The following is a 57,671-nucleotide window of genomic DNA, read 5'->3' as shown; positions in this document are numbered from 1 at the left end:
CGGGTCCGCGACCGCGGTGGCGGGAGCGACGACGGCGGTGAGAGCGGCGGCGGCGATCAGAGCGTTGCGGATCATTTCGTTTTCCCCTTTGAGTTCCTGTGTTCCCCTGCGGTGACACAAGATTCGCCGAGGCGAACCCCCAAAGGCATGAGGGGAGATCCCTCAACCCTCCTGCGGAAAAGATGGGTGTATCAGGCACACCCCCACGTCGCTCTGTCTTAGGCGAGCACGCGAGCGAGGTCCCTGCGACCTGCGATTCCGAGCTTCGTGTAGATCCGGCCGAGGTGGTTCTCGACGGTCTTGGGCGTCACGAACAGCTCCTGCGCGATCTCCCTGTTCGCCCGGCCTGCCGCCGCCAGGTCGGCCACGCGCCGTTCGGACGCCGTCAACGCTTCCGCGCCCAGGGTGATCTGACGGCGCGGCCGGTCGCCGAGTGCCTCCAACGCCTCGACCGCCCGCGTCTGCAGCGTTGCCGAGCCGCAGGTCCCGGCCAGTTCGATCGCCCTGTGCAACGGCTCGCGCGCGTCCGTCCGGCGTCGAGCGACCCGGAGCGCTTCGCCCAGGTCGACCAGCGATCGGGCGAGCTCCAGGCGGGAAGGCGACGCCTCCAGCACGGTCACGGACTCGGTCAGCAGCTCCAGCCGTGCGTCCGCATCGGCGTTCGAGAGCAGCCGCAGTGCCGCGCCCACCTCGGTCGCCGCACCCCACTTGCGGGCCACGTCGAGCTGTTCGGTGGCCAGTTCCAGCGCCAGTTCTTGCTGGTTGAGGAGCAGCGCGGCGCGGGTAGCCACCGCACGCCACGGGATCGTCGGCGGATCCACGTGCACCTCGTGCATCGCGTCGCGCTGCCGGTAGGCCTGGGACATCGCACGCCGTGCGTCGCCCTCGGCCAGTGCGATCAACGCGCGCACTTCGTGCAGCCAGATCATCGGCATGGTCAGCCGGGCATCGGCGTGCTTGCTGTCGAACGCCGTGATGAACGCGTTGGCGGCCGCGACGTCGCCCCGTTCGAGTGCCGAGTAGACCGCGAAGTGCGTCGAGGTCGCGCGCAGGCTGATCACCTCGGACACCGGGTCCTCGTGCGCGACGGCGGCCAGCGCGCCCTCGGCTTCCGCCTCGACGACCTGCATGTTGCCGCAGCGCCAGTTCAGGAACAGCGACGCGTTCGCCACCATCGCGAACTCGATCGGCGAGCCGTGCGCCCGGACCTTCAACCTGGCTCGCTCGATCTCGTGCCGTGCGGTGTCCACGTCGTCGGCGGCCATCAGTGCGAGCAACGCCACCAGCCACGCGACCATGGCGTCCGTGCTGCCCGTCGCGTCGTCCAGGTACGCACCGTTCGCGAGCGCGCGCGTCGCGGTCGTGGCGACCTCGTCGTGCGGCCACACCTCGTAGCGGCCCATCTGCGCGAGGAGGCCGAGCAACGTGCGTTCGTCCGGGGTGCCGCCCGCGAGGCCCGCGTAGCCGCTGAGGTGCGCGGACGCTATTTGACGCTGGTCTGGGAGGAACGAGCGGAACACCGCGAGCCGTGCTTCGAGGTGCAGCCGTGACTCGCCGTCCGGGCGAGCTGCGATGGCCTCGGTCAGTTCCGCGATGGCCGCCGCCGGGCCTTCCAGCGCCGCCGTCGCCGAGGCCGCCGCTGCCACCAGTTCCGCGTCCGGAAGTCCTTGCGCCGCGGCCTTCAGGTGCCGGTGCGCGTTCACGGCGTCGCCGACCCGCAGCAAGGCGCGCCCGAGTTCCGCGCGCAGTCCCGCGTCGCCGGGCTTCTCGTCCACCGCTCGCGCCAGATGTCCTGCGGCGGTGCGGGGATCTCCGGCCGAGAGCAACGTCGCCGCGGCTTTCCTGAGCACCTCGGCGGCGTTCGGCAGTGTCCCTTTGGGAGCGTGCACGAGATGCGCGGCCACCCGGTCGGCCGGGGCGTGCGACTCCTGCAACGACTTCGCAGCGCGCGCGTGCAACGAAGCGCGCGCGATCGGCCCGAGACCGGTCAGCACCGCTTCTCGCACAACGGGATGCACGAACTCCAGGTGCTCGCCGGTGATCAGCACGTTCGCCGCCGTCAACGCCTCGACCGCGGCCGGGAGGTCGCCGACCTCCGCCAGTTCCGCCGCCTGCCACGGATCGGCGTGCGTGCCGAGCACGGCGACCGCGCCCGCGAGCGCCACCGCGTGCGCGGGCAGCCTTCCCAGCGTGGCGCGGAAGACGGTGCTCGGCCCGAGCGTGCCGACCTTCTCGGCCGTCGCGGCGTCGTCCAGCGGCAGGCCGAGCGCCGCGAGTTCGTCGACCAGGACGCCGGACAGGAACGGGTTTCCGCCACTGGCCGCGTGCAGCGCGGTGATCACCTCGGGGTGCCCGCCGACCAGCGCGCTGAGCGCGTCCGTGGTGAGCGGGCGCGGCAGCAACCGGTCGGCGGACACGCTGAGCTGCGCGAGCGGCCCGAAGTTGTCCATCGGCGGCCGGGTCGCGACGACCAGCGCGATCGGCAGGTCCGCGATCCGGCGGGAGAGGTAGACGAGGAACTGCAGCGACGAGTGGTCCGCCCAGTGCGCGTCGTCCACCGTGATCAGCAGCGGGCGGGTGGACGAGAGGTCCACCGCGACCCACCACAACGAGTGCAGCGTGCGTGCGAGCTCGGCCTGACTGGGGTCCAGCGCGGCGTCGTCCAGGGCCTTCAGCGCTGCCCCTGACGGCCCGGCGAGGATCTTCTCGCGCAGTTCGCCGGAGTACCGCGACACCGACCGCTCGACCATCTGCCGGACGACGCCCCACGCCATGGCGCTCTCCAGGCCGTCGCCGACGGCCTGCAGCCGCCCGAACCCGCGCTCCTTGGCCAGCTCACGGCACTCGTGCACGAGCCTGGTCTTGCCGATGCCCGCACGGCCCTCGATGACGACGACGCGACCCTCACCACGGGTGGCTGCGTCCAGAGCTTCACGAATGTGCGCGATCTCGGAGTCACGTTCAAGTGGTTCACGCACGAATTGATCGTAGCGGCCGTTTCGCGCGCTACATGCAGGTCATCGGCTGCGCAGAAGGGCGACTTGATGCTCCATCCGAGTGATCGTCAGTTCACGCAGTCGTCCCCGCCGGAGGTGTCGCCGCCGTCGAGCGCCTTGCCGACGAACTCCCTCGACTTGGCGGGGTCGATCTCGTAACCGGAGCCCGTCTCCCGCTGGACCTCCGACTCCACCGGCAGCGTGGACACGCTGATCGCCGGCGGGCCGGTGAACCGCTGCGCGAACTCCAGCACGTCCCAGCCGTCGTCCACGATGATCATCCCGTCGACCCCGCGGGCGAGTTCGAGTGCGTTGTCCTTGGTGATCTGCGAGGCCAGCCCGACGAGGAACATCTGCTGTCGCCTGACCCGGTCCAGGTCACCGTTCGGCAGGCCATGGCGCTGGCGCAGGAACGCGAGCGCGTGGTCTCCCGTGAGCGCCTGCCGCCCGGCGGGGAAGCCCACCTTGGTGATCGGGTCGGTCACCGCCGCCTTCAGACACACCTCGACCCCGCCGATGAGCTGCGAGATCCGGACGAAGCCCGCCATCTTCACGGCGGCGTAGTGGTCGACCTTCACGCCGGTCGTCTTCTCGACGGCCGCGGCCAGCTGCTTCGGGTCCTTCCGGTACAGGCTGTTGAGCTTCTCGCCGTCCACGAGGACGTCCCTCGGCAGCGAGACGATCATGACCCCCGCGCCGTCCGCCCTGAACCGCGCGAGCATCAGCGCGTCGGTGTGGTCGACGTCGTCCAGGCCGATGAGCAGCACGTTCTGCGCCGCCGCCGGTTGCTGCGCGGCAGGGGAGGCGTCGGACTTCTGGAGCGTGGTCGGGATGATCACGGCGGTGGCCGCAGCGGCGGCGGTCAGCGTCGCGACACCGACGATCAGGCCGAGCGGCTTGCGCTTCTTGGCCTTGTGCAGGTTGGCCAGCACAGTCCGGGAGTCCACGCGCTCCTCGGCCTCAGCGGCGATGGCCTGGCGGATCAGGTCGTTCATGAGTGCACCCCCAAGGTGGCGGACCGGGCGAGTTCGTGAGTGCGCAACGTCTGCAGCGCACGAGAGAGTTGGCTGCGTACGGTCGATTCCGCGCACCCGAGCACCTGTGCGATCTCCGCGTCACTGCAGTCCTCGTAGAACCGCAGCACCAACGCAGCGCGTTGCTTGCGCGGCAGGATGGCGATCCGTGCGCGCATGGCATCGCGTTCGGCGTGCGCGTCGGCCGGATCGGCCGTCGACGGCACGTGCCCGGCGAGCTCACTGCGTTCCATGGCGATCTCTCGCGCAGCCTTGCGGTGCCGCCACGACAGGTAGTCGTTGGTCACCATGCGCTTCACGTAGAGGTAGGGCGCGTCCATCGCCCCGATGCGTTCCCACTTGCCCTGCGCGCGCATGAGCACGTTCTGCACGATGTCCTGCGCCAGGTGTTTGTCGCACGTGATCGCGGTGGCATAGCCCAACAGCCGATCCAGCCGATCAGCGACGAACTGGTCGAACCCCACGCCGCCCCCTTCTCCTCTGTGGTCGCTTGCGGATCGGGAAACCCCTCTCGCCGCTCGATCCGCTGCATCGACTTGTGTGGTCCAGCCCACAGATGTCTCGGTTTGGACGGATTTCCGTGTGAATCCTTTTCATGTTCACGTCCATGGACGACCCTTCACCCCATGCGCATCATCCCTGCACTCGCGCTGTTGTCGCTGCTCCTCGTCCCCGTCGACGCGGTCGCGGCCCCCAACGGCAACTACTACCTGCAAAGCGCCGTGACCGGCCAGAACGCCGCCGTGTCCGGCTCGTCGGTCCTCCAGCACCGCCCCAAGGGCAACGAGGACCGCCAGCAGTTCTCCTGGAACGGCAGCACGCTGTCCGAGGGCGGCCAGTGCCTCGGCCGCAACGGCGACGCCGCCCAGATGGTCAGCTGCTCGAGCGCCGAGGCCCAGTGGACCGGGCTCCTCGACGACCAGGACAGATACCGCTTCAAGGACCCCGGCGCCGACCGCTACCTGATCGCGTCCGGCACCGACCAGATCCGCGTCGGCACCGGCAACGACACGTGGTTCCTCACGCCGGTCAACCCCGTCCGCGTCCAGACCCCCGCCGACCCGCGCCTGGACGAGATGACGTTCCTGACCGCGCACAACGCCTACGCGAACGGCGTCGACGGCGGCTTCATGTTCGCCAACATCGCTCCGAACCAGTCGCGCGGCATCGTGCAGCAACTCAACGACGGCGTGCGCGGCTTCATGCTCGACATCCACCAAACCCCCGACGGCGCCATCCTCTGCCACAACAGCTGCACGGCCGTCAGCAAGCCCGTGGCCCTGAACGTCGACATCCAGCGCATCGTCGACTTCCTGAAGTCACGCCCCACCGAGATCGTCACGGTCTTCCTGGAGGACTACGTCTCGGCCGACGTCCTGCGCTCCGAACTCGCGCGCGTGAACGGCCTGAACGACGTCCTGTACCGCGCCGAGGGTGTCCGGGAGAACGGCTGGCCGACGTTGTCGCAGATGAGGGCCTCCGGCAAGCGTTTGCTCATCTTCACCGACCACGGCCGCGACGGCCGCGAGAACTCCGGCGTGCTCTACCAGCGTGACTGGACCGTCGAGAACTACTGGTCGATGGGCTCCGGAGCCGGCGCCTCCGACTGGTCCTGCTACTCCCGCTGGGGCGAGAAGCCGCTCACCGCGACGGAGGCCGGCTTCCGCCCGCTGTTCGTGATGAACCACTTCCGCGACGTCCCGATGCAGGGCACGGTGTCCACCGACAACTCGAAGTTCGTCAACCGAGCTCAGCGCTTCTGCGAACCCGCGGCCCGCAAGACCCCGAACTACCTGGCCGTCGACTTCTACCACCTGAACACGCCGTCACTCCCGGCCGAACGCCACCCGTCCGGCACGGGTTCCGTCGAGCTGTCGGCGAACTCCGCGCTGTGCCTGGACAACAACGCCGGCGGCACCGAGAACGGCAACCCCGTCCAGATCTGGGGCTGCAACAACTCCTACGCGCAGAAGTGGCGCGTCGTCGCGGACGGCACGATCGCCATCTCCGGCAAGTGCCTCGACATCGACAACGGCGGCACCACCAACGGCACGATCGTCCAGCTGTGGCAGTGCAACGGCACGGGCGCGCAGCAGTGGCGCGTGCGGTCGGACGGGTCCGTGCAGAACCCGCAGTCGGGGCTGTGCCTGGACAACCCCAACGCGTCCACCACTCCCGGCACGCGCCTGAACATCTGGAGCTGCAACGGTTCCGCGGCCCAGGCCTGGAAGTTCCGCTAGGCCTTGCGGCCGATGCCGACGTAAACGTCCGCAGGGCCGCCTTCTCCGGCCGGGCCGAGTTCCGGGTGCCACTGAGGCGCCGAGACGACGCCCGGCTGGAGGAGTTCCATGCCGGCGAACATCGGCTCGAACTGGTCGTGCGAGCGGAAGTACATCGGGTCGCGGCTGTGCTTCATGGCGTCGACGACGGCGCCCATCTCCTGCGGCTTGAAGTCGGCCGTGAGGTGCGACAGGGCGATCAGGCTGCCGGACGGCATGGCGTCGCGGTAGCGGGCGACGACCTCGGCCGGGCCCTTCTCGTCGGAGACGAAGTGCAGCACGGCGACCATGAGCAGGCCGACCGGCCGGGAGAAGTCGATCAGGTTCTTCACGACCGGGTCGGCGAGGACGTCGTCCGGGCGGCACATGTCCGCCTGCACGACGCCCGCGTTGTCGTTGCCCTCCAGGATGAGCTGGCTGTGCGAGACCGCCACCTCGTCGTAGTCCACGTACACGACTCGTGCGTCCGGGTTTTCCTGTTGCACGATCTCGTGGACGTTGCCGACCGTGGGGATGCCTGAGCCGAGGTCGAGGAACTGCGTGATGCCCTGCTGCATCATCAGCAGGACGGCACGGCGCATGAAGGAGCGGTTCGACGAGGCGATGGCACGGCCGTCGCGCAGGACCTGCAGCACCTTGTCGCCGACTGCGCGGTCCGATGCGAAGTTGTGCCCGCCTCCCAACAGGAAGTCGTAGACCCGTGCCGCGCTGGGCACATCCGTGTTGATTCCCGCGGGCACCCAGGAGAAAGGCTCGGCCATGCCGAAGAACTTACTCGAATGCATGCACGCGTGTGGCGTCCCGGATCGGGTGAAAGCGTCATCCAGAACGCGCGCACCGGGCCGAAACCTGCTCTGCCAGCACAGATGCGCCGGCGCGCCGGGCTTCCTGACCCAGCCGGCGCAGCTGGTCGTCGGCGCGTGCCGAACGCAGGTTCCGTGCGGACGCCACGGCTTCGCCGGCGAATTCGGTCGCCACGACTATGTCGCCGAGTGCGAGATGATTGCGGGCCAACGCCGTCAACGCGAGAGTGCGAGCCCGGCCTTCGCCATACGTGCCGACCTTTGTGGTGAGTGAGGCGATGGCCTGCTCGGGATCGTCCACCGCGCTCCGGTCTGCCCACGCGTTGTGCGCCGCCACGACACCGAGCTGGAACGCCCTCAACGCGTCGTCGGGTGCGTTGTGGTGCAGGAACATCCGGCCGGCCCGGGTCAGCACGGAGGCGATCAGCGACTCGTTCTCCGCCTGGCGCGCCAACGTCAGAGCCTTGGCGAAGTGCGGCAGCGCGACCCCGGGCTGTCCGCTGTCGAACGCCGTCCAGCCCGCCAGCTCGTAGACCTCGCCGACGGCGGTCCACGTCGGAGCGTCGCCGACGAAGATCATCGGTTCGACGGCGGAGAGGTGCTCCAGAACCGAGGCGTGGCAGGCGATCCCGCCGTAACGCCGGTCCAGCGCGCGCAACGCCTGAGTGCGCGCCGCGATCACTTCCGGCGAGACGCGAACCAACGGCATCCCGGACGGCAGCCAGTCGAACGTGGGCGCGCCGACCATGATCCGGGCCGCGTGCTCCAGAAACCGTTGCCGCGTCTCGGAGTTGTCCCTGATCAACTCCGCTGCCTCGGGAAATCCGTCCGCCACGGCGGCCAGGCACCACTGCGCGGCCTCGGCCGTCTCGCCCAGGGCGAACAGGACGTGCGCCAGCCGCACGGCCGCGTCACCGAGGCGTTGGTCGGCGGCGACCCGGAAGTGCACGGCCGCCTCGCGCAGGCGACCGGCCCGTTCCGCGGCCTCGCCCAGGCGGTACATCCGCTCGACGGCCTCGTCGAGCTCGAACTGGCTCAGCAGCTCACTCATCACTGCCTCCGAGAATCCGCCGCAGCTCGGCCCGGCCGCGGGTGAGGTGCGTGCGCACGGTGGACTCGCCGACCATCAGCACCACGGCGATCTCGCTGACCGAGTACCCGAGCAGGTGATGCAACGCCACGGTCTCGCGGTGCCTGGGGGACAGCTCGCGCAACGCGGAGTGCAGCGCCTCCACGTCGTGCACGGGCTGAACGACCTCAGGCACTTCGGCCAGCGGCGTTTCGTGTCCGTTGCGCTGCTGCCACCGCCGCATGAGCCGGATCGCGACCTTGAGCACCCACGCCTCGGGCTTGTCGTACGCGTGGATGTCGCTCCATCGGTGCCGAGCGATCACCAACGCGTCCTGCGCGATGTCCTCGACGACGCGAGTGTCGCCGCTCAAAGCCGTCAGCGTCCTCGTGACCACGGGCAGGCACCCGCGGAAGAACTCGGCGAAGCCCTGATCCGGCTCCGGTGTGCTCAACGGCCTTCCCTTCAGCGTCCGCTCACGTCGTTCACCGCCCTGAGGCGACCTTCAACGGTGACAGGCGCTGAAACCAGCCAAGGCTGACAGCGAAGGCCGAATTCACCCGTTCGGAGTCCTACGGGAGCAGATGGCGGAAGGCGTTGACCAGCAGCATGCGTTGCTGGTCGACGTCGAGACCCTCTTCCGGCAGTGGCCGGAACTCCTTGTTGCCCTGAGTGCCACGCGGGCCGTACGACTCGACGCGGACCGCGATGTCCACGACGTCGGACGTGAGTTCCACAGTGGACTGATCGTCCGGGATCGGCTCGTTCTGCTGGTAGAGCTCGTAGGTGAACCGCATCCCGATCGCGCCGTCGAACGTGGCCTGCTCGGTCGGCAGCTGCATCGCGTCGAACACCGACCGGTACAGCGCGGCGCCGGTGAGGTGCAGCGGGGTCATCACGACGTGCGTGGTGCCGAGGTCGTGGCTGCGCACCGAGATCGCGACGGTCGGGCCGTCCGGCGTCGGCGGGACGGGCTGCGGGAACACCGGGAGCTCCGACTTGCGGTCGGAGCGCCAGATCGCCACGAGGCGGTCGGCGGCGTCCACGAGGTCGATGTGCTTGCGCGGCGCGAGAAGCGCGGGCAGCGGTTCCTCGTCGAGCCGCACGATGAACAGGAACGCGCGGCGGCGCGTCATCTCCAGGTTGAACGCGCCCGTCCACTCCTTGGCGACCCACTCGCGGTGCGGGGTGTTCGCCGACCACAGCAGGACGTAGTAGTCGGAGGTGGCCAGCGCCTCGTCGATCGCGGCCATCACGTTGTCGCCGGGCGCGATCTCGTTCTCGTCCAGGTAGGCGTTGACGTTGCGCGCTTCCAGTTCGGCACGGAGTTGCTCGGCGTGCGGACGGTCCTTGCCGGCGAACGACAGGAACACCTTGGGGCGGGTTTCGAGCGGCACGGGGTCTCCGTTCTTCCTGAGTCTTCTGCGCAGCGGGCCCGCTGAGGTCTGAACGCCCGCGTCGCCGTGCAGGGACCAGCACGCCCAGTCGGCCGGGTGCCGGTCGGCGACTTCTCTCAGTGCGTGCTGCAGAGCGCGATCTCTCGGGAGCTTCGCCAGATGGCGGTCGAACGCGTCGAGCACCTTCCGCGTCACCTCGTCGCCGGTCCGCCACCGGGCCGCGACGACCGAGGCGGCGCCCGCGCTGAGGGCCGCGCGGACGAACCCGACTCCTTCGTCGTGGCCGCGTTGCTGCGTCATGCCGGACTCGCAGGCGCCGAGCACGACCGTGCCGCACGCGCTGAAGTCCAGCTTTCCCAACGCTTCCACGGACATCCGGTCGTCGCGGAACTCCAGCCACGACTGGCCGGGGTTCATGCGGTCGTTCGTGCCGTGGGCGTCGATGCGGACGCGGTGGAAGCGGCCCAGATTCCGTTGCAGCTCAGCGGCTTTCCCGAAGAGCACCGTCTCGTCGCCCCTTTGCCCGCGGGAGCGGCGGTGCAGCGGGCGCAGCGCAGACAGGCAGGGCAGGCTGGACAGCGCGTGGGTCACGCCGAGGTGGTGGTTCGTGCCGGGGACGGGCAGGCCCGCCAGCGGGACGTCCGCGAGAACGTCACCCGCGACCACGGCGATCCGGGTGACCTTGGGCGGCAGGGCCTCGATGACGTTGTCCAGCGCGATCAGGCGGGCCAGCTCGCCGAGCAGGGTGCCGAGGATCGCGTTGTCGTACTTGGGTTTCCACGACTTGAGCCGGCGGATCGTGTCGGTGAGATCGCCGATGTGGACGTCGGTCGTGACGTGCGTGATCCCGCGGCCGATGATCACGTGGTGGAGCTGGTCCGGTGTCGCGTGCATCATCCACACGACCTGGTCCTTCGGCAGCCGCCTCGTGGTCCTGGCGAGCCAGCGCCTGGACGCCGGCAGGTCGGCGGAGCTCGGGAGGTCGCGGGGCTCGGTGAGGATCGCCGCGCCCCGGGCAGCCTCGACGGCGACCACCAGGCCCGCCAACGCCTTGCGGCCGTCACGCCGGACGCGGCGGACCGCGGCGCGCACCCGGCCGTCGTGTTCGTCGGGGGCTGCGCGCAGCATCCGGAGCTTGCCGCTGGGGCCGTCGTGGTGGTCGGCGGAGTTCTCCTCGATGCGGTGCGACTCCGCCCAGTGTTGTGCGGCAAGGTCTTCGTGGCCCGCGTCGGCGAACGTGTCGCCGAGTTTGCGCAGCGCCAGCGCGGTGAGCTCGGCGTGACCCGATCGGCTCGCGACCTCGAAGTGCCGCGCGGCCTGTTCGAGCCGGCCCTGGGCGTAGGCGAGCTCGGCGGCGGTCAGGTGCCACAGCGGGGAGTTCCCCTCGCCCAGCATGCCTTCCGCCTTGAGCAGCTCGTCCTCGGCGATCAGGCGGCGGACGTGACTGAGCCGCCGTTCCGGCCGGAGCGTCTGGGTGGCGTCCGGGAGCTGGGCGATCACCTCCGGCCCTGCCGCGGCGACCAGCAGCGGGAAGAGCCGGCGGGCCGCACCGGCCTGCCTGGTCATCACCAGCAGCACCGTCAGCTCGTAGAGGACGGCGAACCTCAGCGCGGCCTCGATCTGGTAGCTGGTGAGGCATCTCGTCATCAACGCCAGCGCTTCCTCGTACCGGACCTCGCGCCGCAGCGCGGCGGCCCGTCGCAGGAAGTCGGCCGGACTGCGGGGAGCCTGACCGCCGATCTTCGTGACGCGGGTGCCCCTGCGCACGTCCAGCAGGACCCGGTCCCGGCCGATGTGCTCCAGCTGCTCCGGGCGTCCGGCGCGGCGGAAGTGCCGTTCGGCGGCGTCGAGTTCGCTTTCCGCGGTGGGGTAGTCGTAGCGGTCCGCGGCGGCCAGCGCGGCCACTCGCGCGAGCCTCGCCTGTTCCAGTTCGGTGAGCTTGAGCTTCCGCAGCGCGCGCACGTCCCGCTCGGCCGCGACGTGATCCGTCGCGGCACTGCGGATCTGGGCTCGGAGGACTCTCAGCGTGATGTCGTTGCCCGCGCTCAGATATTCGTCGCACCGTTGCGCGGCCCTGGCGACCGCGCCGAGGTTGAGCAGCGTGGCGCAGTGGTCGTGGGCGACGAGCGGACTGATCTTCGCGGCCTTCGCGTAGGCGAGGTCGACGCCGAGCACGTTGCCGCGCAACGCGGCGGACCGGGCGGCCTTGACCGCGTCCGCGAGTGGGGTGCCGGGTTCTATCTGCATTCAAAGCCCTCTGCGGAGGACATAGCGGGGTTGTATCTCGCCCATTGCTCCATCTGATCGGGCGCGACCACGATGCCCGCGGCCGCGCCAAGCACAGCCGCGACCAACGCGATGAAATGCGTTCGTTGGCGCATGCACGATCCTCCGTGCGTCGCAGATTAACGATCCAGACGGCCCACAGATCGTTTGTCCGCTTTCTGTCAATGAACTGCTCAAACGATCTTGTCGGTGCTCCTCGGCACACTGGATCCACCACCGATCCGAGGAGACCGCCATGTGCTGGGACTGCGACCACCCCGCCGACCGCATGGAAGAACACCTGGCCACGTTGCGCCGCTGCATCGACGCGCGAGGGTGGGCCGTGCAGGCGGTAGAACGGGACCGAGCCCATCCGCCCTGGGCCTACACCGTGGGCCTCACGCCGCGCGGCCTGCCGGAGCTCGTCGTGACGGGAATGCCTGTCCTGGAAGCAGGTCGCCTGCTCGACGACATGGCCGAGCACCTCGCGCACAGCTGCCTGCCCGCCCCAGGCCGCCGCTTCACCGTGCCCGGCGGCCCCTTGCTGGAGGTCGTCCGCGTGGCGCGCCCGTGGGCCCACCTGCTGGTGTCCGCGCGGCTGTACGGCGAGGGCATCCAGGCCCTGCAACTCGTGCACGCCGACGAGTCCGGGCACTGGCCGTGGGACCGCTCGTACGAGGGCGTGGTGGGAGGTCAGCCGGTGCTGGGCGTGAGAGCGGGACCACCAGGCGGGTGAGCCTCGCCCACCGAGCGGCTGATCCGCTCACCTAACCCCCGCAGGTGCGCCACCAGTTCGTCCGGCCCGTGCACGACGAAGTCGCAGCCCAGCAAGGTCAGGCGGAACGCGAGGTAGTCGATCGTGTCCTCGACGCTGTGCCACGAGCACGAACCGTCGTCGAGGGCGGTCAGGTCGCCCGCGAAGTCCGCCAGCCGGGCCCGCGCCAGTTCCACCGGTAGCCGCAGGGTCGCACGGGCCCGGAAGGTCGGCGCCGAGTCGTACATCTTCCGCGTCACGAACGCCGTCGCGTCCCCGCCGGGCGGTACGCGCGGAGCGAAGCGAGCCCCGGTGGCGAGCGCGGAGGAGACGCGGTCCAGCCGGAAGATCCGCCAGTCGTCCCGTTCCACGTCGAAGGCGAGGAGGTACCAGCGCCGGCCCAGCGCTACCAACCGAACAGGCTCCACGTGCCGCTTCGAGACCACGTTCTCATTGGCCACGTAGGCGAACCGCACCCGTTCGCGGGCGGCGACCGCGCCGGCGATCACGGTCAGCTGGCCGGGGTCGACCAGTGAGGCCTCCGAGGGTGCCGCGGGTGCGGTGGCCGAGGTCAGCGACGCGACCCGCCGGGCCAGCCGCGGCGGCAGCACCTGCTGCAGCTTCGCCAGTGCGCGCAGCGACGCCTCGGCGATGCCCGCCACCGGTTGCCGCGCGGCGGTGCGCAGGCCGACCGCGATGGCGACGGCCTCCTCGTCGTCGAGCAGCAGCGGTGGCATCGCCGCACCCGCGCCGAGCCGGTAGCCGCCGAGCGCACCCATCGACGCCTCGACGGGATAGCCGAGGTCGCGCAACCGGTCGACGTCACGCCGCACCGTCCGCGGCGTGACCCCCAACCGGGCAGCCAGTTCGCTGCCGGGCCACTCGCGGGGCGTCTGCAACAACGACAGCAGGCGCAACAGCCGGGCCGCATCACTCATGCCGCAAACCTAGGCGCGTCTCGGAACGTCGGCGAGGTAATCCACGCTCAGCAGGGCACCTCGCGGCGCCGCCCCCACGCCCCCGTACAACCAGTACGAGGACGTGGGGCGACACCACGATGCACCCGTCTGACCGCGAATCCCCCGGCAACGTTCCGAGCCACACCACCAGGCCAGAACTAGGACCGATCTCGTCCTACATGCGCCATACGGTCACTCCAACGAGCAAAGGGGAGACCGAATGGACGTCGTGCCCGAGGGCTACCACACCGTGACGCCGTGGCTGATCACCGCGGGCCGCACGGCCGAGCTGATCGACTTCATCACGGAGGTGTTCGACGCCACCGAACTCGGCCGCGTCGGCGAGGCACCGCGGATCGGCCACGCCGAGGTCCGCATCGGCGACTCGGTCGTGATGCTGTTCGACGTGCCGGACTGGCCGCCCACGCCCGCGTTCCTGCGCCTCTACATCGCCGACGACGCGACCGTCCTCAAGCGCGCCGTGGCACTCGGCGGCAGGATCGTCACCGAGCCCACGGAGCTGTTCTGGGGCGATCGCGTCAGCCGGTTCGCCGACCCGTTCGGCAACCTGTGGTGGCTGCACCAGCGGGTCGCGGAGCCCACCGAGGCCGAGCTGGCCGAGCGGATGCAGGACCCGGTCTTCGTCGAGGCCATGAAGTACGTGCAGAGCGCGGACTTCACCCCGCGGACGTGACCCGGTCCTCGGTGTCGCGGTGGCGGCCGAGCCCCACGGCGTCGAACTCGTCGTGGGGCTCGCCCTTCACGACACCGAGCCGCCGAAGCGCGCGCGAGATCGGCGAGACGTCGGGCACCGGGGCGTCCTCTTCCCGCACCAACGGTCCGAGCACGCTGCGGCCTCCCAGACCTGAGCCCGTTGCGAGCCGGTGCCGCCGAAGAACTCCGCGTCCACGAACGCGACCGGCCCGCGCAGCGACCACTCAGCCGGCTGCTCCGGCTCGCGAAAGGACCGGTCAGCCGGTGACCCTGTCGCGTTCGTCCGCGGTCAGCGTCGGCTCCGGCGAGGCCGACCGCGGCCCGCGCAGGGTCGCCCAGACCATCTTGGGACTGACCAGGTTCGCCATCGGCGCGGACAACGTGAACGCGTCCAGGAACGCCCGAGTCACCGCGGCCTCCGTCGTGGCCGTGCGCACCAGACGATCCACGTAGCGCTGCAGAACCCGCCCGGCCAGCGGCAACGGCTTCCCGACCGCGCCCGGATACAGGATGTCCTGGTTGGTCGCCATCGCCCAGGCCCCGTCGACGACCTTGCCGATGCCGCGCTGGATCTGCTGGGCCGAGTGCCCGGCGACCAGACCGGCGTCCAACGCCTGCGCGCTCTGCGCCGCGATCGACATCCCGTGCCCGTAAACGGGGTTGTAGGTGGCCACCGAGTCGCCCAGAGCCAGCAGGCCGGAAGGCCAGGACTTCAAGCGCTCGAAGAACATCCGCCGGTTCGCGGTGCTGTGCGACCCGTACACCGGCGACAGCGGTTCGGCCGAGGCGATCAGCTCACCCACGACCGGATTGCGCACCGACCGGGCGAAGTCGACGAACTCCGACTCGTCGGTCGACGGCTCGCCGCCGCGCGTCCCGGACAGCGTGACCAGCCACTTCCCGTCCTCGATGGGCAGCAGGGTCGCGGTGCACCCGGGATGCGGGTCACGCGGGTTCGCCTGCACGTTGACGATCGGGAAGCCGGAGGACGCGGTCGACGGCGCCTGGAAGATCCTTGTCGCGTAAGCAAGTCCGGAGTCGACGCTCTCGGAGTGCACGGCGGGCAGCCCGAGGTCGACCAGCCACGCGGGCAACTTGGAGCCGCGGCCGGTCGTGTCCACGACCAGGTCCGCCTCCAGCGACACCTGCTCGTGCGAGATCCGGTCCTCGACCAGCACCCCGGACACCGCGTTGCGATCACCGAGCAACGACACCGGCTCGGTCCCGGTCAGCACGGAGATCTTGTTGTCCCGCAACGCCTGGCTGCGCACGACCCAGTCCAGCAGCCCGCGGCTGCACGAGACGATGAACTGCATCTCGGGGAACCGCGGCACCCAGCCCTGGGCGCTCAGCGACACCAGGTCGTTCGGTACGCCGATCCGGTGTGCGCCGGCGGCGAACAACGCGTCCAGCGTGCCCGGCAGCAACGACTCGATCGCCCGCGCGCCACCGGACATCAGCAGGTGCGCGTGCCGGGCCTGCGGCACGCCGGAGCGCGGCGCGGGGCCGTCCGGCAGCTTGTCGCGCTCCACCACGGTGACCTCGTCCACGTGCCGGACGAGGACGGACGCCGCGAGCACGCCCGCGAGCCCGCCGCCGAGCACAACGGCGTGTGTGGGTGCCATCTAATCCATTCCCCCTGCTGCTTCCACGCGCGCTGCGTCGGCGACGGCGGCGTCGACTATCGGCGAGTGCTGGTACGCACGCGAGATCCGGACCCACCGGTCGTGCTCGGCGGCGAGGTCGGTGCCGTCGACGATCTCCGCGGCGGGACGGCGCTTGGGGGCCCGGGAACGGCCACCCGACGAGCCCGCGGCCCGCAGCTGGGCGGCCTCCACGACGGCGGCCACCTCGTCCTTGGCCAGTGAGGCGTCGCGCGCGAGAGAGGACGCGGCCTCACCGACGGTCAGGTCGAAGTACGGCGTGAGCGCCCAGCGCCAGTCGTTGAGCTCGATGATCTGCCGGCGCACGCGGTGGTGCGGGTTGAGGAACTTGCCCGGCGCCACCAGCACGATGCCGGGGTTCACGTGCACCAGCGCGCGGTGCAGCGGCCGCAGCGCGAAGTACGTGCGCCAGCGCCGCACCCACAGCGACGGCGACGGGCGGCGCGGGCCGAAGACCGGCAGCGCCATCGCGATCACCAGCGGGAAGATCGCCAGCGACGCCATCAGCGGCGCGGCCAGGCTCAGCACGTCGAAGCTGCGCTCACCGAACCAGTTCATCAGCAGCACGAACAGCTTGATGACCGCGAACGCCACCGGGAACAGCCCGGTCGCGCTGTACCAGCGCAGGCCGCGGGCGAGCCAGGGGCGGGCGGAGATCGCCTCGTCCCGCGCACCCTGCCAGCAGTGGTAGGCCTGGCCGCCGCAACCGACCACGGTCGCCACCAGGTAGATGAACAGGAACACCGCCACCGTGGGCTGCGTCGCGTAGAAGGTGTCGAAGTCGACCTGGCGTTCCTCGTCGACCTCGGACTTGAAGAACAGCACGATCATCGCCGCGATGATCGAGCCGTAGCTGACGACGATCAGCCGGACCCGTTGCCACGCCTGGACTGCCGGATACCGCCAGAACAGCACGAGCGCGAACGACGACCCGGCGAAGCCCACCACCAGGCTGTAGACGAGCAACGCGGCGAAGTTCGGCACGCCGCTGACCCAGTTGATCCAGGTGATGTTCGCGGGTGCGGCGAAGAGGATGGCGAACGCGGAGAAGGAGACCGTGGAGATGAGCGCGACGACACGGGGGCTGCCCCAGCTCGACCGCAGTGCGCGGATCTTGTACGCGAGGAGGAGCAGACCGACGATGCCGCACGAGAGGTAGATCAGGTTAAAGATCGCCACGACGCACCCAGCGAGATCTTCCTTCGAGGGACTCGGCCACCCGGCGGACGTGCGCGGGCTCCTCGGTGGTGGCCGTGTCGGCCCACACCCGGTGTTCGGTCAGGCGTTCCAGCAGGTGGTCGGCGAGGTTCTCGGCCTCGCGTTCCTCGTCCTCGGTCAGCGTCGTGCGCCCGGCGATGATCTTCGCCATCCGCGGCAGCAGGTGCGGCGCGAGCTTGCGCATGCCCTCGTCACGGGTCAGCGCGACGGGCTGGTGCTTGAGGAGCACGTGCGCGAACTCGTGCAACAGCACGTGCAGGCGGTGGTACCAGGACGGCGAGTCCGCGCAGATGACGAGGTACGTGCCGTTCTCCAGCAACGCCGTCGCGCCGCTGAGGCAGACCGCGTTCGTGATCGCGGCGAAGCGGACGTCGACGGGACGATCGAGCCGCTCACCCATGAGCTCGCAGACCCGGCGGCTCGCCTCCTGGTGCGTGGCGTCGGGCGGCAGGCCGAGGTCTCGCGCGACCTCGTCGACCAGCTTGCGCAGTTTCCTGCGGTTCACCCGTCGCCTCCTCTCGATGTCGTCTGCAGCGGTCCAGGCTGAGATCTTCACGCCGGCGTCGTCATCAAGTGTGGTCCGCGGAGGTGCGACGGCTGTTCAGCGGGAACGACCACCCTTCGCCGACTTCGAGCGCCTGCCGGAATCCTTCTACCGCAGCGGCCCTGGCCTGAGGGGACAGATCGCCGGTGCGTTCGGCCAGACGGGTGACGAACTCGACGACGCCGAGTTCGCGCAGTGCCAGGAAGTCTGTCAGCTCCGAGTCGACCCGTGCGGCCAGGTCGTCGTCGAAGAAGTACGCCGGGTCGGCGCCGAAGTGGTCGGCCAGGCCGAGGATGTGCTTGAGCCGCGGGTTGTCGCTGGTGTTGCTCAGCAGTTCGCGGATGTAGCTGGCGGAGATGCTGCCGAACTGGCCGGACGAGCTGATCGACGCCGCGACCTCCTCCGGCGACCACGGCCCGCGGTCCGGCGGGTGCACGGCCTCGAAGAGCGTGCTCACGGCCGTCGGCCGCCATCCTGGCTGTTCCGCGGGGTGCAGTTCGCGGCGTCCGCCCAGGAACACCGCGGGGTGCACGCCGAGCGCGCCGGCGAGGTCGACGATGGCCTGGCAGGTCGGGTTGTCCTTCACGCCGAGCCGCAGCTGCGAGATGTAGCCGTGCCCGATGTCCCCGCCCCGGGACTTCACCGCGGCGGCGAGGGCGACGTTGGTAACCTTGCCCCGTCCGTCGGGCGGGTTGTTGCACAGCTCGTTGAGGACCTCGGTGAACGGCCTCACGCCACACCTCCGCTGGAGCGACTCAGGGCCAGCGATCATTCCACTGTTGTGGAACCAAGAGAGCATATGACATCACAGGGGTTGAATCCACCTGTCCGTAGTCCTATGATCACACTCCGCCGCTTGCACTGATGTGTCGCGTTTGATCCGAACGACGTCACTTCAGTTGAAAGAGGCAGATCGGGCCAGTCAGAGCTGCAGTCTGGGGGGACTCATGGCGACTGTGCGAATGGGGTCACCGGTGGACCACGGTTCTCTGCGCCTGCACGACGAAAGCGCTCCCACGCGCTGCGGCTCGTGCGCACAACCAGTCGGCGCCTGGGCGACGGACCGCCTCACGGGCCTCCTCGGCCGATGGGGCTGGGACGACCAGGCACCCGCGACGTACCGCCGCGCCCAGCGCCGGTGGGAGCAGGTCGCGCTGCTCATGATCGACCTCGACCGCTTCAAGAAGATCAACGATGAATACGGCCACCCCGCAGGCGATGTCGTGCTCACCGACGTGGCCGCGGTGCTGGCGGCCCACACGCGCCCGACGGACCTCGTGTGCCGCTACGGCGGCGATGAGTTCCTCGTGCTGCTGCCCCGCACCACGGGCGGAGAAGCGGCCGCCGTGGCCGAACGGATCCTGCGCGGCATCCGCTCGCTGCAGACCGAGATCACCACGAACGACGGCTACCACCTCACGCTGCACGGCCAGACGGCGTCCATCGGCGTCGCGGCGCACGTTCCGAGCGTCGAGGGCACGCTGATCGACCTGGTCCGCGACACCGACGCGGCACTGCAACGCGCGAAGCGAGGCGGCCGGGCGCGCGTCCAGCTGCACGACCCGAGCGCGTTCGCCGCCGAACGCGCCGCCGACTCCTCGGCCCTGCACCACCTGCTCGCGTTGCAGGACCTGATGAGCAGCGACCAGCTGCCGCAGGTCCTGGTCGCGCTGTCCGACGGCCCCAAGGCGGCGGAAGACCTGGTCCCGCTCCTCGGCACGAGGGTGATCGTGACGCTGGAACGCCTGCAGGACAACGGTTTCGTACTCCGCCGCGCGTCCCGCTACGAGCTGACGGCCGCCGCCCGCGAATGGATCACGGACGTGCTGCCGGCCGTCGCCGCGTGGACGAACCGCCACCACGGCCTCGTCCACTGACGCTCAGGCCGTCGAGCCGACACCCTTGATCCGGCCGTCCCGGAACGCGTCCACGAACAGCCGGTGGTCCTCCCGCGTCTGCCGCGCGTAGTCGAGCGCGAACTCGACGATGGCGTCGGTGAAGGCCTCCTCGCGGTCCCCGATGACCGACGCGATGGCCTCCTCGCACTGGAAGTCGACGAGGGTCTGGGACGAGTCCGAGTCGGCGACGCAGTGCATCTTCGCGGTGGCGCGGCCCAGATAGCCGAGCACGGGGAGCATGTCGGACGGCTCGGTGAGGTCCGACCAGTCGAGGTCGGCCTCGTAGGGGGAGAGCTCGGCGACGACGTAGCCGACGCCGTCGATCTCGGTGTGGCCCAGCCACGGGTCCGCGTGGGCCTGCAGGGCCCGCTGGGAGACGGCCGTGCGGTGGCCGTGGTCGGTGAAGTACTCGCGGATCCTGCTGTCGGAGACGATGCGGCTGGGGGCGGCGATGTTCGCCTGCTTCATGGACAGCACGACGTCGTTCTCCAACGCCTGGGAGCGGCCCTCCACCAGGATGTTGTAGGCGTGCAGGCCCGCCGATCCGATGCCGAAACCGCTGCGGCCCACCACGTCCTTGACGGCGTAGGTGCGGCTCGACGCGCGCTTGCCGGTCGGGATGGTGTCCAGGTAGGACGCGAAGGCGCGGGCGACGGACTCCAGCGTCTCGGACGACAGCTCGTGGGTGCCCTCGCGGTCGCGGCGGAAGCGGCGTTCGTAGTCGACGATCGCGGTCTTCTCGTCCAGCAGGCCGATGCGGGTGGCCAGGCGGGCCCGTTGCAGGACGCGGTGCAGGGCGCCCTCGGTGCTGTCGAGGCGCAGGCTGAAGAGCTCGTCGTTCGGGTGCTCGGCGAACGTGCGGACCTGGGCGACGTACGCGGCGACGTACGTGCGGATCAGGTCGGTGATCACGCTGTCCGGGAGCGCCTTGCGCCAGCCGAGCAGGGCCATCGAGGCGGCGAAGCGGCGGAGGTCCCAGGTGAACGCGCCGAGGTAGGCCTCGTCGAAGTCGTTGACGTCGAACACCAGCGTGCCTTCGGAGTCCATGTAGGTGCCGAAGTTCTGCGCGTGCAGGTCACCCTGGATCCAGATGCGGCTGGTGCGCTCGTCGGTCCACTCGTCGGGCAGCTCCGCCATGTCGGCGTAGAACAGGCAGGCGCTGCCCCGGTAGAACGTGAACGGCTCGGCCGCCATCTTGCGGAACTTGTGCCGGAACGCGGCGGGGTCGGCGGCCATCAGGCCGGCGAAGGCCTCCTCCAGCACGCTCACGATGCGGTCGCCGCGATCAGTCATGGTGCATCCCAACACGCGAATGTCCGAGAGAGAAGGCGGGCGCGCGCAAATTCGCCGTCAGTTCGGTCCGAGTTGGCCGCGAAACCTGGCCAAACCGGAAGAGCGAGCAGGAATCGAGAAGCCCGCACGAGGACGGCACGCCTAACGTCGCAGGCATGTGCTTCATGTTCGGTGCGAGCGAGGAACAGATACGCAGCGTGCTCGCGGACGAAGCGAGTCGTGAGGAGGAAGTGCCGGTCACCGTTCCCGAAGACTGGTCGCGGGACTAGGGATCGCGTTCATGTCCGGGGCGAGACTCCGGACATGAACGGATCGATGTCGCGCCGGAGCATTCTCGCCGCGGGTGTGGCGGGCTCAGCGGCGGTTCTGCTCGGCACCGGGAGCGCCTCCGCGGCGACCCTCGTCACCCAGAGCGAGATCAACTCGCAGCCGACCTTCTACGAGGTGAACGGCGCCGCGTCGTCGTTCCGCTACGACCCGGGGTTCTACGCCCGGCTGGAGACCTGGCACGTCCACTGGCGGAACTGGACGCCGTACCACTGGACCGCGCCGCACAAGATCTACTCGTACGGCGCCTACGTGAACAAGGAGGGCATGCACGGCGAGGGCAGGGCGTTCGACCTCGCGCGCATGCTCATCACGAACCGCGACACGGGCGCGACTTTCACCGCGTTCAACGGCCGCTACGACCAGTGGAAGAACTCCACCGGCGACGCCCTGCGCACCGCCCGGATCCGGTACTGGGGAACGATGGCGTCCCTGCACTACCACTTCCGGCACGTCATCTCGTACCTGGACAACGCGGAGCACCACAACCACGCCCACATCGACAACGCGATCTCGGGTAGCGGCGACTCCAGCTTCAACACCGGCTCGGCGACCCAGACGTACTTCGTCCAGGCCGCCTGCCAGTACATCTGGGGCATCACCACCGGCATCGACGGCGACTGGGGTCCGCAGACGCAAGCGAACTCCTCAGCCGCCCTCGCCCGCGCCGGTTCCGACGGCGCGATCACCACCCAGAGCCGCTGGCTCGCCTTCTGCAAGGCCAGTGCGCAGCAGGCCTGGGCGCTCGTGCCCTGACGTCACGCACGGCACTCCAGCAGTTCCATCCCCGACCCACCGCCATAAGCGCTCGGGTCCACTGTGGAGCAATGCGCGGTGATCCACTCCTGGCGGCCGTTGTCCCCCCGGCCGCCAGGTCCGCGACCGCCCATCTGGTCGCCGCCGCCGAGCACGAACTTGAGCTTGCCCTCGGCGACCCACGACTGCAGCTGGTCGACCGACGGCGCGTTGTCCGAGCCGGAGAACCCGCCCATGCCGATCACGACCTCGTCCGAGCCCATGATGAACGGCCCCGCCATCTGCGCGGAACCGGCGACCGCCAGCGTGATCTCCGCGCCGCCGCTGTTCTCCTTGGCGTAGTCGAGGATCCGCTTCTGCTCGTCGGTGAGGGTCTGGCCACCAGGGCCGCCCATCATCGGTCCCCGGTTTCCTCGGCCGCCGGGTGGCTGCGCCCCGTTGGGCAGCTGCGTGCCGCTGGGTGGCTGCGCCCCGTTGGGCGGTTGCTGCCCGTTGCGGAAGATCTGGAAGCCCCCGTTACCGCGCTCGTTCGGCCCAGCCGCGGGCATCACGCCGTTGGAGCTGGCCGTCGCGGCGACGGCGGTCGACCACACGGCGGGTACCAGCAGCATCGCGACCACCGCCGCCACCAGCCCCGCCCGGCGCAGACCCACCAGCAGCACCACGACGGCGACCGCGGCGACCCCGAGCACCGCCCATCGCGCCCAGCCGTGGAACGACGTGTCCCGCGAGACCAGGACGAACGCCCACCCGGCCGTGATCGCGACCGACAACGGCAGGAGGAAGCGCACGAAACTCCTGGCACGCCAGAACATCACGATGCCGGCGGCGCCGATCGCCGCGACGGCCGGCGCGAGCATCGTCGTGTAGTACGGGTGGAAGATGCCCTGCGCGAGGCTGAACACCAGCGCTGTCACCAGCAACCAGCTGCCCCACATGAACCAGCCGGCGCGTTCGGCCGGAACACCCGGGACCCCGCGCCGCCACCGCAGCACGCCCGCGACGGACACCGCGACCAGGACCAGCAGGCACAACGGCAGCAGCCACGAGATCTGCCCGCCGACCGAGGCGTCGAACATGCGCGTGATGCCGGGCTGACCGCCGAACATCCCACCGCCGCCGGGGCCGCCGAACTCCATCGGGCCCTGCCCGGTGGGCATCTGGCCGGACGGCAGCTGACCCGAGGGCAGCTCACCGGGCGCCATGCCGCTGCCGCCGGGGTTCCCCTCGCCGCCGAACACCCGCCCCAGGCCGTTGTAGCCGATGATCAGGTCCCACGCGCCACCGTCCGTGCTCCCGCCGATGTACGGCTTGGCGCCCGGCCAGAACGCGTGCAGCGCCACCCACCAGAACGACGACGCCACCAGCACTCCGCCGGCCGCCAGCAGGTCGAGGATCCGGCGCTTCACCGGCGCGGAGGTCCCCACCAGGTAGGCCAGCGCGAAGCCGGGCACCACGATCCACGCCTGCAGCATCTTGGTCAGGAACCCGCAGCCGATGAAGAAGGCGCACCACAGCACCCACTTCGTCCGCGGCCGGCTCTCCGCGGACTGAACCGACCGGGTGAAGGCGTAGGCGGAGGCGACGAGGAGCAACACCAGCAACGTGTCCGGGTTGTTGTCGCGGTTGATCGCCACGGTGATCGGGGTCAGCGCGAGGATCAGGGCGGCGAGCAGCGCCACCTTCTCGTCCGCCCACAGCCGGACGGCGCGGTGCAACAGGAACACCGCCGCCACGCCCTCGATCACCTGCGGCAGCAACACCGCCCAGCCGTGGAACCCGAAGATCCACACGGCGATCGCCTGCGGCCACAACGACATCGGCGGCTTGTCGACCGTCACCACGCCGGCCGGGTCGAACGAGCCGAACAGGAAGTTGGTGAACGACGTCGACATGGACTTCGCCGCCGCCGCGTAGTACGAGTTGCCGACCTGTCCGGCGCCGATCGCCCACACGTACAGCGCACCGGCCAGCACGCAGATCGCCACGAGAGCCCAGGCGGGCCAACGGGGTGAACGCGAGCCGGTCGGCACGTCGGCGGGGGCGGCCACTTCGGCCGTGGCGGTCATGCCTGGTCCTTTCGGTTGTTCCGGCGGAACACCCAGCTCCGCAACAGGAAGAAACGCCCCGCGGTGCCCAGCGCGGAAGATCCGAGCAGCACCACCAGTTCGAGGGCGCGCGGTGGGTCGGGGGAGACCGCGGGCAAAATGAGCAACGCGGCCGAGGTGAACGCGTAGTAGAGCCCGAACACCACGAGGCCCTGCAGATGTGTCTTGCCGCGGGCGGTGTTTCGGGCCGTGAAGGTGAAGCGGCGGTTGGCCTCGGTGTTGAACAGGGTGGTGATGATCAACGCTGCCAGGTTGGCCACCAGCACCGGCCACCACAGCCGGAAGACGCCGTACAGAGCCAGGTTCGCGAGCGTGGAGATCACGCCGATCACCGCGAACGAGAGCACCTGCCAGGAGAGCCCGCCCTCGCTGCGGCTGAGCACGGCGTCCGGGTGGATGGCACGGGGCTGAGGTCGTCGGGGCAGCCCGTTCACCCGTGCGGTGCCGTTGGCCTTCGCACGAGCCACGCGGATCAACCCCTTGATGTCGTCGATGGCGGTGCCGACGACGTCGACCCGGCTGTCCACGTCCTCGACCCAGTCGACCGGCACCTCGTGCACGCGCAAACCGTTGTGCTCGGCCAGAAGCAGCAGCTCGGTGTCGAAGAACCACGCCTCGTCGCGGGCCTGCCCGAGCAACGGGCGGACGACCTCGGTGCGCGCGGCCTTGAAGCCGCACTGGGCGTCGCTGAACTTCGCGCCGTGCGTCAGTCTGATCAACGCGTTGTAGGCGCGCGACACCAGTTCCCGCCGTGGTCCGCGCACCGTGCGCGAGCCCGGTGCCAGCCGGGAGCCGATCGCCAGGTCCGAATGGCCGTTGAGCAACGGCGCGACCAGCGGCAGCAACCCGTCCAGACCGGTCGACAGGTCGACGTCCATGTAGACGACGACCGCGGCCTCGCTGGAGCCCCACGACTCCCGGAGCGCCAGCCCGCGACCCTTGCGGTCGAGGTGGTGCACCCGCACCCGCTCGTACTTCTGAGCCAGCTCCCAGGCGACCTCCAGGGTCGAGTCCGTGCTCGCGTTGTCCACGATCACGATCGACCAGTCGAACGGGAACTGCTCGGTCAGGAACGCGTGCAGCACGTCGACGCATCCCGGTAGTGCGCGTTCCTCGTTGTAGACGGGAATCATGATGTCCACCGTCGCCGTGGCCTGTGCAGTGCTCACCGCCATGTCATCTCCGTTCCACTGTGGACACAGCTGTGACCGTTGTGGGACCGAGCCTGCTGACGTTGTCGTGAGAACGTCCTTGGCTTCTGCTGAGAGAATCGTTAGAGCGCATACACACAGCTCGCTCACAGCGAAGAGCCCTACCGTCTTCCGCATGCGACTGCTCGTGGTGGACGACGACCCGGACGTGCGGGACAGTCTGCGGCGCAGCCTCGAGTTCGAGGGCTACGAGGTCACCACCGCCGCGGACGGGGCCGAGGCACTGGTCCGGCTCGCGGGCGCCGACCTGGCGATACTCGACCTGATGATGCCGAACCTCGACGGTTCGGAGGCCTGCCGGCGGTTGCGCGCGGCCGGGGAACGCCTGCCCGTGCTGATGCTCACCGCCCGCGACGCGCTGGGCGACCGGGTCACCGGCCTGGACGCCGGCGCCGACGACTACCTGGTCAAACCGTTCGCACTGGAAGAACTGCTGGCCAGGGTCCGCGCGCTGCTCAAGCAGAACCGGCGGCGCACGGCCCCGCGCACGCTCCAGTTCGCCGACCTGGGGATGGACCCGGACGCCCGCGAGGTCGTGCGCGGCGGCACGTGGCTCGACCTGACCCCGACCGAGTTCGACCTGCTGGCGGTCTTCCTGGGCAACCCGGAGCGGTTGCTGACCAAACAGCACCTCAAGCACGCCGTGTGGGGCAAGGACAACGGCACGAACAACCTCGACGTGTACATCGGCTACCTGCGGCGCAAGACCGAGGCCGGTGGCCGCGCCCGCCTGCTGCACACCGTGCGCGGCATGGGTTTCATCCTGCGCGAGTCGCCATGAGCGGTCCGGTCCTGTTGCGCAGCAAGCTCGCGTTGATCACCGCGTGCGTCGTGGCGGTGGCGATCGCCGGGATCAGCGTGGTCACCTGGCTCGCCACCGAGCACAACCTCCGTTCCCAGCTCGACAAGTCGCTGCTCGCGAGCGTGCCGCCGCGGATCGGCCAGCCGCTGGAACCGGGGGAGCGGCGCGAGTTCAAGATCCGTTGCGACCAGGGCGTTCCCACCGAGGGACTGCAGCAGGTCCTGCAGGGCATCCAGACCCTGAACGCCGACGGCGGCACCTGCGCGCCGCCCGGCGTCGACCCTGTCGTCAACCTCCCCGGCGACTTCGTGACGACACCGACGTTCCGCGACGGCGTCACCCGGTCCGGCGCCGAGGCACGCGTTCTCCTGCAACCGATGGACACCGGCGAGGTGCTGATCCTGAGCCGCAGCACCACCGAGATCGACTCCACGCTGACCACGCTGGGCGGGGTCCTGGTGGCAGTCTCGATCCTCGGCGCGCTGCTCGTGGCGGGCACCGGACTCTGGCTGACCCGCCGCGCCCTGGACCCGATGGAACGCCTCACCGAGACCGCCGAGCACATCGCGCGCACCCAGGACCTGACGACCGCGATCACGGTCGACGGCCGGGACGAGGTGGGCCGCCTGGGCCGCGCCTTCACGTCGATGACCGCCGCGCTGGCCGACTCCCGCCGCCGCCAGAAGGACCTCGTCAACGACGCCGCGCACGAGCTGCGGACCCCGTTGACCAGCCTGCGCACCAACATCGACCTGCTGGTGCGCAGCGAACGCACCGGCCGCGAACTGCCTCAGCGCCGCGAGGTCCTCGACCGCCTGCAGGCCCAGAGCCAGGAGTTCGGCGACCTCGTCACCGAACTGGTCGTGCTCGCCCGCGACGAACACGAACTGGCCACCGAGCCCGTCGACGTGGCCGCGGTGATCGACAGAGCGGTCGAACGCGCCCGCAGCCGTGCCCACGACCACCTCTTCGACGTCGACCACGCGGACTGGTCGGTCGTCGGCGACGCGGGCGCGCTGGAACGCAGTGTGCTCAACCTGCTCGACAACGCGGTGAAGTTCTCCCCGGCCAGTTCCACGATCACCGTCCGCTCGAAGCCGGGCTGGCTCACCGTCAGCGACGAGGGACCGGGAGTGCCTTTCGAGCACCGGAACTCGGCGTTCGAACGGTTCTGGCGCGCGCCCGACGCCCGCGGCCTTCCCGGATCCGGCCTGGGGCTGGCGATCGTGGCGGACGTCGTGGCCGTGCACGGCGGCAGCGTGCGGTTCGTGCCGAGACCGCGCGGTGCGTCGGTGCGAATCGAGCTGCCCGCCAACTGATCAGACGATCGGCGCTGGTTCGCACGGGCCGTTCTGCACCACGGTGGTGGTATGGACCGCAGACACCGGCGCCCTGCCCTGCTGATCACCGCGTTCCTCTCGGTCGCGATGTTCACCGCCGGCAACTCCGCCGCAGCTCCTCCGGAAGAACCGTCGAACCACTGGCAGTACGACCACTGGCCGCAACAACAGCCGTGGCAACAATCCCGGGACACCGCGCGTGTGTTGGCGCAGAACGGATTCCCCGGCCCGATCGACCCGCAGAACTGGGTCAACCCCGACCACATGACGTGGGAACGGGACTACAAGAAGATCCCCGGTACCAACTGGGCCGACCCGGCGGTCAAGGGTTCGGTGCGCACCTTCAAGGGCGCGCTGGTCCTGCTGGACTACCCGAACCAGCCGTTCGTCGTCACGCAGGCCAAGAACTCCACGGTGTTCGGCAACCCGAGCGCCGAGGCCAGCGACGTGCCGCGCGCCCAGGTCGGGCAGTTCTACCAGGACTTCCTCAACAAGCCGAACGGCCTCAACCGCGGCCACACCGTGCACGAGTACTGGATGGAGACCTCCGGCGGGCGCTACGGCGTCGACCTGAAGGCGTTCGGCCCGTACACGATGCCGGGCAAGGACCACGAGTACGCCATGGAGTTCCAGGGCGGAACCGCCTGTCCCGCAGGCGATTCCTGCAACCGCAACATCCGCACCGACGGCCGGGCCGCGTGGGTGGCCGACGTCGGCGCCGAGGTGCCCGCGGGTTACGACTTCACCTACTACCTGTCGGCGGGCCAGGACGAGTCCGGTACCTGGCAGGAGTTCGGGATGATGAAGTTCCGGACCAAGGAGGACGTGACCGACGCCTTCGGCCCGCCGGACCCCGCGCTGCCGAACTGGTCGAACACCCGGTACGTGGACTGGACCTCGTGGGCCGCGGGCTCGTCGATCTGGCCCAACGCGGGCGGCGGCTCGTCCACCCAGGCCGAGAGCTCCGGCCAGGGCGTGTACGCGCACGAACTGAGCCACATCCTCGGCATCGGCGACAACTACAACAACCCGTACGGCAGCCCACCGCGCCGTGACTACAGCGGCCCGTGGGACATGCTGTCGCGCGGCTCGTTCAACGGCCCCGGCGGTCCGCACTCCCGCTGGACCATCCCGGCGACCGGTGGCGCGTCGCTCGGCGCGCAGCAGACGTTGCGCAACAAGATCAAGCTCGGCATCGTGGACGAGAAGAACGTCCTGCGGTTGTCCCGCGAAGCCCTGGCCGGCTCCGGCACGGTCATCGCGAAGATCACCGCACGCGAGGTCAACCCCGGCGCCACCGGCCTGACCGGCATCAACCTCGCGCTGGGCACGGGCGACAAGACCCCGTCCTGCAACGTCTCCACCAACCCGTTCTGCGACGGCGGCGGCTACAACAACTACACGCTCGAGGTCGTGGACCGGATGGGCGCCGACTCGTTCACCCCGGACTCCGGCGTGATGCTGGCCAAGACCAAGAACGCCGACGCGGCGCCGTTCACGTGGGTGATCGACGCGAACCCGCAGGACATCGGCATGACCGACTACGTCCTGCCCGACGGCACCAGGGTCCCGATCACGATCGGCGACTACCGCCAGCTGTCCGACGCGCTGCTGCACGCCGGCACGAACTCCGGCAGCGAGTTCGAGTTCGTCGACACGGCCAACCGCCTGCACTTCTACGTGCTGGACCTGCAACGCGACTCCCGTGGCGTGCTGTCCTACACGGTGGCGGTCCGGTCGCTGGACGGCGCGGGCCCGCAGCAGCGCGGCGTGCGGGTCAACCCGGCTGCCGCCCGTGTGGGTGCGGACGGCGTGGCGACGTGCCGCTTCCCGTTGACCAACACCGGCCGCACGGCACCTCCTGGTGGACAGCACCCGGAGCCCGTCGACCAGTACCTCAACGGTGACGTCTACCGCGTGACGGCGAAGGCGGAGAACGGCTGGACCGTGTCGGTGCCCAACGCGCTGGCCACGGCCAAGTTCGGCGCGACGGTCGACGTTGCGGTGCACGCGCAGCGGGGCAGTGGGCCGGTCATGTCCAAGGTGACGCTCACGGCCGTGTCGGAGAGCAATCCCGCCAGGTCCGCGACGTCCACCTGCACGGTGACCGGCTAACGGGGACGGCTCCGGACCGGCCTGCGCCGGTCCGGAGCTTGCCGCTGCGGAACCGGCCCTGACGTCAGCATCACGAAGCACGTCAACAACAAGATGGTGCCGCACGCCAGCCACGTCAGCGTCTGGACCGTGGAGACCGGGGCGATCACGCCGATGCTGAACAGCAGCAACGGCATGCCGAGCGAGTAGCAGACACCGGCCGCGAACGTCCGCCCCGAGCCGTTGACCAGCAATGGAACCGCGGCGATCCCGGTCAGCACCGCGAACAGCAACCACGCGTACGTGAGCCCGGTGTGCAGCGCGATCGTGACGTCCAGGCCGTCCTTCGCGCGGATCGCGGACTCCGTCTCGGCCGCGTGACTGAGCCCGACGGCGGCCCTCGTCCCCGCGGCGACGGCTGTGAGCAGCAACGACGCCCCCAGGATGGTGCGACCGCGCCGGACGGGATCGACTCGCTTCCTGGTGTCCACGAACCCAGTCTGTTGGCAGGTCCCGGTCGCGCGGCGCCGCACACGCCCAAGTGCACTCAGTGGTGGTACGCGATGCGGGCCATCGGCTCGATCAGTTGATCCTCCTCGTAGGACAGGTGGGAGAGCAGCGTGTCCGTGAGCAGGTCCACCGATTTCTGCACCTCACCGATCCGCTGCGGCTCCGCGACCGTGGCCACCAGCGCCGCGTCGAGGCGTTCGAGCACCTCGTGGATCACCTGGTGCTCCTCCGACAGCCGGTCGAGGACCGGTCCGAGGCGCGCGTCACCCTCCCTGAGCTGCGGGTAGAGACTGGTGTCCTCGAGCGTGTGGTGGATCGTCACAAGACGGCAGTAGGTCTCGCAGTACGCGCCCATCGTCCAGTTGTTCTGGCGCATGGTCATCGTGTTGATCTCGGACCGCGCCTCGCCGATGCCGATCATGCCGTCCGCGGCCTGCCTGACGACCGAACGGATCTTCTGCAGCTCGTCGCGCAGGTGGTTGTGGACGCCGACCAGCTGACGGCCCATCGCCCTGCCCGAAGCGGTGTAGACGGCGTCCGCTTCAGGCGCCGGGCCTTTTGGGCGCGTCGACTCGTCCCACAGGAGTTGTGAACCGCGTTCCTTCTGCACGATCTCGCGCACGGCCGGTGCGACCTCCTCTGCGAACGCGCGCAGCTCGTCGTCGGTGTTGACCATCAGGATGAATCCGCTCATGCCGTCGTTGAGTGCCAGTTCGGCGAGTTGTTCCGCGGTGAACTCGGCGCCGATGTTGTAGATCCGGCGGATGTCCTTGGGCTCACGCCCGGCTTCTTGCGCGGCCTCGTCGATGATGGCGTTCATCGTCTTGAGTTGTTGTGGTGGCGCGTATGGACTCGACGGCAGCCAACCGTCGGCCAGGCGGCCGGTGAGCTGGAGCATCCGCTTCTTGTAGGCGCCCAGCCAGATGCCTATGTCGTGCGCGGGAAACGGTCCGGGGCGCGCGCCGTTGAGCGAGTAGTGCTTGCCGTGCAAGCGAACGCCGCGACCGGGTGTCCACAGTGCCCTGATCACCCCGATGGCTTCCTCGAGTGCCTCGACCGACTCGGCCGGGGTGCGATGCGGTCCGTCCATGGCGGCGATGGCGTCCCAGAACGCGCCCGCGCCGAGCCCCAGCTCCACGCGACCACCGGTGATGACGTCAAGACTCGCCGCCGCGCGCGCAAGCACAGCCGGCGGCCTGAGGGGCAAGTTCGCGACGTTGGGGAACACACGGACGTTGGTGGTGGACGCGGCGATGACCGACAACGACGTCCACGTGTCGAGGTTCGCGGCGTTGTAGGGGTGGTCCTGGATGCTGACGAGCTCCAGTCCGAGCACGTCAGCGGCCTGCGCGAGCCGCAGCGTGTCCTCGAACCGCTCGGCGTCGGGCGGCAGGAACACCCCGAACTCGAGTGGGTGGCCGTAATCTGTCATGCCGAAAGTATGCCACGCAGATGTTCTGTTTCGCAGACGTTCTGCTCGGGCTATCATTGGCCGGGTGACCGCGCTTGAGGACGACTTCGGCTGGACCCTCGGTGTGGTGTTCCGCGCCTTCGTCAAGGCGACGAACCAGGCCGTCGGCGACCTCCCCGGAGGCCACCGCGGCTACCAGATCCTCACCGCCGCCACCCGTGACCAGCCGGAAAGCCAGTCCGCGCTCTGCCAGCAACTGGGCATCGACCGCACCGTCATGACGTACCTGCTCGACGACATGGAACGAGCGTCGCTGGTCGAACGCCGCCCCGCGCCCGCCGACCGCCGCACCCGCCTGGTCGTGGCGACCGACGTGGGCCGTGCGCGGCTGGAAGAACTGGATCTCCGGCTGTCGCACGCCGAGGCGCACGTGCTGTCCGGGCTGTCCGCTTCGGACCGGGAGACGTTCAAGGGGCTGCTCTGCCGGCTGGCCGGGCACGTCAACGAGCTGGACCCGGTGCCGAGCGCCTGTCAGGCCGTGCAGGACATCGCGGCGAGCACGTCCTAGTACCAGCTGCGGCCTTCCTGTGACGGTGACGGTATGCCCAGGTCAGCCAGCGTCTCCCGCAGTTCGGCAGCGGATCTCTCCCGGCGCTCGTCGAGTTCCGCGAGTGAAGTGCCGTACCGGGCCATCCACGTGCGGTAGATGTCCATCAATTCCCGTCGCTGCTTCGCGGTGAGCTGCTTGGCCCGCTCGTTGAGGTCGGCCTGCAGTGCGCTCATCACCTCTGGGCGGCACTCGCCGCTGCGGACGATCTCTCGCAGGTGGTCGTGATTGGCGGCCCACCAGTCCGCGAAGAGCCCGGTGAGCTGGAACTCGTCGAGGATCCGAAGTGGTGTCATAGTCAGGCGAAACGACTCGATGAGGCTTTGGCGGAGCACGGGTAGTGTGCGTTCGCTGTTGAGGATCCCGCGCACCCCGTCAGCCAGCCAGCGATCCAGTTCGATCAGGAACGTGGCTTCGCGTTCGCCGACCGTCCACAACACAACGTCGGTGGTGATCACGAGGCCGTGCCGGGGAAACTTCATCGTTCCCCACTCACCAGGTTCGAAGAGGTCGAGGAGATTGATACCCAAGGCCTCGAACCGTTCGCGCTGTGCTTCGATCTCCGCCCGCGGTACGCCTCCCGTGACCAGGGCGCGGGTGTCCAGGTTCACTCCAGTTGAGGAGGGCTGGCTGATGTACCTGCGAATGTTCAGGTTGAAGTTGTCCTCCTCCATCTCCTCGACGGAGACAAACCTGGAGAAGTGCGGGACCTCGATCCTGCCGTGGAAGACCTCGGCGATCTTCTCCACGTGCCGCGGGTCGAGGCGGTTTCGCGAACGTCCGGTGCTGATCTCGTGTTCCGCGTTGATGAAGAAGACTCCACGGCGTCCACCACGCGGGGCCGTATCTCCGGTCAGCACGAGGATGCAGGCAGGGACGCTTGTTCCGTAGAAGACGTTGGGGCCGATTCCGATGACGGCCACGAGCTTGTCGGTGTTGACGATCTCCCGCCTGATCTGCTCCTCGGAGCCAGGGCGGTACAACACGCCTTGCGGGCTGACGACCACGCCGACACCGTCTGGTACCAACGAGGCGAGCACGTGTTGCACGAACATCAGGTCGGCACGCCGTCCGGTGCCCCGGATCCAGCCGTAGCGCATGCGTTCGGGGAAGCGGACGTCCTGCTCCTTGTAACCCACCGAGAACGGTGGGTTGGCCAGCACGCGGTCGAACCGTCGCCAGCTGCCGCCAGGGGTGAGGTGGAGCGGATTCGCCAGGGTGTCGCCGTTGCGGATCGCCGGGCGTACAGCGCCGTGCAGCAACAGGTTGAGCTGGGTGGTCCGGCACCGCGCGATGTTCATGTCCTGGGCGAAGAGCTCGAGCACACCCCGGTTGCCGCTGTGCGCGGCCGCGAAGTCCTCCGCACCCGCGAGCATGCCACCGCTGCCGGCGAACGGATCGTAGACGGACTGGCCTGGCCTCGGCTGAGCGAGACGGACCATCAGGTCGGTCACCGATCGTGGCGTGTGGAACTCTCCGCCGAGCTTGCCCGCCGCGTCGGCGTGCTCGCTGAGCAGCGCGTCGAACGCCATCGCGACGGTGTCGGGGAACTTGAGGTTCGCCGGGTGGAGCGAGATCCGGTTGAAGTGCTCGACGAGATCGATGGTGTGGCGCTCGCTGAGCGACCTCTTGAAGTCGATCTCCCAGAACTGCCGCTCGAGAACCTCGGCGTTGGCTTGGACCAAGGCGGTCAGCGCTCGGGCGAGTGTGTTGCCGAGGTCGGCGTGGGCGGCTGTCGCGATGGAGTTCCAACTCGCGCGTTCGGGAATCTCGAACCGGCCGGGTTGATCCGATGCCCACTTGAGGAGAAGGAACCCGGACAGGACGTCCAAGTCACCGGTTCGCCCTCGACCGCGATCGGCGATCCGGTCGGCGTCGAGGAGGAACTTGGTCACCTCCTCGGTGGTGAGTGGCTTCATCCCCTTGTCTCCGTCCCGAGGAAGTCACTGATGACCGAGGTCCTCAGCAGTTCCAGGCGTTCCAGGGTGCTGCGGTGTACCTGGGCGAGTTCGTCGATGTTCGCGGCCACCCTCACCAGTTGCTGTTGGCGACCGAACGGCGGGAGCACGACGGGGAGGTCGCCCAGGAGTGCGGAGTTCAAGGACTGGACCGTGCCGGGAACCGCGCGTCCGAGCAGGAGTTCCTGGACCGGGGGGAACGCGAGGTACAACGTCAGGTATTCCGGCACGACCAGTTCGGGGACAGGTCGCAGGCGAATGCAGGACGAGTTGTAGAGCCACCCCTCCTCTCCTTGCCCGATGTGAGCGAGTCGGCCGAGTGCACCCTGCCGGACCACCACGATGTCGCCTACGCGCAGCAGGTGGCGGTCGAGCCTCTTCGCCTCCTGCCGAGGCAGCAGGCGAAGCTTCTGGGTGGCTACCTGATGGCGATCGGTGATGTCCGAGGGGGACACCACCGGTACGCCGCCGGGGTGGTCGCCGAGGCGATCGAGCAGAGAACCGGAGGGCCCGGGAGTGATCTCCACCAGGTCGCGGAGCGGGACCTGGGCCTCTTCGGACTCGAACATGGATCGTCTCCTGTTGGCGGGGGTGCGGGCGTGGCATTGCTACCACGCCCGCTCGGTCAGGCCCGGCGGGGCCGCGCCCGGAGCACGGCCCGGACGCCCTGGGTCGTCGCCGCGCTGACAGCAGCGATCACGATCGCCGCGATCACCTCCGCGCCCTGCCCCATCGCGTAGGCGACGGTCGTGCCGCTCAGGACGATGATCACCACGATCACTAAGACCCGTCGCCAGGGTTTGGGCAGGTAATATGGCCAGGTGGGACTGGTGCTCGACATGAGTGATCACTCCTTCTCAAGACCTCATCGCTTGTTTTGCTTGGACGCCGATCAAGCGATGAGGTCTCTATCAATTTCGCTGTTGGACACTAATGCTATCTCAAGGTGACTGCGAAGCTAGCTTCGCGCGTCCTCGTGTGTGGCTCAGAGTACCGCGCCGAGCGCGCTTCAAGCGACTGGGTGCTGATCCGTCGTTGGCGGGGCGTGGCCAACTCGGGTGTGGAATCCTTCGGACCGTACAGACGAACGTGATCTGGGGGACTGGGTGAAGACGCCCGAAGAGTGGATGCGGGACTTCGAGGCGAAGATCGCCGACGCACAGGCGAAAGCCGCGGCGGTCCAGGAAGGACTGGCGCAGGCGGGCGGTTCGGCGTCGTCGAACGATGGGGCGATCACGGTGACCGTCGCGCCCAACGGTGCGCTGACCGGCCTTGAGCTGACAGCGGACGCGATGCGGAAGTCGCACGCGCAGTTGTCGGGCGAGATCCTCGAGATCGCGCGCAAGGCGCAGCGCGGTGCGGCGGTGAAGGTCGCCGACACGTTCGCGGCCGTCGAGGGCGAGGGCTCCGAGACCTATCGCATGATCACCGAGTACCTGCCGCCGCCAGAGGAAGAAGAGCAGCCGAAGCCGGCGGGGTACGCGTTCAACGAGGAGTACGAGGAGCGCGCCGCGACCGCAGCGCCGCCGCCTCCGCCGCCCGTTCGTCGTCCCGCGCCGCGTCCGAGCGACGATGACGACGACTTCGGCGGCGACTCGATCTTCAAGAAGCAGTAGAGCGGTCTGGGGGAGCAGTGGCAGAGGAGAACAGCACGACCACGTGGTCGACCGGCGCGGGTGTCGTGGACAGCGTCGCCGGCTTCGTCGACTCGCTGACGTCCGAGTCCGAAGGCGAAGGGCCTGACGTCATCGACGTCGCGCTCGGCGGTGCCGGCGTGGTGGTGGACGTGGTCGCCACGATGGCGAACCCGTTGGGAATGCTGGCATCCGCGGGTGTCGGCTGGTTGCTGGAGCACGTCGACTTCCTGCGCGAGCCGCTGGACGCGTTGCTGGGCAACCCCGACGAGATCAACGCGAACTCCGACCAGCTCAAGCAGGCCGCGCTGCAGATGAAGATGGTCGCCCAGGAACACCACGAGGACATGCGGTCCGTCGCCGACTGGCAGGGCGACGCGGGCGACGCGTTCAAGCGCGAGATGGAACAGATGGCGGGCGAGTACGACGCGCTCGGCAAGACCATGGACGGGACCGCGGCGATCTACGCGTTGTCCGGCGCTCTCGTCTGCGAGTTGCGATCCCTGGTGTTCGGCTGGATCTCCGACCTGATCGGCGAACTGATCGCGAGCGCGCTGATCGCCGCCGCGTCGGCCGTGGTCACGCTGGGCAGCTCCATCGCCGCGTTCGCCGGCTACGCGGGCACGCGCGCCGCCATGATGGCGACCAAGATCGCGGGCAGGCTGTCGAAGCTCGCTTCCGCGATGGCGCGCTTCGGTGGTCGCATGGCCAAGCTGGCGGAGAAGATGGAGGGCCTGGTCAAGGGCTTGGAGCGGTTCGCGGAGTACGGCGGCTACGCCAAGTCCGCCTACGACGCCGTCAAGCCTTACGACATGCCTCCCGCCAACGCCTGACCCTCAGCCGGGCCGCCCGGCGAGCATTCGCACCAGGTCGTCGCCCCTGATGTCCACTCCCACCGCGCCGCCGGGGTTGACCAGCACCTGCAGCCCCGGCAACACCGTCCCGATCTTCTTGAGCACGATTCCTCCCGGCTGGTAGTCGCCGGGAGGAAGGTGGCGTGGAGACGAGTAGAGCGCGAGGATGTTGTTCCCGTTCACGTCTTGAGCGATGGCGAGGTTGCCGTCCGGGCCCGGCTGGGCCAGCAGCATCGACTCCAGTGCCGCCGACATGATCGCCTCGTAGGGCAGCCAGCCCGCCGTGACGAAGTTGAGCACCACCTCGAATTCGCACTGCGGCTCGGGCAGCCCCAGCCGTTGAGGGCTCGGCTTGTACTCGTCGTTCACCCAGGTCTTGCCGGTGAACCGACCGTCTGGTCCGACCTCGTAGGCACCGAGCAGGGTGAACAGCGGCGCGCCCTGGATGTAGCGCGGATCGATGTCCGGGTCCGCGCAGTAGATCCAGCCACCGGGGGTCCTCGCCGCTTCCGCGCGCATCGCGTCGCTGATCGGAGGCAGGCCCGGATGCGTCGTCTCTGCGGGCGCGTACTTCGGATCGAACGCCAGGAACGCCTCGGTGGCAAGACATTCGGCGAGATCGTGCTGCGGTCCGACAGGCAGGCCGGCGATGCCGTGCCACGCCCCGAGCAGGGCACCGGTCAGCGCCGCCACCAGGGGGTCGAAGGCAGCTGCGGCGAGCGCCGTCGGCGGGTGGTTGCCGAGCGAGCTCACGATCCGCACCGCAAAGCCCCACGGCGTGCCCGTGTCGGGTTCCGGCATGCCGAGTTCTTGCAGGATGTAGTGCGGAGCACGGGAAAACGCCTCGCGGGACACCGCGCGGGCGATCACCGGGCTGATCTCGTCGTCCCAGCCGACACCCCGGACAGCGGGATTCTCCGCGCCCAGGCCGGCTACGATCGCCCGCACCACGCGGACGGGTTCCTGCGCGTTCGGCAGCCATCCCTCGCGGCGCGGCAACCAGGGGTGATCGGCCTGGAAGGCCGGCGACCTCTGCGCCACCGTGCGGACGACGTCGTCGACGAGCCTGAAAAGCGCTGCCTCGTAGGGATTGTCGCCCAGTGCGAAGCCGGCGAGGAGACCGGCGATCCACGGCCACCCGTTCGACTGGGTCGCGGGCAGCCCGGCGGCCTTGCCGAACGTCGGCGCCTGCCAGACGCGCACGCCGTTCGCGTCCCAGGTCTGCTGAACCCCGTGCGGAGGTGGGCCCTGCCAGCCGCTTTCCTGCCAGCGCAGGCATTCCGCGAGGATCTCGCGCTCTTCCGCGGTGAACGAGAGGCTGTGCGCCCTGGCCTCGTCCACGCGTTCGACAAGCGCGGGGCCCCCGTCCTCGTGGCGTTCGACCGGAGCGGGCAGGGCGAAGGGCGCGGGCCAGCGGTCGAGCGGGATGGGCCTCTTGAGCGACGTCTGCCAGTCGTGGCCGGGGTTGACCCGCACCTCGTCCGCCGTCGTCGTGGTCAGGAGTTCGCGCATGCCGACCTCGCGCCACCGCCGGGTTCCAGGCGGAAGGAGCCTGTCGGAGGAGTAGGTGGCGAGCCACGTGTGGCCGTTGTCGTCCTGGCCGATCTGGTCTGTCGTGCACACCACCACGTCTACGACACCGGCCACGAACCTGGCGTCCTCTTCAAGCCAACCGCACTGGTAGTAGGAGAAGATCTTGTCGGCCGGCGTCTGCGGCAGCGGCCATCCGCGGGCACCGGGACCCGGGGTGTGCGCCGCGTTGTGGCGAAACTCGTCCGCACCTTCCTTGCGCAACCACCCCAGGATCGCGACGTTCGGCACCCCCAGGTGCCCGAAGGTCTCCAGATCCCACTCGGGGTCGACGATCGAGAGACCGGGACCCCGTTGGCCCCTGGGAACTCCCCGCTTCCACGGGGAAAGAGGGGTGGGCACGTACGCGCGCGGCTCGCCGCCGTCGTCCGGCACCTCCACCGCGGGAAGTGGTACGAGTACGTCGTCGGTCGCGTCGTACGGCACATGCCACTGACCGCGCACCAACACCACGTCGTCGGTGAGGATCTTCAGGTTCGCGGACCTGGGACCGTGCGTGCGAACGATCCAGTCCCACGCGGACCGGATCGCCTCGTCGCGGTTCATCGGGTTTCCTCCAGTGCGGTGTCCAGACGCCTGGAGAGCCAGGTCATGAACGCGTGGTAGTCGGCCTTGACGCTGATCCGCGCGAGGTTCCCGTCCGCAGCGGTGCTCATCCGGCCGATGTCGTCGAGCACCACGCGTTCCCGGCGCAGTGCCACATAAGGAAGTTGCAGGCCGGCGGCGAGAGCGAGACCGTCGTGCTGGATCGTGCCGGGGTGGAAGCGATCGAACCACTGGGCCATGTGCGCGGTGACCAGCTTCGCCCACGCGGGCTCCGCCTCGGCGAGCCGGCGGTGGAGCCCGGAGTCCTTGGCGATCTCCAGCTCCGGTGTGAACGTCGTGTCGGACAGCACCAGCTTCGGCAGCTTTCCCTTGGTGAGCAAGGTGTTCGCGGCCGCCGGGTCGAGTCGGAAGTTGTGTTCGGCCCGTTCGGGATCGCGGTAGTTCAGGGCGCCGCCCATCTGCGTCACGACCAGTCGTTCGGCGAGAGACGGGTTCGCGGTCAGCAACGCGGCGAGGTTCGTCGCCGGGCCCATGCCCACCCAGCGGACCAGGCCGTCCGTGCTCGTCACGACTTCCGCGACCGCGTCGGCGACGTCGGTGCGTTGCGGATCGACGGAATCCGGTACCAGGCCCGCGATGCAGTCCATCCTCCGGTCGCCGAGATCAGCGCCGGCGACCACCCGCACGTCCTCGCGGCCGAGCAGGTCGAGCAGGTGCCGGACGAACCGCGCCCTGCGTCCGCCCAGTTCATCCACTGTGGACACCAGGGTGAGCGTCGGTTCGGCCGCCGCGGCGACGAGGGCGATGGCGTCGTCGGGATCGCCGCCGGCGTCCGTGTCGATGATCAGGGGCGCACCCTCCTGCGACGGCGGGAACGGATCTCCCGCCACCGTCTGCGGCAGCCCGAACCGCTGCGCCAGACCGGTCAGGTCCTGGCGTTCCCGGTTCAGCTCCTCGCTCATCGCTTTCCTTCCCGCAGTTCGCGCGCGTACTCGTCCCGTTCGGCGATGGTCGGCAACGCGGCGAACTCCGTCCACACGCGACGCCGCTCGTCCGGCTCCAGGTCGCGCACAGCGGCTTCCACCGCCAGCACCGCGCCCTTGTCGCCGCGCCGCACCAACGAGTCCATCACCTCGCGGAACCTCGGGTCGCCGCTGCCGTCCTCAGCCACCCACGACCGCACCTGGTCCCTGCCGTGCTCAGCCCGTGCAGACAGCTCGTCGCGCCAGGCACCGCCCTCGGCCCTGAGTTCGGCCATCTCCCGCGCAACGTCGACGACCGCGCGCAGACTCATCGCCTTGGCGCCCTCGCGCACCGCCGGATCCTGGAAGGGCTCGGCCACCTTCAGCGGGTTGATGCCCGCTGTCAGATCGGGCTCGAAGCGTTGCGGCTGTTGCACAGGACCGTCCTCGTCGATCCGGCGCGGACTGGACATCGTACCGTGCAACGTTTCCTCGATGACGCCGATCGCGTCCTGGTGCGCGAAGGTGCGGCCAGGATCGTCGGAGAGTTCGCGCAACGGCTTGCCGCCGCCGTCCTCCGGTTCGAGGTCGACGAGGTAGCCCTTCTTCGCGTCAGGGTGCGGATCGCCGGGCGACTGACCGTGGAAGGCGTAGTGGCCCTGGAACTTCGGGTCCGGGTACGCCGCCGTCAGCATCTCCTGGACGGTGCCCTTGTAGCTGGTGTCGACGAGGCTGATGCCGCCGTCACCGTGGATCGGCACACCCGCCGAGTCGAGGTAGTCGGACAGCCGGTCGTACGCGCCGGGCACGTCCTCGTCCGCGACCTTCTTGTGCAGCCGGAACTCGTCGACCGCACTGAGATCCCGGTCCGGATCGGAACGCTCGACGTCCCTCAGCGCCGCCTCGACGACCGCACGCGACAGCACGACCTCGCTCGCGTGCCGGTCGAAGAACACCGGGTCGAGCTCCCTGCTCGCGAGGGCGAGGCTGTGCCCGTCGCGACCGAGGAAGACCACGCGGTGGTCCGGGTCCGCATCGGCGATCACCTTCAGGTCGTCGTGAATGCGCGCGGCGACGTCCACGATGATCGGCGCCGTGTACTCCCTCGCGGCGTCGTAGGTGTCGGCCAGCGCTTGCCGTTTCTCCGGATCGCTGATGCCGAGGTCGTCCGCGACCTGGTCAACGGCGTCGTCGCGCTGCTCCTCCGGTGTCGCGCCATAGCCGCCGTCGTCCTCGACATGCGAGTGCGCCGTGTCGTCCGTGTAGTCCTCCGAGAGAAGACGCACGTCCGTCGCGTTGTCGGGCAACTCGGCGAGCCGGCCCGTCTGCGGATCGGCGTACGCGACTCCGTCCGGGGTGTTCACGACCCTCACGACGTGGCCCTGTGTGCGGCCATCGTCGTCCGTGTATTTGTAGGCAAGCGCGCCCCGTGAGTTCTCCGGGGTGCTCGCCATCGCCTTCGAGACGCTGTCGATGTCCTTGTGGCTGGTCCACTCGCCGCCCAGCGCGTCCCGGACCCGGCTCAGCCTGCCCTGCTCGGCCACGTCCTCCGGTTTCGTGGGCCGTGCCTCGACCTGTTCGCCGTGGTAGCGCCGCTCGTCGGCGATCATGGCCTCGACGCAGTTCGTCCGGTGGCCGTCCTCGTCGAGCCTGTGCGCGTTGACCTGGTCGATGCCGGGGAACCGTTCCTGCAGCACGCGTTGCTGGCTCGACTCGTCGCCGTGCCCCGCGTGCAGTGCCGTCGGCTCTGGCGGTCGTGCGGGCGCCCCGCCCAGCCGGGCCTCGATGTCGACGTTCGTCGGCAACGGCCGCATGGGCTTCTTCTCTTGGGGAGACTCGGCCGGTTCCTCTTTGGGAGGCGGAACGTCGCCCCGTTCGGCGGCCGCGCGCGCCTCGTCCTCTTCGATCTTCCACGAGGGCCGCATCTCGACGGGCGGCGGTCCGGGTGGCGGCACGAACCTGAGGTCGTCAGGGACGTGGGGCTGCGTTTGCCGTGCGCCACCGATGAAGTCGGGGTTGGGCACGAACGGGCCGAGGGCCGATTGCCCGTTGCCCACGTAGACGACCTCGTGCCAGCCCTCCACGTACCGCCAGTCGACGCCGCCCGCGTGCAGGACCTCGCTCTCAGGCAGCGGCTTGCCCCCGTATCCCAGCCGCTGCTGGGTGTCGGCCGACAGGATGCCGCCGGGCGCCTTGATCCGGTAGACGTGGCCACCTGACGAGTTCGTGAACGTCATGGCGGTGCGCACGTCCGTCGAGGTGCTGACGAACGTGTTCATGTTGCCGTGGATGTGCTGGAAGAGGGGATCCGCCCGGCCGTCGGACGCGTGTGGCCTGAATCCGCCGTCCTGGCGGATCTGGTCCGGCGTCCGCGTGTCGCCGCGCAGCATGACGTTGTCGTCGGACAGGAAGTCGTCGACCTTCCGGCGTGCGATCTTCCAGTCGTCGTACTGGGACAGATCAGTTCGTTCGAGCGCCACCGGTGGCCGCTCGCCGTCGCGTGGCCGGTCGTGGGACGTTGTCTCCTGCGTGTTCTGGTCGGGGGTGTGGTCGCTCGGCCTGTCCTGCCGGTGCACGGGTGCGCCGCGGTCCGGCCTGTCAGGCGCGCGATGCGGCTGGCCGTCCTGCGGTGGCGTGCCGCGGACGGGCCTGCCGTCGTGAGGAACCGAAGGCGGCCCCTGCTCGTGCCGGCGTGGTCCACCACCGGGCGGGCCGTCCGCGTGCCGCTGGGGGTGCGGCCCTGGCCCGTGCTGCGGATTCCCGGGCGCCATCGGCCCACGAGGCGGAGCCGCCTGCGGGTGTGTCGTGCGCGGGTCGGCGGTGTGCGGGTGCGCTGACTGAGGACCGACAGGTCCGTGCCTGCCGGGAGGTGTCCCCGGAGGTCCGAAGTCCCGTGGCCGGTGAGGCGCGCCGCCGTCCGGAGACGGACCTCGCCCCGCCATGCCAGGTCCCTGGCTGGGCTGGCGCATGCCGCCTTGGCCGTTGAACGGACCGGCGCCACGCGGTGAGGCGGTCCCACCGTGCTGTCCGGCGGGAGGATGCCCAGGCCCGAAACCGGGCTGGTGACGGCCGGGCCCGTTCGGGGGTCCCGGAGGACCGAAGGGCGGCTGACCCCCTTGGCGTGGCCCGTTTTCGGGACCACCCGGTCGCGGCCCGCTCTGAGGGTGCCCGCCGGCGGCAGGCGGCCCCATCGGACCACGGCCCACCGGAGGACCACTGGCGGGAGGCCCACCCGGATTCCTGGTGCCGGGTCCGCCGGGATGGACACGGGTCGCCGGGCCACCGGGACCCCGGTGGCCCGGCGCGTTGCCGGAGGGGTGAACCCCAGGCGCGGGTGCGCCGCTCATTCCAGTCGAGGGCCTGGTGGCAGGTGTGTTTCCTGCCGGGCCGCTGCCGGGCGCGCCCGTCCCGGCCGAGGGCCTGGTGGCAGGTGCGTTTCCCGCTGGGCCACCGCCCGGCATGGGGCCGCCGCCCGCAGCCGAAGGCCTGGAGGCAGGTGCTCCCCCCACCGCGCCGCCGGGCGCGGTCCCGCCGGCCATCGGACCGCCAGGGCCTCGGCCAGGGGGAGGGGCGCTGCCTGGCACCGGACCGCCCGACGGCGGGCCACCTGCCGTTCGACCGGCCTGGGGACTGCCCGCGGGCCCGGCACCGGGCGCAGACCCGGCCGTCATCGGGCCGGTGGAGCCTCGACCGGTCGGCGAACTTCCTGTGAGGGGGCCACCGGCCATCGGACTGGCGGGCCCTCTGCCGGCCTGTGGGCCACCAGGGGAGCCGCCGCTGCCGGCAGGCGGACCACCTGTCCCTCGGCCCGCCCCGGTGTCGCCGGCCACGTTGGTTCGACGGTCGAGGCCACCCGCGGGTGGCCTCACAGCCGGAGCACCGTTGCCGCCGGGCATCGCGGTGCCGCCCAGTTGCGGAGTGCGCGAGACCGGTCCGCCCGCGGCGGCCGGAGCGGTTGACCGGACGGGATCGGAAGTCCCACCAGGCAGCGAGGATGGCGCTGTCGCCCGGCTGCCGGTCGACGACGAGGAAGTGGACGGCGAGGACGTGCCGGTCGAACTGCCGCGGTTGGAGACGGGCGCGGAAGAGTCGATCTTCCGCATCGAGTCGCCCACGGACCGCTCGGTGTCACGAGTCGCTTGTGCGGTGGCCTTCGTCTTGGCGCCGGCGTTGTCCGCGGCCGTCGCGGCCATCTCCGCCGACGTGCGGGCGGTGCCGATGGCGCGGTCCGCGTGTTGCATTGCGACCTGGCCGAACACGCCGGCGCTACCGCCGCTGGCGTTGATGTTCAGCATGCTCGAGACGTTGCTGCGAACCTGGTCACCGCGGCTGGTGATCTTGCTGCCGAGGTTCTCGACCGCGTCGGGGTCCATCCGGGTGCCACGACCGCCGACGCTGCCCGCCGACGAGGACGACGACGATGGCGGCGGGCTGCTGCGGTGGTCACCGCCGCTGCTGCCGTGGTGCGACGAGGACGATGACGGGCCTCGCTGACGTCCGGTCATGCGATGCTCGTCGCCAGGTCGTCCGGCTGAGCTGACAAGTTGTTCCCCCAGATGCGTCTTGTCTGCTCGGCAGAATGCCACATCCGGCCGGGCCGCACCCGAGAACCGCGAGTGTCGGCGATCGGGCCGCTCCCGCGACGCGTCCGGCACAGCTGTGGAATTCTCGGGACGTGGTGTCGAGCGCGAGGTCGGGGTGCGGGTGAAGGCGTGCGGAGAGTGGATGTGAACCATCCGACTGACAACCCGAGCGCGCGCATCGACGCGATCTTCGACGGCGTCTGCGCGAACGGTCTGCGTCGCGGGTCCGTGGCAGGCGCGTCCGACGACCAGATCGACCAGATGGCCGCGGACCAGGGCGTGGAACGCGTTCCCGAGGCGGTGCGCCAGGTTCTGCGCATCATGGGTGTCCGATCAGGACTGTGGCTGGCCGGCACCGCGTTCGGGGTCGACGCGATGACCGCCGAACGCAAACGGCACGTCGTCGCCACGCTCAACGGCCTCGACCACGAACTGGCCGACCCGCGTGGCCTGCTCGCTCTCACGGCGCACCAGGGTTATGCGTACCACGTCGTCGACGGCGCCGACCTCGACCAGGACGACCCGCCCGTCTGGGACGTCGTCGAAGGTGAAGGCGCACGCAGGGCTTGGGGCAGCGTCAGCGACTGGTTCGCGGACACCGCGCCCAACGTCGCCGATCTCCGCGACATGTTGGAGATGATGGAGGAGATGGGCAAGCAGCCGCCGAAGTGGGCCGAGTTCGTCGAGACGCGCCAGTCGTGACCGTTTTCCCGTTGTGCGGCAAGGAGTGAGGGACGTGCAGTTCGACATCGCGATCGACGGGAACGAGGCGTTCCGGATCGAACCCGGCACGGACGCGACGACCGCGCGGTACGAGACGGTGCTCGGCGCCGCGGTGTGGCGTGTCACCGAGGAAGGCGCGGCACCGACCGAGCTGGATCCGTTGCAGAGCAACGTGAGCACCGATCGGTTGGTCCTGCTCCGCGAGCTGTCCCCGCTGCCCGGCGCGTGGCCGCAGTACCCGTCGCTGCCTGCCGGCGACACGATGCCGCGCACCAACACCTCGATCTTGGGCCGTGTCGAAGAAGCCCTCGTCGCGCACGCTCCGGAGGGCTGGCAACAGATCGAGCTCCAGTGCCGTGCGCTCGGCCGCCGCATGGAGGTCGAGGCGACGGTCACCGTCGATGGCACCACCCACGTGTGGGCGCCGCCGGTGATCGTCAGCCAGTGGCTGCACCGATTGCGGTTGCGGGACTTCCGCAACAGCCTCGGCACGTGGTTCGCCGCGGGCTTCACCTTCGTCGCGGGAGGGGAGACCACGCGCCAGTTCTCGATCGAGGGCCAGCCGGAGTGACTGCTCTCGCCGGGCTACGGCGCCGCGCTCCAGCACGCCGCCGACGAACTGCGACTGCTGCCGAGGCGGCCGGAAGCCGTGCCGGACTGGATGTGGCACGCCGCGGGCAAGATCCAGCAGACCGGCCGGGTCAGCGCGCTCGAACCGCGGCAGCAGGAGACCCGGCTCGAACTGGCGCGCCCCTTCGACGTGATCGAGGACGGCAAGGGCACCTGGTACCGGCCGATGATCGGTTCCAGGGAACAGGTTCTGGTGCTGCGCTACCTGGAGAGCGCTCCTGTCGTCCTGTCGTCACGCGGCTCCGCGAAGGACCTCTTCACCGGCGGTGACGACCTGGTCGTACCGCTCGCCTACCGGACCGACGGCCGCTGGGTGTGGCCCGAGAGCGTGTCGTACCACCTGCGCGAGCACGAGATCCCGCCGTCGATGGAACTGGTCGACCACATCCGCCAGCAGCGCTACGAGATCCCCGTCGTGCCGGAGATCGCGAAGGCCCGCGCGGCCGCACTCTCGATGGGCAGGCCGTTCGACGAGAAGCAGGTCGAGGCCGCGTTCCGCAAGGCACTGGCCCCACTGCTGCTGGTGATCACCCGCGTCCAGACCAGTCCGCGCTTCTACAGCCTGGAAGGCCACCGCGACCAGTCGTGGTGCCTGGTCCGCGATGGCGACTTCTACGAGGTCTACTGGGCCGAGGGCGACCGCAGGGACAAGCGCGAACGGTTCGCGGACGTCCGCAACGCCGTCACCTACCTGACCGGCCAGCTCATCGAGAACCAGGACGCGCTGCGGTTCGAGGTCGACGAGGAACTGCCGGCCTGGCAGTCGCCGTACCAGGTGACCTCCGAGCACGACCCGCGGCTCGACACGATGACAGGCGTGCGGCTGACCCAGGTCGAGGACCTGTTCGTGCACCGCTACGGCGATCCCGGCGGCAACCTCGCCTACGAGAGTCCGATCGAGTCGGATCGTGAGCACCACCTGTACCGCCTCAAGGGCCCGTGGACCCTGATCACCGCGGTCGACCCGACCGGCGTCCGCGCCTACGTCCTGCCGAAGCCGTTCGTCGAGTACCCCGACCACATCGACGACTTCACCCTGCACCCCGGTCTGCCCCCGGTCTCGGACTCCCTGCGCGACCAGGCCCGCCGCCAGGTCCCCGACTCCTGGCTGTGGTGCGCAGACCCGGAGGTCAACCCGAACTACATCGAGGGCATCCCGGACGCGACGCTGTTCGGCGCGTACGCGGTGAACGCGGACGGCGAACTGACCGGCGAGACCTACCTGAACCCCAACTACCGTCCAGGTCCGCAACGGCGAGGCTTCCCAGAACCCTTGGCGGACCTGGACGTGGTGCTCGGCTACGTCGCGTCCGGCTGGGCGCCGCAGCAACGCCTGCTGACGGCGACGCTCGAGGCGAACCTGATCGCGGAGACCGACGGCCAGGGCAACCTGCGCATGGGCGTCACGCCGGACGGACGCCGCTTCATCGCGGTGTGGACGGCACCGGGCCACCTGCCGCAGGATGCCGCCTCACCGATGGAGACCACGGGCCGCGAACTGACGCCGGTGCTGGCCGGCGGCGTGCTGGTGATCAACCCCGGAGGTCAGCTCGGCGTGGAGTTGCCGGGCGACGACCTGATCGCCGCACTGAACGCCTGACGACGGCGCGCTGCAGCGGCGGACAAGACAAAGGGGGCCCGGCCGAATCGGCCGGGCCCTTTCGTCCGAGCACCGTGACTACGGCCAGTGCGAACAGCAGTGCCCTCCAGCTCTGGGACAAGCGGTGGACAAGGGCGTGCCACGGGCCCCGGTCGTGCGGGGCTACGCCGGGTTCTCCGCGACGGCGAGGTAGTCCGTGTAGATCTGCGGCGAGCCCGAGAACGAGGCGAGCTGCTTCCACTCCTCGTACATCTGCTTGGTGTCGCGGTGGGCGGCCGCGAACTCCGCGGCCTCGCCGGTGGCGATGTCGGGCTCGGGGTAGAAGACGTCCAGAGCGTCCAGGCTCGCGATCTCCATCATCATCACGTACTGGTCGAGGCGGTTGCCCCGCTCGCCCTTGAGCACGTGGAACCGCCAGTCCGGGTAGTCGTCGATCCGGTGGTGGTTCTCGGCGATGAAGCGGTCGAACATCTCCTCGGTCACACCGGCGCGCAACGCCAGGTTGTGGATCCCGACGACCCTGGCGACGGGCTCCTCCCCAGGGCGGTCGCGGTAGCGGGGGCCGGGCGTGACCGTGCTCCGCGGGTTGTCGGCCAGCAGCCGGTAGTCGGTGAACAACGTGGGCAGCTCACCGAACGTGCCCAGCCGCCGCCATCGCGCCAGCACGGCCTCCGCCTCGGGATGCCCCTCCCAGAACAGCCGAGCCAACTCGGTCTGCTCACCCCTGGCCGTGACGTAGCGGTCGCGCTGCTCGGCGCTCTCGATCTCGTACAACATCAGGTACTGCCCGGCCCGCTCCCCACGCAACCCGCGCAGCAGAGTCCACCGCCACCCCGGGTACAAGGGCAGGTGAACGCCTTCACCACGCACGAAGGCCTCGAACTCCTCCGGCGTGACACCAGCCTCCGTGTCGATGGCGATGTACTGAAAGGTGAACACCGACGAGCGTCCCATTACGTCCAATCCTCGGTCCGGAAAGGGAACGCGCGTCCGACGAGCACGACTCCCCTGCACCGCATCCTGCCAGCTGCTGCCGGCCCAGGAAGGCGTCACCGAGCTGACCGTGGGCACGGTCGAAACAGCAGGAAGGGCCGCCACCGAGATGGTGACGGCCCTTCCTGAACGCTGTTCTGTCGGTAGCTACGAGGCGCAGATCTGGATGGTGCCCCCGGCAGGATTCGAACCTGCGCTCCCGCCTCCGGAGGGCGGTGCTCTATCCCCTGAGCTACGGGGGCTCGAAGAGCGCCCGTAGCTACCAACGTGGAAGATCCTAGCGCATTCGCGCGACTGTGTTTCACACCCACCCCCAGCGGCGGTGGAGCGTGGCCTTCGTCACCACTGTGTGGGAGTGGGAATAGGCCGGATTGCACTCATGCGCATATCGCTATATGTTCCGAAGCATGGGTCATGGCCACGGACACGGATCGGCGTCGGCTAGCGGGCAGCACGCCGGCAAGCTGTGGATCGCGTTCGGCATCGGCGCGGTCTTCATGGTGGTGGAGTTCGTCGTGGGGTTCGCGACGTCCTCGCTCGCCCTGATCTCCGATGCCGCGCACATGCTCACCGACGTGCTCGGGGTCGGGATGGCGCTGGCCGCGATCATGGTGGCCGCTCGGGCCAAGGCCGGGAAGAACCGCACGTTCGGGTTCTACCGGGCCGAGGTGCTGGCCGCGCTGGCCAACGCCGTGCTGTTGTTCGGGGTGGCGGGCTATGTGATCTACGAGGCGGTCGGGCGGTTCCAGGACCCGCCCAGCGTGCCGGGGTGGCCTGTCCTCATCGCGGCGACGCTCGGGCTCGCGGCGAACCTCGTCAGCTTCAGCGTCCTCAAGGAGGGCGCGAAGGAGAGCATCAACGTCAAGGGTGCGTATCTCGAGGTGCTCGCTGACCTGATCGGGTCGGTGGGTGTGCTGATCTCGGCGCTGGTGACGATCACGACCGGCTGGACGTACGCGGACCCGATCATGGGTGTGCTGATCGGCGTGTGGGTGTTGCCGCGGACGTACAGCCTCGCCAAGAACGCGCTGCACATCCTGTTCCAGCACGCGCCGGAGCGGTTGGACGTCACTGAGATGCAGAAGGCGCTCACCCAGCTGCCCGGGGTCACGGAGGCGCACGACCTGCACGTGTGGACGCTCACCAGCGGTATGGAGGTGGCTTCCGCTCACCTCACGACCGCGGAGAACGCCGACCACGAGAACGTGCTGAAGGCCGCTCAGTCGTTGCTGGCGACCAGGTACCACATCGAGCACGCGACGTTGCAGGTCGAGGGTGGCACGTCAGCGCAGCGGTGCCGGGAGCTTTCGTGGTGAGCCCGGCAGGTCGCGGATTCCGTCCTTAGTGGACTGCGCGCCGGTTCGTGACGGAACGACAGGCGTGCGTGGTTGTGGCACCGCGACCCACACTCGGCCTCGTTCGAACGGCACCACAAGAGCCTCCCCAGTCACTGCGGACGAACCGTCAAGATCTCATCGAAGTATGTCTTAAAGGGATAGATCCTTTCAGGTGAACGGGAAAGGCCGCGTTCCGTGACGGAACGCGGCCTTCCTCAGTACAACGTCGGTCAGTTACGCGTTACAGCCCAGCGCACTGTCCTGCCTTCGGCCCCTTCACGTCGTTCGCGAAGCCGTTGTTCGACGGGTCGGGGGTGTTGCCGGTGCAGGACAACGGGCCGCCGACCGAGGTCGCCGCCACCACTGACCTGGTCTTGTTCGACGTCAGTGACACAGGGCCACCAACCGTCGAGTTCTCGACCGCGACTTCGGTCGTGGAACCGTGCACCGACACCGGACCGCCCACGCGAGTGCCCACGAGCACCACGGAGGCCGCGTTCGCCGCCGACAGCGGGCCCTTGATCTCTCCGCCGAAGACGTAGAGCGTGGCACCGCTCGCGACGGTCACCGGGCCGTTCACGGTGGCACCGTCCACATAGGTCACGCCCTTGACCTGCAGCGGACCGTTGACGGTGCCGGTCACCGTGGTGGTGGCCGCCGGCAGCGGCTTCGACATCAGCTCGAACTCGGCCAGGGCCACGTCGCCGGAGAACTCCAGCCGGTAGAAGTTGTACCGGCCAGGCGACGCGATCTTGAACGAGCGCGTGTACTGCTGCCACTGGAAGTTCTCACCGGAACGCTTGTCGACCGTCGACCACGTCTTGCCGTCGTAGGAGCCCTTCAGCTCCCAGGCGGAGGGCGACGTGCCCGTCTTGGCGTTGGTCAGCGTGTAGAACTCCGCCTTCTCCTTCACGTCCGCGGCCTTGAAGTCGAACGAGCGAACCACCGCGGAGGTCGAGGAGTTGTTGTCCACCAGAGCAGCGGTGGACACACCGGCAGCCACGTCGCGCAACGGCGTCGGGACCGCGTCACCGGTGGTGATCGAGTCCGGCACGTCGTTGACGCCCGTGCCCCACTTCGACGGGTTGGGGCCCATGTCGAAGTCGATCGTGGCACCGGCCGCGAGCACGTCGTGCGGCAGCGACGTCTTGTTCCACGCCTTGCCGTTGACCTTCACGCCCTGCACGTAGACGTTCTTCGCGTTGTTCTTCGGCGCGTTGATGACGAGCTTCTTGCCGTTCTCCAGCTTCACGGTCGCCTTGGTGAACAGCGGCGAACCGATCGCGTAGGCCGGCTTGCCCATCTGCAACGGGTAGAAGCCCAGCGACGAGAAGAGGTACCAGGCCGACATCTCGCCGTTGTCCTCGTCACCCGCGTAGCCCTGGCCCTGCTGCGAGCCCACGTACAGGCGCGACAGGATCTCGCGCACCTTCTCCTGGGTGCCGGAGGGCTTGCCCGCGTAGTTGTACATGTAGGCGATGTGGTGCGACGGCTGGTTGGAGTGGCCGTACTGGCCCATCCGCACGTCCCGCGCCTCGATCATCTCGTGGATCACGCCGCCGTAGCCGCCGGGGAACTTCGCGGTCTCCGGCAGGGTGAAGAACGAGTCGAGCTTCTGCGCCAGCTTGTCCCGCCCGCCGTACAGGTTCGCGAGACCCTGCCCGTCGTGCGGCACCGTGAACGCCATGTTCCAGCCGTTCGTCTCGGTGTAGTCGTAGCGCCAGTCCTGCGGGTTGTACTTGGCAGGGTCCTCGACGCGCCACGAGCCGTCGACGTTGCGGTTCTGGAAGAACTCGATCCGCTTGTCGAACGTCAGCACGTAGTTCTGGGCGCGGTTGAGGAAGTACTCGTACTCCTCGGCGTACCGCTTCTCGCCCGTCTTCTCGTGCAGCGCCTTCGCCATCGACGCGATGCCGAAGTCGTTGACGTAGCCCTCGATCGCCCACGACCACGCCTCGTCCAGCTGGTCGTTGCCGGTGTAGCCGAGGAAGATCGAGCGGTCCATGCCCTTGCGGCCGACGTTGTTGCTCGGCGGCACGACGGACGCGTTCTTGATCGCGGCGTCGTAGGCGGCCTTGATGTCGAAGTTCGACACGCCCTTGAGGTACGCGTCGGCGAACGCCACGTCGGAGCTCGTGCCGGTCATCAGGTCCGCGTAACCGGGGGAGGACCAGCGCGAGATCCAGCCACCGTCCTTGTACTGCTGGACGAAGCCCTCGGCCATCTCACCCGCCTGCGACGGGGTGAACAACGAGTAGGCGGGCCAGGTCGTGCGGTAGGTGTCCCAGAACCCGTTGTTGACGTAGACCTTGCCGTCGACGATCTTCGCGCCCGTCTGCGTGGGCGTGCTCGGACCGGTCGCCGGCGCCACCGGGGACGCGTACTTCGTCTTGCCGCCGACGTTCTCGAAGCCCGAGTTCGGGTAGAGGTAGAGGCGGTACATGTTGGAGTACAGCGTGATCAGCTGCTCTTCGGACGCGCCCTCGACCGAGATGATGCCGAGGATCTTGTCCCACGCGGCCTGCGCGCGGTCGCGCACGGCGTCGAACGTGTCGGACGCCGAGACCTCCTGCTCCAGGTTGGACTTCGCCTGGTCGACGGAGATCAGCGAGGTGGCGATCCGCAGCTCGACGGTCTTGTCGCCGAACGAGAAGTAGCCGCCCACGTTGTCGCGGCCCGCGCCGGTCAGCCGGCCGCTCGCCGTGACCGCCTTGTCGACCTTGCCGTAGACGAACAGGCGGGTCGCGCCGGTGGAGAGGCCGCTCTTGACGTCCGAGTAGCCCGTGACGACACCGGAAGCGGCGTCGAGGGTGACACCACCGAGGTTGTTCACGTTGTCGAACACGAGGTTCTTCTGGCCCGCGTCGGCGAACGTGAACCGGAAGACCGCCGCGTGGTCGGTCGGCGCGATCTCGGTCTTCATGCCGTTCTCGAACGTCACGCCGTAGTAGTGCGCCTTGGCGATCTCGTTCTCGTGCTTGAACGGCAGCGAACGCAGCGCGCGGTCCTGGGTCGGCGCCTTGTCCGAAGGCATGACCTGGAACGTCTGGCGGTCACCCATCCACGGGCTGGGCTCGTGGGACGTCGTGAACGCCTGCAGCGTCGGCAGGTTCTGCGCGTTGTTGCGCTGCGCGTACTCGTACAGCCAGCTCTGCGAACCCGCGTTGGTCATCGGGGTCCAGAAGTTGAAGCCGTGCGGCACCGCGGTCGCCGGGAAGTTGTTGCCCCGCGAGAACGAGCCGTTCGAGTTCGTGCCACGCGTGGTCAGCACGTAGTCGGAAGGCTTCGCGTACTGCTTGGTGACGACGTCGCCGATGCGGATGTCGTCGAACCAGGCACCGAACTCCGTCGGGCCCTTCGGACCGTCGTAGGCGACCAGGATCCGCTTGATCGTCTTGCCGGCCGCGACGGCGCCGATCGTGGACGCCACCTTGTTCCACTGGTTGGCGTACAGGAACTTGCCCGCGCCCTGACCCTGCGGCGACAGCGTCGCGCCGTGCTGGTCGACCGCCTTGAGGTCGCTCAGGTACGTGCCGTCGGAGAACGCCAGGTCCACCGTCGAGTACGTGCTCGGGTAGTTCAGGTTGTCGTTCACGAAGTCCGGGAAGATCATGTACGACAGCTCGGTCTTGGCGTTGACCGGCACGTTGACGTCGAAGACCTTGTTGTAGCTGTACGCCCGGCCCTCGGTCGTGTGCTTGCCCTGGGCGCGGAACGCCTTGATGCCCGTCCAGCCCGCACGCGACTTGGACGTGTAACCGCCCGTGGGGCCGGCGCCGACAACGCTGCGCATGTTCGGCGCGACCGGGGTCGTGGAGCCGTCGGAGAGCTGGACCTCGGCGAGCTGCACGATGTCCGTGGGGCCGGCGTTCAGCGTGATGTCGAGCTTGTACCAGGTGAACGCCGCCGGCGAGGCGATGTCGTAGGTCTTGGTCTGGAAGCGCTCGGCGAACGTCTCACCGGTGCGGGTGTCGACCACGGTCCAGTCGGTGCCGTTGTTCGAGCCCTGCAGCGTCCAGTTCTTCGGGTCGCGCTCCGGGGCGTCGTTGGCCGAGGAGAGCGCGTACTTCTTGATCGTCTGGGGGCCCTTGCCGGTGAAGTCGAACGTCGCCCAGCCCGTGGTGGCGAAGACCAGCCACTTGGAGTTGATGTTGAGGTCGTTGAGGTTGGCCGCGACCTCGTTCGACCCGACGTTCTCACCGTTGGCCTGCACCGTCGCCAGGTCGGCCACGTTGCCGGGAATGCCGCTCGTACCGTCCGAACCGATCACACCCGCCGACTTCGGCTTGCCCGCCGCGTCGGTCTCGACGGTGTTCGACCACGACGGTTGTGGTTGACCGTCCTCAAAGGACGACGAAAAACCCACTCCTGGCTCCTCTGGTGCGGCGGCCGCGTAGCCGTTGGTGACGCCACACACCAGTGTCGCAGTGATCGCAACGCTCAACAGAGTTCTGGTTCGTCTCTTCCCCAGTTGCCTCATTGCAACCCTTCCGCCGCCTAGCCCTGCCCCTTTTGGGTGGGAGCGTTTCGGCACGTGACATCGTTGTCAAGGGACAAGACGGGAATTGTCGCGCAACCTGTCTTCTCAACAGTTGCGCGCACGGGCAGTCGATCAAGATCTAGAATCGGCCGGTGAGCGACCGCAAGCCGCCAGAGGTGGGTACACCAGCGGGCATGCGCGTGCTCAACCAACGCGCTGTGCTCGATCGGTTGCGCCGTCTGGGTGCGGCCACGCGGCCCCGGATCGCCAAGGACACCGGACTGTCCAAACCCACCGTCGGGCAGGCGCTGGTCGATCTCGAACGCCACGGCCTGGTGCGCCCGACGGGCCGCACCACCACCGGTCCTGGACGTTCCGCGGTGGTCTACGAGCCGAATCCCTCCGCCGGGTACGTGCTGGGCGTCGACATCGGCCGCGAACGGATCCGGGCGGCGCTGGCCGATCTGGGCGGGTCCGTGGTGGCCCGCGTGGACGTGCGCAACCGCAGCCGATCGGCTGCCGCCCTGGTGCGCACCGTGACCGACCTGGCCGCACGCACGGTGGCGGACGCTGGGATCGCTCTCACGGACGTCGTGGTGAAGGTGATCGGCAGCCCCGGCGTGATCGACCAGCGCTCGCGGGTCGTGCGGCACGCGCCGCAGCTGCCCGGCTGGGAGTCGCTCGGTGTGCTGGACGGGCTGGAATCGGCGCTCGGGCCCGTGATGGTCGTGGAGAACGACGCGAACCTGGCCGCGTTGGGGGAGCACGTCTACGGGGCGGCCAAGGACGCACGCGTGTTCGTGTGCGCGACGGTCGGCACCGGCGTCGGCATGGGCATCGTCGTGAACGGCGTGCTGTTCCGCGGCGCGCACGGGGCGGCCGGCGAGGTCGGTTTCCTGCCGTACGGGCAGTCCGCTTCGGACGTCCGTCGTGGACAGTTCGAGGACGCGGCGTCGGCGGGATCCGTTGTGGAGCTGGCACGGGAACGCGGGCTGACGGCGCGCTCGGCCCGTGAGGTCTTCGGTCTCGCACGCAAAGGCGACGATCAGGCGTTGGAAATCGTGCGGCTGGAAGCGGAACGGCTCGCGTTCCTCGTCGCCGCCGTGGCCGCGGTGATCGATCCGGAACTGGTCGTGCTGGGCGGTGGCGTCGGGTCGAACGTCGACCTGCTGCTCGCGCCGCTGGAGGCGACGCTGCGCACGATGACCCCGCTCGCGCCCCCGATCGTGGCGGGCTCGCTGGGCGACGGCGCGGTGCTCTCCGGAGCAATCGCGATGGGCCTTGAGGCCGCACGTGAATTGGTCTTCGAAGTTACTCTCTGAGAGTAGTTGAGTAGCTCTCACCTGGTGATTCACTCAATTGTCGTAACTGTTAACGGCGATATGTGGCTTAGCGTTACCGGCACCTCCACCTGGAGGGTTGTGTCCTTCCGTTGCAAGGGGAGTCGGTAGGGGGATGCGGGGGACGTAGCCCCCTACCGGCCGTGCACTGGGCAGGTGCCGCGCCCGCACCACCATCAGCCTGCCCAGTGCAGCAACGGGACTACCGGGGCGTCGGGCGGTGGACGTTCTCCGTCGTCGACTCGTGGTGGGTGGAGTCCGCGATCCACGCCCCCGGGATGGACGCGTCGAGCACGCCGTCCTCCAGCCACGTGTAGTCGCCGTCGAGGACCTGCCTGGCCAGCACCACGTCGCTGTCGTCGGTGTTCTTCCAGAGCTTCTCGAACAGCTCGTCGACCCGGACCCGCGCCTGCTTGGCGAACGCGTCCGCGAGCGCCTGCGCGTGGGGGTTCGAGTCCTGCGCCGCCCGCACGCACGCGGCGCTGATCGCGAACAGTTCGGCCCCGATGTCCACGATCCGGCTCAGGAACCGCTGCTTGCGCTCCATCTTCCCCTGCCACCGCGACATCGCGTAGAACGTCTGCCTCGCCAGCTTGCGCGCCGACCGTTCGACGAACCGCAGGTGCTTGGCCAGCGGCCCGAACTCCGTGTAGCCGGCCGGGGTCTGGCCCTTGCCGACGACGAGCGTGGGCAGCCATTTGGCGTAGAACCCGCCTGCTTTCGCCGCCGCCTTTATTTTCGCGTTGCGGTCGGCGTCCGGGTCGATGATGTCGCCGGCCACGGACAGGTGCGCGTCCACGGCCTCGCGCGCGATCAGCAGGTGCATGATCTCGGTCGAGCCCTCGAAGATGCGGTTGATCCGGAGGTCCCGCAGGACCTGCTCGGCCGCGATGCCGCGTTCTCCGCGCGCCGCCTGGCTCTCCGCCGTCTCGTAGCCGCGGCCGCCGCGGATCTGGACCAGTTCGTCCGCCACCAGCCAGGCCTTCTCGGACGCGTAGAGCTTCGCGAGGGCGGCCTCGATGCGGATGTCGTGCTTGCCCGCGTCCGCGAGCTCGGAACTGAGGTCCAGCACGGCTTCCAGCGCGTACGCGGTCGCGGCGATGTAGGCGATCTTGCCCGCGACGGCCTCGTGCTTGCCGACCGGCAGACCCCACTGGATGCGCGAACCCGACCACTCGCGGGCGATCTTGAGGCACCACTTCGCGGACCCGGCGCAGAGGGCGGGAAGGCTCAGCCGGCCGGTGTTCAGGGTGGCGAGCGCGATCTTGAGACCGGCGCCTTCCTTGCCGATGACGTTCTTCTTGGGCACCCGGACGTGGTGGAACCTCGTCACGCCGTTCTCCAGGCCGCGCAGGCCCATGAACGCGTTGCGGTTCTCGACGGTGATGCCCTCGGCGTCGGCCTCGACGACGAACGCCGTGATGCCCTTGTCCGGCACCTGGGCCATCACGACCAGCAGATCAGCCACGACACCGTTGGTGGTCCAGAGCTTCACGCCGTCAAGGATGTAGTCGTCGCCGTCGGGTTTCGCGATGGTGCCGAGCCGGGCCGGGTCCGAGCCGACGTCGGGTTCGGTGAGCAGGAACGCGGTGATCTCGCCCTTGGCGCACCGGGGCAGGAACTCCTGCTTCTGCTCGGGGCTGCCGAACATCGCGACGGGCTGTGGGACGCCGATGGACTGGTGCGCCGACAACATGGCGCCGATCGCGGGGCTGGCGGAGCCGACGAGCATCAGGGCCTTGTTGTAGTAGACCTGGGTCAGCCCGATGCCGCCGTACTCGGGCTTGATCTTCATGCCGAACGCGCCGAGGTCCTTGAGGCCCTTCAGGACGTCGTCGGGGATCTGGGCGTCGCGTTCGATGACGGTGTTGTCGATGTGGGACTCGGTGAACTTCCGGAGCTTCTCGAGGAACGCCTCGCCGCGGGCGCGGTCCTCGGCGGTGCCGCTCGGATGCGGGTGGATGAGGTCGATGCGGAAGTGACCGAGGAAGAGCTCCTTGCCGAAACTCGGTCGCTGCCAGCGGGTTTCCCGTGCTTGTTCGGCGACCTGCCTGGCCGCGCGCTCGTCGACGGTCATGGGTTACCTCCCAGTAGGTGTGACCCACGTTACTCGGGGGTATGCGGATGTCCACCTGCTCGCGGGGTGAAACCAGGTAACGGAAGGCTGCCCTTTCCGGGGCGGCCTCGCGCACTACAGCCAGCCGCGCCGAGCGGCGAGCTGACCCGCCTGGAACCTGCTTCGCGCCCCCAGTCGTCCCATCACGCCGGCCATGACCCGCCGCACCGACCGTGCAGAGGTGCCCAGCCGTGCCGCCGCCGCGTCGTCCGTGGAGCCGGCGGCAAGCAGGCGCAGCACGGTCCGTTCTTGTTCTGTCAGCCCGTTCTGCG

The 57,671-nt window shown here is 69.2% G+C and carries 46 protein-coding genes and 1 tRNA gene (2 of these 47 running past the window's edge); 17 read left to right on the top strand and 30 right to left on the bottom strand.

Going from position 1 to position 57,671, the window contains the following annotated elements; all coding sequences use genetic code 11:
* The 4 genes from ACH413_RS38255 to ACH413_RS38240 all read right to left on the bottom strand — a co-directional run.
* On the bottom strand, positions 1-75 hold the 5' portion of the coding sequence (locus ACH413_RS38255) for a hypothetical protein (protein WP_360043886.1). Its footprint begins 846 nt before the window's first position; 75 of the gene's 921 nt are visible here — the first part of the coding sequence; the start codon lies at positions 73-75; the stop codon falls past the left edge of the window.
* A gap of 143 nt (positions 76-218) precedes the next feature.
* Positions 219-2,978, bottom strand: a complete 2,760-nt coding sequence (locus ACH413_RS38250) for an AAA family ATPase (protein ID WP_360043889.1) — start codon at positions 2,976-2,978, stop codon at positions 219-221.
* 86 nt (positions 2,979-3,064) lie between these two features.
* Positions 3,065-3,991, bottom strand: coding sequence for an LCP family protein (locus ACH413_RS38245; RefSeq protein ID WP_360043892.1), 927 nt, complete (start codon positions 3,989-3,991; stop codon positions 3,065-3,067).
* Positions 3,988-4,494, bottom strand: coding sequence for a SigE family RNA polymerase sigma factor (locus tag ACH413_RS38240; protein WP_360043895.1), 507 nt, complete (start codon positions 4,492-4,494; stop codon positions 3,988-3,990). The genes ACH413_RS38245 and ACH413_RS38240 overlap by 4 nt, the downstream gene beginning before the upstream one ends.
* Positions 4,495-4,656: 162 nt before the next feature.
* Between ACH413_RS38240 and ACH413_RS38235 the strand changes: the two genes are divergently transcribed.
* The gene (locus ACH413_RS38235; RefSeq protein WP_360043898.1) at positions 4,657-6,270 is read left to right on the top strand and encodes a ricin-type beta-trefoil lectin domain protein; all 1,614 of its coding nucleotides are present in this window, start codon (positions 4,657-4,659) and stop codon (positions 6,268-6,270) included.
* On the opposite strand, the gene ACH413_RS38230 is transcribed toward ACH413_RS38235, so the two are convergent.
* The 4 genes from ACH413_RS38230 to ACH413_RS38215 all read right to left on the bottom strand — a co-directional run bounded on the left by ACH413_RS38230 (position 6,267) and on the right by ACH413_RS38215 (position 11,825).
* Complete coding sequence (locus ACH413_RS38230) at positions 6,267-7,070, bottom strand: SAM-dependent methyltransferase (protein WP_360043901.1); 804 nt, start codon at positions 7,068-7,070, stop codon at positions 6,267-6,269. The genes ACH413_RS38235 and ACH413_RS38230 overlap by 4 nt on opposite strands.
* Positions 7,071-7,128: 58 nt before the next feature.
* Positions 7,129-8,163, bottom strand: a complete 1,035-nt coding sequence (locus ACH413_RS38225; RefSeq protein WP_360043904.1) for a hypothetical protein — start codon at positions 8,161-8,163, stop codon at positions 7,129-7,131.
* Positions 8,156-8,635, bottom strand: coding sequence for a sigma-70 family RNA polymerase sigma factor (locus ACH413_RS38220; protein WP_360043906.1), 480 nt, complete (start codon positions 8,633-8,635; stop codon positions 8,156-8,158). The genes ACH413_RS38225 and ACH413_RS38220 overlap by 8 nt, the downstream gene beginning before the upstream one ends.
* Before the next feature lie 118 nt (positions 8,636-8,753).
* Entirely contained in the window at positions 8,754-11,825 is a 3,072-nt protein-coding gene (locus ACH413_RS38215) for a TIR domain-containing protein (RefSeq protein WP_360043909.1), read from the bottom strand.
* A gap of 274 nt (positions 11,826-12,099) precedes the next feature.
* On the opposite strand from ACH413_RS38215, the gene ACH413_RS38210 reads away from it, so the two are divergent.
* Positions 12,100-12,579: a DUF4262 domain-containing protein gene (locus ACH413_RS38210; RefSeq protein WP_360043912.1), complete on the top strand. Its 480-nt coding sequence runs from the start codon at positions 12,100-12,102 to the stop codon at positions 12,577-12,579.
* On the opposite strand, the gene ACH413_RS38205 is transcribed toward ACH413_RS38210, so the two are convergent.
* Positions 12,537-13,535, bottom strand: coding sequence for a helix-turn-helix transcriptional regulator (locus tag ACH413_RS38205; RefSeq protein WP_396425522.1), 999 nt, complete (start codon positions 13,533-13,535; stop codon positions 12,537-12,539). The two genes, ACH413_RS38210 and ACH413_RS38205, sit on opposite strands and share 43 nt — an antisense overlap.
* Positions 13,536-13,776: 241 nt before the next feature.
* Between ACH413_RS38205 and ACH413_RS38200 the strand changes: the two genes are divergently transcribed.
* Entirely contained in the window at positions 13,777-14,250 is a 474-nt protein-coding gene (locus tag ACH413_RS38200) for a VOC family protein (RefSeq protein ID WP_360043918.1), read from the top strand.
* Here the strand turns inward: ACH413_RS38200 and ACH413_RS38195 are convergent.
* From ACH413_RS38195 to ACH413_RS38175, 5 genes are all read right to left on the bottom strand, one after another.
* Entirely contained in the window at positions 14,234-14,404 is a 171-nt protein-coding gene (locus ACH413_RS38195) for a hypothetical protein (protein WP_360043921.1), read from the bottom strand. The genes ACH413_RS38200 and ACH413_RS38195 overlap by 17 nt on opposite strands.
* 123 nt (positions 14,405-14,527) lie before the next feature.
* Entirely contained in the window at positions 14,528-15,895 is a 1,368-nt protein-coding gene (locus ACH413_RS38190; RefSeq protein ID WP_360043924.1) for an FAD-dependent oxidoreductase, read from the bottom strand.
* Complete coding sequence (locus tag ACH413_RS38185; protein ID WP_360043927.1) at positions 15,896-17,113, bottom strand: MAB_1171c family putative transporter; 1,218 nt, start codon at positions 17,111-17,113, stop codon at positions 15,896-15,898. It lies immediately after the preceding gene.
* Positions 17,100-17,657 (bottom strand): hypothetical protein, encoded by a 558-nt coding sequence (locus ACH413_RS38180; protein ID WP_360043930.1) that lies wholly within the window; start codon positions 17,655-17,657, stop codon positions 17,100-17,102. The genes ACH413_RS38185 and ACH413_RS38180 overlap by 14 nt, the downstream gene beginning before the upstream one ends.
* A 64-nt stretch (positions 17,658-17,721) precedes the next feature.
* The gene (locus ACH413_RS38175; RefSeq protein ID WP_360043933.1) at positions 17,722-18,429 is read right to left on the bottom strand and encodes a hypothetical protein; all 708 of its coding nucleotides are present in this window, start codon (positions 18,427-18,429) and stop codon (positions 17,722-17,724) included.
* A 241-nt stretch (positions 18,430-18,670) separates the two neighbouring features.
* Between ACH413_RS38175 and ACH413_RS38170 the strand changes: the two genes are divergently transcribed.
* Complete coding sequence (locus ACH413_RS38170; RefSeq protein WP_360043936.1) at positions 18,671-19,573, top strand: GGDEF domain-containing protein; 903 nt, start codon at positions 18,671-18,673, stop codon at positions 19,571-19,573.
* 3 nt (positions 19,574-19,576) lie between these two features.
* Here ACH413_RS38170 and ACH413_RS38165 read toward each other — a convergent pair whose 3' ends face one another.
* Entirely contained in the window at positions 19,577-20,887 is a 1,311-nt protein-coding gene (locus ACH413_RS38165; protein WP_360043939.1) for a DUF2252 domain-containing protein, read from the bottom strand.
* A gap of 303 nt (positions 20,888-21,190) precedes the next feature.
* Here ACH413_RS38165 and ACH413_RS38160 point away from each other — a divergent pair, with 303 nt between their 5' ends.
* Positions 21,191-21,970, top strand: coding sequence for a hypothetical protein (locus tag ACH413_RS38160; protein ID WP_360043942.1), 780 nt, complete (start codon positions 21,191-21,193; stop codon positions 21,968-21,970).
* A gap of 2 nt (positions 21,971-21,972) precedes the next feature.
* Here ACH413_RS38160 and ACH413_RS38155 read toward each other — a convergent pair whose 3' ends face one another.
* Positions 21,973-24,039 carry a glycosyltransferase family 39 protein gene (locus ACH413_RS38155; RefSeq protein WP_360043945.1) on the bottom strand — a complete coding sequence of 689 codons (2,067 nt, stop codon included), beginning with the start codon at positions 24,037-24,039 and terminating at the stop codon, positions 21,973-21,975.
* Entirely contained in the window at positions 24,036-25,253 is a 1,218-nt protein-coding gene (locus ACH413_RS38150) for a bifunctional glycosyltransferase family 2/GtrA family protein (protein ID WP_360043948.1), read from the bottom strand. Before ACH413_RS38150 ends, ACH413_RS38155 begins: the two co-directional genes overlap by 4 nt.
* A gap of 151 nt (positions 25,254-25,404) precedes the next feature.
* Here ACH413_RS38150 and ACH413_RS38145 point away from each other — a divergent pair, with 151 nt between their 5' ends.
* From ACH413_RS38145 to ACH413_RS38135, 3 genes are read left to right on the top strand one after another with little or no spacing between them, the layout of a single operon-like run.
* Entirely contained in the window at positions 25,405-26,070 is a 666-nt protein-coding gene (locus ACH413_RS38145; RefSeq protein ID WP_360043951.1) for a response regulator transcription factor, read from the top strand.
* Positions 26,067-27,410 carry a HAMP domain-containing sensor histidine kinase gene (locus ACH413_RS38140; protein WP_360043954.1) on the top strand — a complete coding sequence of 448 codons (1,344 nt, stop codon included), beginning with the start codon at positions 26,067-26,069 and terminating at the stop codon, positions 27,408-27,410. The genes ACH413_RS38145 and ACH413_RS38140 overlap by 4 nt, the downstream gene beginning before the upstream one ends.
* Before the next feature lie 51 nt (positions 27,411-27,461).
* On the top strand, positions 27,462-29,546 hold the full coding sequence (locus tag ACH413_RS38135; RefSeq protein ID WP_360043957.1) for a M6 family metalloprotease domain-containing protein: 2,085 nt from the start codon (positions 27,462-27,464) through the stop codon (positions 29,544-29,546).
* Here the strand turns inward: ACH413_RS38135 and ACH413_RS38130 are convergent.
* Both ACH413_RS38130 and ACH413_RS38125 read right to left on the bottom strand, forming a co-directional pair.
* Complete coding sequence (locus ACH413_RS38130; RefSeq protein WP_360043960.1) at positions 29,543-30,016, bottom strand: hypothetical protein; 474 nt, start codon at positions 30,014-30,016, stop codon at positions 29,543-29,545. The two genes, ACH413_RS38135 and ACH413_RS38130, sit on opposite strands and share 4 nt — an antisense overlap.
* Before the next feature lie 56 nt (positions 30,017-30,072).
* The gene (locus tag ACH413_RS38125) at positions 30,073-31,467 is read right to left on the bottom strand and encodes an LLM class flavin-dependent oxidoreductase (protein ID WP_360043963.1); all 1,395 of its coding nucleotides are present in this window, start codon (positions 31,465-31,467) and stop codon (positions 30,073-30,075) included.
* 64 nt (positions 31,468-31,531) lie between these two features.
* On the opposite strand from ACH413_RS38125, the gene ACH413_RS38120 reads away from it, so the two are divergent.
* On the top strand, positions 31,532-32,014 hold the full coding sequence (locus ACH413_RS38120; RefSeq protein ID WP_360043966.1) for a MarR family winged helix-turn-helix transcriptional regulator: 483 nt from the start codon (positions 31,532-31,534) through the stop codon (positions 32,012-32,014).
* Here ACH413_RS38120 and ACH413_RS38115 read toward each other — a convergent pair.
* The 3 genes from ACH413_RS38115 to ACH413_RS38105 are packed head-to-tail and all read right to left on the bottom strand — an operon-like array spanning position 32,011 to position 34,783.
* Entirely contained in the window at positions 32,011-33,972 is a 1,962-nt protein-coding gene (locus ACH413_RS38115; protein ID WP_360043969.1) for a class I SAM-dependent DNA methyltransferase, read from the bottom strand. The genes ACH413_RS38120 and ACH413_RS38115 overlap by 4 nt on opposite strands.
* Positions 33,969-34,580 carry a restriction endonuclease subunit S gene (locus ACH413_RS38110; RefSeq protein ID WP_360043972.1) on the bottom strand — a complete coding sequence of 204 codons (612 nt, stop codon included), beginning with the start codon at positions 34,578-34,580 and terminating at the stop codon, positions 33,969-33,971. Before ACH413_RS38110 ends, ACH413_RS38115 begins: the two co-directional genes overlap by 4 nt.
* Positions 34,581-34,636: 56 nt before the next feature.
* A complete protein-coding gene (locus ACH413_RS38105) occupies positions 34,637-34,783 on the bottom strand; it encodes a hypothetical protein (protein WP_360043975.1) in 147 nt (48 codons plus the stop codon).
* A 334-nt stretch (positions 34,784-35,117) separates the two neighbouring features.
* Between ACH413_RS38105 and ACH413_RS38100 the strand changes: the two genes are divergently transcribed.
* Together ACH413_RS38100 and ACH413_RS38095 are read left to right on the top strand one after the other, a co-directional pair.
* Entirely contained in the window at positions 35,118-35,627 is a 510-nt protein-coding gene (locus ACH413_RS38100) for a YbaB/EbfC family nucleoid-associated protein (protein ID WP_360043978.1), read from the top strand.
* Between the two features lie 17 nt (positions 35,628-35,644).
* Entirely contained in the window at positions 35,645-36,478 is an 834-nt protein-coding gene (locus ACH413_RS38095; RefSeq protein WP_360043981.1) for a hypothetical protein, read from the top strand.
* A 3-nt stretch (positions 36,479-36,481) separates the two neighbouring features.
* Here ACH413_RS38095 and ACH413_RS38090 read toward each other — a convergent pair whose 3' ends face one another.
* From ACH413_RS38090 to ACH413_RS38080, 3 genes are read right to left on the bottom strand one after another with little or no spacing between them, the layout of a single operon-like run.
* On the bottom strand, positions 36,482-38,635 hold the full coding sequence (locus ACH413_RS38090) for a hypothetical protein (RefSeq protein ID WP_360043984.1): 2,154 nt from the start codon (positions 38,633-38,635) through the stop codon (positions 36,482-36,484).
* Entirely contained in the window at positions 38,632-39,597 is a 966-nt protein-coding gene (locus ACH413_RS38085; RefSeq protein WP_360043987.1) for a nucleoside hydrolase, read from the bottom strand. Before ACH413_RS38085 ends, ACH413_RS38090 begins: the two co-directional genes overlap by 4 nt.
* Positions 39,594-42,368, bottom strand: coding sequence for a toxin glutamine deamidase domain-containing protein (locus tag ACH413_RS38080; protein ID WP_360043990.1), 2,775 nt, complete (start codon positions 42,366-42,368; stop codon positions 39,594-39,596). The genes ACH413_RS38085 and ACH413_RS38080 overlap by 4 nt, the downstream gene beginning before the upstream one ends.
* Before the next feature lie 1,111 nt (positions 42,369-43,479).
* On the opposite strand from ACH413_RS38080, the gene ACH413_RS38075 reads away from it, so the two are divergent.
* From ACH413_RS38075 to ACH413_RS38060, 4 genes are all read left to right on the top strand, one after another.
* The gene (locus tag ACH413_RS38075; protein ID WP_360043995.1) at positions 43,480-44,091 is read left to right on the top strand and encodes a hypothetical protein; all 612 of its coding nucleotides are present in this window, start codon (positions 43,480-43,482) and stop codon (positions 44,089-44,091) included.
* Positions 44,092-44,324: 233 nt separating this feature from the next.
* Positions 44,325-44,882 carry a hypothetical protein gene (locus tag ACH413_RS38070; RefSeq protein ID WP_360043998.1) on the top strand — a complete coding sequence of 186 codons (558 nt, stop codon included), beginning with the start codon at positions 44,325-44,327 and terminating at the stop codon, positions 44,880-44,882.
* Between the two features lie 34 nt (positions 44,883-44,916).
* A complete protein-coding gene (locus ACH413_RS38065) occupies positions 44,917-45,474 on the top strand; it encodes a hypothetical protein (RefSeq protein WP_360044001.1) in 558 nt (185 codons plus the stop codon).
* A 78-nt stretch (positions 45,475-45,552) separates the two neighbouring features.
* Entirely contained in the window at positions 45,553-47,133 is a 1,581-nt protein-coding gene (locus ACH413_RS38060; protein WP_360044004.1) for a type VII secretion system-associated protein, read from the top strand.
* 162 nt (positions 47,134-47,295) lie between these two features.
* Here ACH413_RS38060 and ACH413_RS38055 read toward each other — a convergent pair whose 3' ends face one another.
* Positions 47,296-48,072 carry a hypothetical protein gene (locus tag ACH413_RS38055; RefSeq protein ID WP_360044007.1) on the bottom strand — a complete coding sequence of 259 codons (777 nt, stop codon included), beginning with the start codon at positions 48,070-48,072 and terminating at the stop codon, positions 47,296-47,298.
* A gap of 221 nt (positions 48,073-48,293) precedes the next feature.
* Positions 48,294-48,368, bottom strand: a tRNA-Arg gene (locus ACH413_RS38050).
* 165 nt (positions 48,369-48,533) lie between these two features.
* Between ACH413_RS38050 and ACH413_RS38045 the strand changes: the two genes are divergently transcribed.
* Positions 48,534-49,442 carry a cation diffusion facilitator family transporter gene (locus tag ACH413_RS38045; RefSeq protein ID WP_360044010.1) on the top strand — a complete coding sequence of 303 codons (909 nt, stop codon included), beginning with the start codon at positions 48,534-48,536 and terminating at the stop codon, positions 49,440-49,442.
* Between the two features lie 262 nt (positions 49,443-49,704).
* Here the strand turns inward: ACH413_RS38045 and ACH413_RS38040 are convergent, their stop codons facing one another.
* Complete coding sequence (locus ACH413_RS38040) at positions 49,705-53,943, bottom strand: GH92 family glycosyl hydrolase (RefSeq protein ID WP_360044013.1); 4,239 nt, start codon at positions 53,941-53,943, stop codon at positions 49,705-49,707.
* Positions 53,944-54,095: 152 nt separating this feature from the next.
* Here ACH413_RS38040 and ACH413_RS38035 point away from each other — a divergent pair, with 152 nt between their 5' ends.
* Entirely contained in the window at positions 54,096-55,265 is a 1,170-nt protein-coding gene (locus tag ACH413_RS38035; protein ID WP_360044015.1) for an ROK family protein, read from the top strand.
* Between the two features lie 220 nt (positions 55,266-55,485).
* On the opposite strand, the gene ACH413_RS38030 is transcribed toward ACH413_RS38035, so the two are convergent.
* Together ACH413_RS38030 and ACH413_RS38025 are read right to left on the bottom strand one after the other, a co-directional pair.
* A complete protein-coding gene (locus tag ACH413_RS38030; protein ID WP_360044017.1) occupies positions 55,486-57,360 on the bottom strand; it encodes an acyl-CoA dehydrogenase family protein in 1,875 nt (624 codons plus the stop codon).
* A 114-nt stretch (positions 57,361-57,474) separates the two neighbouring features.
* Positions 57,475-57,671, bottom strand: partial view of a helix-turn-helix transcriptional regulator gene (locus ACH413_RS38025; RefSeq protein ID WP_360044020.1) — the 3' end only. Its footprint extends 346 nt past the window's final position; the window shows 197 of its 543 coding nt (coding positions 347-543); its start codon lies off the right edge, out of view; the stop codon is at positions 57,475-57,477.

Origin of the sequence: Lentzea sp. NPDC020367, from assembly GCF_044387305.1 — a bacterium.
Classification (GTDB): Bacteria; Actinomycetota; Actinomycetes; order Mycobacteriales; family Pseudonocardiaceae; genus Lentzea.
Note: the sequence above shows the minus strand (reverse complement) of the source record. Positions and strands in the feature narration are given on the sequence as shown.

Coding starts and splice junctions, on each gene's coding strand:
- ACH413_RS38245 (WP_360043892.1), bottom strand. CDS start 3,991: ATGAACGACCTGATCCGCCAGGCCATCGCCGCTGAGGCCGAGGAGCGC.
- ACH413_RS38235 (WP_360043898.1), top strand. CDS start 4,657: ATGCGCATCATCCCTGCACTCGCGCTGTTGTCGCTGCTCCTCGTCCCC.
- ACH413_RS38230 (WP_360043901.1), bottom strand. CDS start 7,070: ATGGCCGAGCCTTTCTCCTGGGTGCCCGCGGGAATCAACACGGATGTG.
- ACH413_RS38225 (WP_360043904.1), bottom strand. CDS start 8,163: ATGAGTGAGCTGCTGAGCCAGTTCGAGCTCGACGAGGCCGTCGAGCGG.
- ACH413_RS38215 (WP_360043909.1), bottom strand. CDS start 11,825: ATGCAGATAGAACCCGGCACCCCACTCGCGGACGCGGTCAAGGCCGCC.
- ACH413_RS38210 (WP_360043912.1), top strand. CDS start 12,100: ATGTGCTGGGACTGCGACCACCCCGCCGACCGCATGGAAGAACACCTG.
- ACH413_RS38205 (WP_396425522.1), bottom strand. CDS start 13,535: ATGAGTGATGCGGCCCGGCTGTTGCGCCTGCTGTCGTTGTTGCAGACG.
- ACH413_RS38200 (WP_360043918.1), top strand. CDS start 13,777: ATGGACGTCGTGCCCGAGGGCTACCACACCGTGACGCCGTGGCTGATC.
- ACH413_RS38190 (WP_360043924.1), bottom strand. CDS start 15,895: ATGGCACCCACACACGCCGTTGTGCTCGGCGGCGGGCTCGCGGGCGTG.
- ACH413_RS38165 (WP_360043939.1), bottom strand. CDS start 20,887: ATGACTGATCGCGGCGACCGCATCGTGAGCGTGCTGGAGGAGGCCTTC.
- ACH413_RS38160 (WP_360043942.1), top strand. CDS start 21,191: ATGAACGGATCGATGTCGCGCCGGAGCATTCTCGCCGCGGGTGTGGCG.
- ACH413_RS38155 (WP_360043945.1), bottom strand. CDS start 24,039: ATGACCGCCACGGCCGAAGTGGCCGCCCCCGCCGACGTGCCGACCGGC.
- ACH413_RS38150 (WP_360043948.1), bottom strand. CDS start 25,253: ATGGCGGTGAGCACTGCACAGGCCACGGCGACGGTGGACATCATGATT.
- ACH413_RS38145 (WP_360043951.1), top strand. CDS start 25,405: ATGCGACTGCTCGTGGTGGACGACGACCCGGACGTGCGGGACAGTCTG.
- ACH413_RS38140 (WP_360043954.1), top strand. CDS start 26,067: ATGAGCGGTCCGGTCCTGTTGCGCAGCAAGCTCGCGTTGATCACCGCG.
- ACH413_RS38135 (WP_360043957.1), top strand. CDS start 27,462: ATGGACCGCAGACACCGGCGCCCTGCCCTGCTGATCACCGCGTTCCTC.
- ACH413_RS38125 (WP_360043963.1), bottom strand. CDS start 31,467: ATGACAGATTACGGCCACCCACTCGAGTTCGGGGTGTTCCTGCCGCCC.
- ACH413_RS38115 (WP_360043969.1), bottom strand. CDS start 33,972: ATGAAGCCACTCACCACCGAGGAGGTGACCAAGTTCCTCCTCGACGCC.
- ACH413_RS38110 (WP_360043972.1), bottom strand. CDS start 34,580: ATGTTCGAGTCCGAAGAGGCCCAGGTCCCGCTCCGCGACCTGGTGGAG.
- ACH413_RS38090 (WP_360043984.1), bottom strand. CDS start 38,635: ATGAACCGCGACGAGGCGATCCGGTCCGCGTGGGACTGGATCGTTCGC.
- ACH413_RS38085 (WP_360043987.1), bottom strand. CDS start 39,597: ATGAGCGAGGAGCTGAACCGGGAACGCCAGGACCTGACCGGTCTGGCG.
- ACH413_RS38080 (WP_360043990.1), bottom strand. CDS start 42,368: ATGGCGCCCGGGAATCCGCAGCACGGGCCAGGGCCGCACCCCCAGCGG.
- ACH413_RS38045 (WP_360044010.1), top strand. CDS start 48,534: ATGGGTCATGGCCACGGACACGGATCGGCGTCGGCTAGCGGGCAGCAC.
- ACH413_RS38040 (WP_360044013.1), bottom strand. CDS start 53,943: ATGAGGCAACTGGGGAAGAGACGAACCAGAACTCTGTTGAGCGTTGCG.
- ACH413_RS38030 (WP_360044017.1), bottom strand. CDS start 57,360: ATGACCGTCGACGAGCGCGCGGCCAGGCAGGTCGCCGAACAAGCACGG.